This window comes from Streptomyces sp. NPDC048636, from assembly GCF_040650655.1.
In the GTDB taxonomy this organism is placed as follows: domain Bacteria; phylum Actinomycetota; class Actinomycetes; order Streptomycetales; family Streptomycetaceae; genus Streptomyces.
The window spans coordinates 173,015-230,685 of the sequence record NZ_JBEZHR010000004.1; the positions used below are offsets into that span (position 1 = coordinate 173,015).

A 57,671-nucleotide genomic window follows, 5' to 3' on the forward strand; every position below is an offset into this window, starting at 1 on the left:
GCCCGGCCCCACCGGGAAACCAAGCCGGTCGTGCAGCTCCGCCAGCGCGGCCGGGCCGTGCGGCTGCACCCTGCGGGGCCGCAGGCGCAGGCCCCGCGGATTCAACTCGGGCTTATCCGTCCACAGCCGGGTCAGCGTGGTCCTCCCGGAGCCGCTGGCGCCGTATGCGAAGGCGTCCATCAGCTCCCGCAGGGTGGCGTCGCCATCGGGATCCAGCAGGCGGTCCATCTCACGCCGCGGGTCCTTCGCACGGGGAAGGAACGTCGCCGCGACATGACCCTGCCTGTAGTACGTGGTCAGCAGGTCATAAAGGCTCTGGACCGCCCCCCGCGCCTCCTCGATCACCTTCGGGTCCTTGGCCAGCACCCGCCCGAGCGCCCGCTCGTACCCCCTGCTCAGCTCTTTCCACTTCTTGTCGGTGTAGAAGGCACCGAACCGCGGCGGATGGGAATCACCGTCGCCCTGAGGCGAAGGGGGCGCGTTCCAGTGTTCATCCCCCGGCGGGACCAACGGCGCCGCGGACAGCACCACACTCGCCCGCGGAGCCGACTCCGAAGCGGCCGAAGCGGGACGGTACACCCGCCAACCCCTGCCATCACCCGCGCCGGACCCCCGCAGATGCACACCACCCGACCCACCCCCCTCACCAAGCGGAGCCGCGAACCCACGGACAGCCACATACACCGTCAGACCCGTACGGTTCACAGCAGCCTTCAACGCCGCTTCCTCGACCGGCGAAAGACCCTCCCCACACGCCGCAATAGTCATACTCGTGAACCCCGCCGCCACCAACTTCGGCGCGAAACGCTCCACCACCTCCCCGCGGCCGACCCGCTCCACACCTCCGTCATCGCGCGCCAACCACAGGCCATCCGCATCACCATGGGACCCGAAGAAGTACCTCCCCGCCTCCCCCGCACCCGGCATCGCACGCTGCACACCCGACCAACGACCCTCACCGTCCCGCTGCCAATCGGTGTACTCCGCCACATCCGGCAGATGCCGGTAGGAGTCCTTCCGCAACTCCCAGTCCCGCGCGTTGAACGACGCCGTCCCCACCACACGCCCCTGCGCGTCCTTGACCTCACGCTCCACCACACCGGGCGACCAAAACCGCGTCACATTCGCGCGAGGTGGCGGGGACGGCTCGGATTCCTGCTCACTCCCGGCCGAGGAGGTGTCCGGGTCGAAGAAGGGGTTGGCGATGTAGTCCCCGACAGGCCGTCCGTTCTCCATCGGCTGCGCCCCGCGTACGTACCGCGTGTGCACACCGCCGGGGAAGGCGATTTCCTGCTGGTCGGGGAAGGGCGAGGCGAGGCCCAGGGTCGCGTTGACATCGATGCCTCCGGGGGCCTCGATGTCGTACCGCCAGCGGTAGTGGGCGTTCTGCGCCTGAGCTGCGGAAGGATCGGCCCGCATCGAGTCGCTCACATAATCCACGTTGGTGGTTGTGCTCAGATAGCCGGTCGTCGCCATGCGCTCGCTGTTGTAGACATGGTCCATCAGATGAACCATGTCGTCGCCACGCGGCTTCAGTCCCTCGTGGAAGACCCGCTCCGGGGACTTGCTGCTGAACTTGTACAGCGGAGCGTCGTGGTCGCGCCAGAGGGCGTCCGGAAGCACACCTCCTGCCAGCGGTCCGAAAGTGGCGGCGGTGGATTCCGGCGGGACGGGCGGCGTCGGGCTCACCGGGCCCGTGGCGGGCCACGCGATCGGTGTGGCGTCCTCGTCTTCGCCCACCGGCCGGGTCAGCTGCGCATGGGAGGAGGCGATGAGCCCGCGCCCGGAGAGATACCAATTCCAGGCGGGCCCTTCGCCGTACACCCGCCCCCGGCCGTCGGTGACCCTCCCCGCCGTCGGACCGTCGGGGTTGTACTCACCGCGCAGCCCGAGACCCGGTATCTCGGCCACGAACATGTGCAGATCGGGGTCCTCCTGCCCCTGCCCCCACACCGTGAATCGATCCCCACCGGTGACAACGGGGAACTCCGCCACCGTGCTCGTGAACCGCTTGTCGAATTTCCCGTCCGGTCCATAAGTGCCCGCCGTCGGCGGCGCGGAGGTGACCTTCCGATGACTCCTACGGCCGAGCTCCGCTCCCCTGTCCGATGCCGGCACGGGCGCGTTCCAGTCGTCTTGCGACGGGTAGCTGAAGGACACTGCGGAGGCTCGCCGACTCGGCCGGTGCCGGATCAGGCGCTTCCCATGCGGATGCGCCACCAGCCAAGGGGCGGGACTGCCGTCGGCCTGCTCCCGCACGTGCACCAGGGGCGTTCCGCCATCCGAGGAGAGGGTGACCGCGACCGCCTGGTCCAGATACCACACGGACAGGCCGGTGGTGTCGGCCAGCTCCCACGCCGTTTTTTCGGTGCCCTTGTCCGAGCACGCCAGGATCATCAAGTCGGTGACGCCGGTCAGGTCCAGCATGGCGATGTACTTCCGCACCTCGTGCGCGTAACCGGCCCGCGTCCCTCCCCCGGGTTGCGCCATCAGGAAGTTGCGGCCCCCAGGAGCGCTGTGCGAAGTCCAGATCCCGGCGTTGGAGACGGGCATTTTCCGCATCGTCCCCGTGGGACGCCCCGCGGCGTCCAGCTGCCACTCCACGTAGTACTTCACCTTCGGCAGCTGACTGTAGACCGCCTGGCGTCGGCTCCAGTCGCCCTGGGTGAACGACGCCCAGCCCACCCGCCGACCACCGTCCTTGATCTCGTAGACCATGGTCCGTGAGTCCCACCAGGCGCCCTCGCCACCCGGGGCCGGCTTCAGCGGCGCGGGCTGCGCGCCGCCCGGCGTCTGCGGGGTCTGGGTGTCCGTGGCGGCGGTGGGCGACGGCAGGGCGGTGACACGTCGACGGATCTGAGGTACGGGCTCGGTCTCCTCCAGCTGGACATACAGATAGGGTCGACGGGTCTGCGTGTCGCGCCGGATCTCCTGGAACCGCACGCGGAGAACCGTCTCCGCCGGATACCGCACCTCCTGCCGGTCCGGGTCCTGGGAGAAGGGAGCGGTGTCCCGGGCCGTGGACCCAGCCACCTCGAACAGGACCGGGTACCGGCCATCCGACCCGGTCTCCTGCCCGAGCACGCCGGAGAGCACGGCCTCTTCGCTTCTCCTCGCCGAGTGGAACTCCGGCACGCTGACCGCGTGCAGCTCACCCGGCAGCCCCTCGGACAGATCACCCACGACCCATGTGCCCCACCACACCGGCGCGTTCACCGGCGGCAGCGCCATCAGAGCGTCGCCCGCCATGCCCAGATGCAGGGGAATCTCCGCCGCGAGCTCGGCGGCGAGCCGGTCGGTCAGCCGCAGCAGGCTCCGCAGGGCCTCGTCCCGCCTCTTCCCATCCGGGAGGGACTGGATCCTGGTGGCTGCATCGGCGAAATCCCCGTCACGCAGAAGCAGCAGCGGGAAGTCGGACTTCCGCGCTTGGACCGCCTGCCGGACTACGGACTTGGCCTCCTTCCGCAGCAGCTCCGTCCCGTCCGCACGAAGCGGATCGGCAAAGCGCGCCTTGACCAGCGTCGCGTCCGGGCTCGAGAGGAGATACAGGGGCAGGACGTCCCCCTTCCGGAGGAGGTCCGGTACCGAACCACCATGCCGCTGCCGCCAGCGCTCCAGTGCCGCATGCCGCGCGTTGCCGTCCGGGCCGGGGGAGTCCGGCGCCCCGCTCAGCGCCTTCCAGATCCCGCTGATGTCACCCCCGGCGGCCAGTTCGGTGAACCGCCCGGTGAACTGGTGGTACAGCGCGTGATGGGGAAGGTAGAGCGTCTCCATGAAGGCATCGGGATCACGGTTCTTCCGCGGTGCCAGAAGCGCGGCGAACGAGCTGTACGTGTGGGCCGCGTCATCCCTCAACTCCACGTCGGGGTCGAAGGCGCGAGCGTCAGCCTCGTGGGAGGCCTTGATGATTTCGAACAGCGAGCGGGAGTAATCGGACAGGCACCAGGCGAGCAGGGCCTCGCGCAGACGCAGCATCTCCTCCTTCGACGCCCTGGTCTCGGCACGGTAGGTGCGGAGCAGATGCGTCACCCCGGCGGCCCGACCCGTGACCAGCGGGAAGCCACGGGTTTGGTGGATTTCGCGGTACCAGGGGCCGTTCTTGTCCACCGGCGGGGCGGACGGGGGTGGATACTCGGAGGCGATGGCGATCCACAGGGCCCGCATGAGGTCGTGCAGGGTCTTCCCGGAGTCCGGATCCCGAAGGCGGCGCATCTTCCGACGGGCGGTGTCCGGCGCCTCGCCCGGGAAGAACGCCTGGGCGGCCCGGTCACGGCCGAGACTCTCGGCGAGGTGGTCGTACAGGGACCTTACGGCCTCCCGGGCGGTGTCCGTCACCGCCGGATCGGCGGCCAGTGTCGTTCCCAGGTGTGATTCGTACGCCACCGCCACGCCCTCCCACGCGGGGTCGGCGTACGAGCCGCTGAACCGGGCGCCCTGCCTGGCCGGGTCCATAAGAGCCGCGCGGACCCTCTCCGCGGCGACTTCGCTCGGATCCTGCGGCTCGGCCTCCCGCCACCTCGGCTCCGGCGTTCCAGAGGGGTGATGGATCCCCGGGGCCGCCGTTTCCGGCGCGAGGGAGATCTTGTCCGGAGCGGCGAAAGTGCCACGTCCGCTCCAGGTGGCCACCTGCTGAGAAGGAGCGGCCGACCCTTCAATGCCCGCATGGCACGCGATCATCAGCACACGAACGTGGGCGGGAGTCCCCTGAGCTTCCATCAGTCGCCGGATATAACGCCCGACCTGTGTGCCATCCACCCGCTTCCGGCCGTACCGCGTCATTGCCAAAAACGTCTTGCCGTCGCTGTGGGAATCCCAGACGCCCGTGTTCTTGATCGACCAGGGCAGGGGCCGGAGGTCTTCCTCCTCCCCCTCGTCGTAGTCAGCGAAGCCCCATTGCCTCGCCTCGTGCAAGTGAGGGTATTTGTCCTTCTCTTTCAGCCACATCGACAGGTCGATGGAGGCCACGCCGAACCAGCGGCCGTCCCAGGTGCGCAGTTGCCGGGTGACGATCTCACGGTCCCACTCCTGCGCCAGCGGCTGCGGGACCTCCTCCAAGGTTCGGTGCATATACCGCCTGCCGGTCGCCCCGTCGCGGCGGAGCTCACGGCGGATCTCCCGCAGCACCATCTTCGAGGGATACAGCACGGTGCGCTCGGCGGGCCTGCGGGCCAACGGGGAGACATCCCGGCCGGTGGAGTCCACCACCTCCCACAGCACCGGGTACGCCCCACCCTTCGCCGCGTCCGGATCCAGCAAGGAGGCGAGCGCTGTCTCCCGGCTCGTCGTCGCATGGTGCAGCCTCGGCACGCTCACCGTCCGCCGCTCACCGCCACCGTGCTGGGGCGCGGACTCCCACGACGCCCACCACACCGGTCCGCTGACCGGCGGGAGCACCGCCGCCGCCTCAGCCGCCATCTCCGCGTGCGCCCGCAGTTCACCATGAAGCCCGTCCACCAGCTCGACGGCCCGCTCCTCGAGCTTGCCACGGACATCCGCCAGTGCGTCCTCGGCCCCGGGATCCCCGAGGAGCCCCTCCGCGACCTGTACCAGATCCCGGAACCGCCAGTCCCGCAGGAACAGCAGCGGCAAGGACTCCCTCAACGCGCCGCCCTCAAACGCCTGCTTCACCAGCGAGCGCGCCTTCTCCCACAGCTCCGCCTTCACCTCCAGCTGATCGGGAGCGTCGGGACCGGCCAGGAACTTCTCGTCGAGCAGCCGCACGTCAACCCCACTGGCCAGCTGCAACGCCGCCGCGTGTCCCTCCTCGACATTCGCGCCCAGCAGCCCGAGCGAGCGATGGCGCTGTGTCCACGCCCTGAGGGCCTCGCGCCGCTCCCGCCGCGCCGCCACCCCCGGACCACTCAGGTCGACGCCGTCGAGGTATCCCGACTCGATCAGACCCCTGATCTCCTCGGCACGGTCGTCTCCGATGACTTGAGAGGCGAACCAGTCTGCTCGCGCGAGGTACATCCGCTCATGAGGCAGCCGCAGGGCGCTGTCACCCCCGCCCACTCGCTCAACCGGCTGGAGGGACGCGTCCACCCATGCATAAAGGCGGGCGGCCTCGACCACCGTGTCGGGCTCGGTCTCCTCGCGCACCCCGGCCCGGTGGGAGGCGGCGAGGATCTCCACCAGTGTGTGATCGCCGGCCTCGGGCAGGACCCAGCCCATCATGGCTTCCCGGAACCGAAGCACCTCACCATCAGGCACGTTCAGGAACTGGTGGACCATGAGCAGCCACTCGACATCCTCGGCCGGGCCAGGGCCCACCGGGAGACCAAGCCGGTCGTGCAGCTCCGCCAGCGCGGCCGGGCTGTGCGGCAGTACAGGCTGGGGCCCATCCAAACCCGGTGGATTCAACCGGGGGTGATCCGTCCACAGCTGGGTCAGCGTGGCCCCGGGACCGCTGGCGCCGTACGTGAAGGCATTCATCAGCTCCCGCAGGGTGACGCTGCTCTTGGGATCCAGCAGGCGGTCCATCTCACGCCGCGGGTCCTTCGCACGGGGAAGGAAGGTCGCTTCCACATCTCGGTGCCTGTAGTACGTGGTCAGCAGGTCGTAGAGGCTCTTGACCGCCCGCCGCGCCTCAAAGATCACTTCCGGGTCCTTGGCCAGCACCCGCCCGAGCGCCCGCTCGTACCGTCTGCTCAGCTCCTTCCACTTCTCGTCGGTGTAGAAGGCGCCGAACCGCGGCGGATGGGAATCACCGTCGCCCTGAGGCGAAGGGGGCGCGTTCCAGTGTTCATCCCCCGGCGGGGCCGACGGCGCCGTGGAACGCACCACACCCGCCCGCGGAGCCGACTCCGAAGCGGCCGAAGCGGGACGGTACACCCGCCAACCCCTGCCATCACCCGCGCCGGACCCCCGCAGATGCACACCACCCGACTCACCCCCCTCACCAGGCGGAGCAGCAAACCCACCATCCGGCACATACACCGTCAGACCCGTACGGTCCGCAGCAGCCTGCAACGCCGCATCCTCGACGGGCGAAAGACCCTCCCCGCACGCCGCCAGGGTGATACTCGTGAACCCCTCCGCCACCAACTTCGGCGCGAAACGCTCCACCACCTTCCCCCGGCTAACCCGCTCCACACCTCCATCGTCCTTCGCCAGTTCCAACGCATCCGCATCACCGTGGGAGCCGAAGAAGAACCTCCCCGCCTCCCCCGCACCCGGCATCGCACGCTGCACACCCGACCAACGACCCTCACCGTCCTGCTGCCAATCGGTGTACTCCGCCACATCCGGCAGATGCCGGTAGGAGTCCTTCCGCAACTCCCAGTCCCGCGCGTTGAACGACGCCGTCCCCACCACACGCCCCTGCGCGTCCTTGACCTCACGCTCCACCACACCGGACCACGGGTCCTGGGCGAGGTCTCGATAGTGGTCCCAGACCGTGTGCAGGCCCGACCCCCACACACCGGTCTTCTGATCCCGCACATGGTGACTCAGCGTGTAGAACCGTTGCCCGGCTCGCTCGCCTCGCTCCAGAGAAGAGAACAACCGCTCGTCGAAATCCTTGAGCGCCCGGGTGATTTGCTGCTGATGCTGCGCCTGTTGTGCCGGGATCTTCTTCGAGAGAGCGTCGACGTAGTACCGCACCCTGGAGTACTGCCGCCGCAGGTACTCCAGCCGGTCGGCCTCGAAGACGTCGAGGTCCGGGGATGGCACGCCCAGATACGCACAGAGCGCTTCCATGTCGGAGTAGGCGAACCCGCGTTCCTGGCTGTAGACCTCGACCGGTTTGCGCCACGTGGCATCAGCCGACGGCGGTTCATACACAGGGTCGTTGTCTTGAGGGCGATCGGGGTAAGGCTGAGCGTACCTGCCCGAGGCGGTCGCCGGCGCGGAGAGGATGATCCGCTCGTAACCGGGGGCCAATCCGCCCATCCTGGTCTTCTTGCCACGGCGGGCATCGGCATGCCAGGCGGTCATGCGCTTACCGCCAGGCCCGTTCGCCTCCTCCAGGTAACGGACATCATGGCCTATCAACGCGACGGCCTCGAGGTTTCCGGAGCGGAAACCCATGTGCTTGAGGGCGTGCTTGCGGTGCAGGTAGTCATACAGCCGGTACTGGCCCGTGCGGGTGTCGCCGCCCCAGCCGGCCAATCCTTCGGCGTCACCCTTCCAAAAGCCGGTGATGTGGTGAACGGTGGAAATCTTTAGCTTCCCACGCATCTCCTGGACGAGTTCGTCCCACTTCCCGGGCTTCGTCGGGTGGGGATCACCCGTGATGATCACTGCGTCATAGCGCTGGGCCGCGGCCGTGAGGATCTGCCGCACCCCCTGGAAGCTCGTGTCGTGCTGCATCCGGCCACGCAGGGTGCTCCAGTCGTTGGCCTTGCCGGTGAAGCGGGACCACAGCACCAGGACCCTGCCGCCTTCCGGCAGGCTGATTCCGCGGTTCCCCAGCCACCCACGGATCGCGTCATCACGGTTTTCGTTCAGGCCCCACTGGTCCCGCAGGCGGTCACGCAGGTCAGGGGAGAAATGCTTGGCGACGTAGGCCGTGCCCGCGTCAACGCCACGCAGCACACCCTCGTGCAGCAGCTTCTTGTAGCCCGCCACCAGCCCGAACGAATCGGCGGCAATCCGCTTACCTTCATGGTTCAGCAAGGGCCATATGGCTTGCTGGTCCACCGCATGCGGCGTGAAGTGGATTCGGCTGTCATCGATGCCGACGCTCCGGTAGAACTCGGCGATCGCCTCGGACTTGTCCAGCTTTTTCTCGTACGCGGACTGGGGCTGCTGGGGCCCGCGGCCGATGAGAACGTGCGCGTGAGGGTCCCCGACCAGCGCGGCCGCGATACCGAACTGGTCACCTGCGGCATAGCCGGGCTGCATGATCAACGAGCGGGGATCGCCGTTGCGGACCGAGGTACGCTGGCGTCGACCCTTACTCCCGGTCGGACCGGTTGATGGCCCAGGGAGACTGTCCTGCGGGTCGGGGCGGGGCGTGCTGTTATCGGGGGTGGTATCCCCTGAAGACTCGGTCTCCCGGAGCGACGGGGGCGCGTTCCAGTGTTCGTCCCCCGGCGGGACCTGCGGCGCCGTGGAGAGCGCTGCCCCCGTCCGCGGGACCGGCCCCGAAAACGCCTTCACACGTCCCTGCGCATCCTTGACCTCGTGCGACACCACACCGGACGACCAGTCGCGGCCACTGGCGGCGTCGGCGCGCGGGGGGGTCTGCTGGGGCGCCACGCTGGATGCCGCGTTGCGCAGGCTGGTGATCCAGTCGTCGAACGGCTTGGTGGCGAAGACGTTCAGAACCTCACTGGTCAGTCGGTTCCGCCTCGCCGACGCCTCGGCCTGGGTGCGGGACATCCCGCTTACGGCGGACGTCGCCACCGCTTGGGCATATTCCGCTACGAGTTCTGCCTGTAGTTCTCGGCGCTGTTGCGGGAATGCTGTCGCGTAGTGCTGGAGCGTCCGGAAATCCGTGACGTTTTCGAGCTGGCTGATTTCCCTGGTGATGTGCGCATTGATCCGGTTGAAGATCCTCTGGAGTGCGGCAGCCTCCTGGCCCGCGGGCCTCGTTTCGGCGACACTCCTCCGGAGCACGTTCAGATACGCCGTCGGAGCGTCACGCTCGCTCCGTGCCATGCCCTGATGGAGCGCGGCGATGGTCCGGGGGTGCGGCGGGGCGGCCTCGTCCCGCAGGAAGTCGATCCAGCCCTTCGCCGGATGGGAAATGAACTCATCCACCATCTGCTGCGCGAGGTCGCGCGCCTTGATGGCGGCCTGACGCTGCTCCCCCGAGGCCCTGCCCGTGACGACGGCGGCCTCGCCGATCAGGCTTTCAAGCCTGTTGCGCATTGCCGCGCGCTCACCCTTGAACTCGTCCGCATAGGAACGCAGGGTGGTGAAATCGGTGGCGCGCCCGAGCTTCTCGATCTCCCTGCCGATACGCTCGTCGATGGCGTTGAAGAGGTGGGACAGCATTTCCGTGTTGCTGCCTGCCGGGAGAACGCGCAGGATCCTCCTGCGAAACTGCTGAAGAGGCCAGTTGCGCTGGTCGCGCTCGCTCCGCGCAAGGGCCTGATAGTAGGCCACGGTGTGCTGAAGCTCGCCGCCGGGCTCAAGTACCAGCGGACGGCTGTGGAGCGCGCCGAAGGTGATGGACTCCTTCGACGTGGCGCTGGACCGGTTCTGCTGGCTGAGGATCTCCCAGCCATCCGGGCCATGCCAGAGCAGGTTCGCGAACTCGATCAGCTGATCCTGGTCGGCCGTCGAATCGCCCCGGTGATACTCGCCATCGCCGAACCAGTCGGTCGGTCGCCTGTCACGCCGGAAGTCCACGGAATTGCGGACGTTTGACTCCGCCGACTGGTAGTGCCACACCGTGAAGAGGTCAGGGTCCGGATGGTGCGTCACCACGAAGGCGAATCCGCTCATGGCAGGCGTCACCACCACATGAGGGCCGGACTCCACATCAGGGTTCCGCGGAACCGCGGTATGGCCGATATTCCGCTCAGGGTCCGCCGTACTACCTGTCAGATGGGGAACGTAAGCAGCTTCCACATAGCCGCCATTGCCACGCAGGGCGGGAAGAGCGGCTGTCGGCGGAAGGAACGAGCGCAGCTGCGGGTATTCACGTACGTACCACTCGATTGCAGGAGCCAGCGCATGGACCGGCAGACCCTGGGTATCCCGCCGCCCATCGGCGACCACGACGAACTTGTGCCGGCCCAGAGCCGGGTCGCTCAAGGCCGCGATGAAGGAGCGTCGGGCATGTGCGGAGAGCCCTGGAGCGTGCAGGGCGAGTCCCTTGTCGAGATCCATGGAGAGGACTCTCGACCGCAAGAACGCCTTCGGATCCTGGACCAGCGCCTCCTCCAGGGAGAACAGCGAGACAGCGGGCGAGGACAACGTGGGCGTAGGGGCGCTCAGGTGGGGCGTCGCGGCCGAGGGCTCGGCGGCGGGGGCGGGGAAGCCGAGATACGTGCCTATGGCCGTGAGGTCTGCCGAGTCGAAACCGCGCTGGGCCGAGGTGATGTTGAATTCGGCGAGCGCGGCCTTCTTGCTGACGGGCTTCCCGCCGCCGTGGTCGCCATATCCCTCGCGCCATGGGAGGGGTACCTCGCTGCCGGTCCTGCCCGTCATGGCGACCAGCCACTGGCCGGTCAGGGTCGGCACCTTGTTCACCGTGATGACCTGGTAGCCGATCGGCTTGTGCCATGACTCCAGCCGCTTGGCCTGGAGGTTTCCGGCTTCTTCCAGGTAGCGCACCTGGTGCCCGAGCAGGGCGTAGGCCTCCAGGTTGCCGCTTCGGAACCCCAGGTGTTTCAGATCCCCTTCGGAGATCTGTGAGAGGTGGTCGAAGAGCTGGAACTGGTCGGTGCGATCCGCGGACGGGAAGAGCTGAAGCCAGTCGTCGCTGTTCCAGAACTCCGTCAGGTCGTGCACATGGGGGTGCTCGGCGGCCAGGCGTCCCCATGCGCCTCCGGGCTGACGGTCGCCCACGATCAGCACCGTGGTACCCGGTGGCAGAGCCTCGGTGATCTGTCGCAGGCCGGTCACACTCGTGTCGTGCTGCGGGTGGGGGCCACCCTTCTTGCCGCTGAACCGCGACCACAACACGACATGGGGGCCGCTCTCGGGAATCCCGCGAGCCTGAAGGAAGCGCCGCACCTGCTCGGTGCGGGGGCGGTCCAGCCCCCAGGCGGCACGGACCTTGGCGCGTTCGTGGCCCTGGTTACCCCATCGGGAGATGACCTCGCTGGAGGCATAGGACACCGGCTTCTGGAAGCGGACGGCTTGCAGCCCCTTCGGCACGGCCGGAGTCATCGTGTCGTAGGGCAGGGGCCCTTTACCCCGGCTCGCCGCGGTGTAGAGGGTGTGCGGCTGCTCGGTGTGGAGGGTGTGGAAGCGGGCCTCCTGAGCACGGAGCTCGGCGTCCCGCTGGCCGGTGAGCTTCGCCAGCTCGGCCTCGCGTGCCTGGGGGTCGGTGGTGTTCAGCCGCTCCACCGCCTTGGCGTACCGGGCGTGAACCGGCGCCGTGAGGGATGCCCGGAGGAAGGAGCTGACCTGGTCGCGGTGGTCGGGACCGGTCAGTACGCCGACATGGAGGCTGGGGTTGAGGATCATGGCCGAGGCGAGGCCGAAGATGTCCCCGGTGAAGTTGCCCACCGTCAACACCAGTGCGCGGAACGGTCCGGGACCGGCTCGGAAGGTGTCGGCCAGGTCACTGAGCGTCCCGCGGAGCCGCTCGACGTCCTGCGGCGAGGCGCCGAACTCGCGCCACTGGGCCTCCACCGCCTGACGGACCTTCTTGTTCTTCGTCAGCTCACCCAGCACACTGCGCAGTTGGCTGGTCAGATTGTCCGCGAACCGTGACTGCTGGGCCGCCCTGCGGAGGTACGCCGCGCCACGGCGTTCCTCGAGCTTGTCGGCCAGCAGCACCTCGCTGCCCGGCTCGTCCCCCAGCGCCCACAGCAGGTCGAACAGGTCCTTGCGCTGCTTCACGTCGGTACGCTCCGCCAGCGACTGCGCCTTGTCGAAGAGGGAGTCGACCCGTGTCGGCGCGGCGATGCCATCGACCTCGCGCGCATCGTCATAGCTGATGCTGCTCGGGCCGACGGTGATCTCGACCCCGTTCACGATGCCGGTGAGCGCACGGCCGTCTTTCTCGTCCTTGACCAGGGCGTTCGGCCCACTGCCCGGGAAGCGCTCGGCGATGGCCCGGTTGATCTGATCGGCGAACGTCCGCACGTATTCGGTGTGCAGTCGGAAGTCCAGGTCCGCGATGGGCCGTGGGCTCTTGAAGAGCAGGTTGATCTGAGCACCGCCGCCGAGCACGACGGGATGGCCGATATCCCGCATGAGCGCGCTGAACTCCCGGCCCACCGCCAGCTTCGTCCGATTGTTCTCCGCCGTGGCCTGCGGGTCGAGGGCGGACAGTACGGACTCGGTCGGCGGCCGGGACGAGGACGAGGCCTCGGGCTGGGGCGTTGACGAGGTCGCCGACTGCTGCCGCTTCTCGACGCGCACCTCGAGGCTGAGGGTGCCCCGGCCGTCCTCGTCGTTGTACGAGAGCAGCAGCTTGTGGTTGGCGCCTGCCTTGACCTTGTCCTTGGGCTTGGCCTGAATGCTGAGCGCGTCGGCCTGGTCGGCCGCGCCGATCCGCGCCAGCAGGAGGGGAACCAGGTCGATGGAGTTGACACTGTCTTCGTCGATCGTGACGGTCAGACGCTTGCCTTCGCCGTCCTGGTCCTCGACCGCCTGTTCCCAGCGCGCCTCGATGTCCCTGGCCACCTCGGGCGCGGCACTGACCGCGACCTTCCCGAGATTGTCCTCCGGGTCGGGGTAGGGCGTGCTGTGGTCGGGTGTGGTGTCTGCCGAAGACTCGGTCTCCGGGTCGTGGACCTCGGTCCCGCCACCGGGGTGGGCGATGGCCCAGCGGCCCGGTTCGCCGCCCGGACCCTCGAGCAGGTGGATCTGCCCACCCTCTGTGTTGGCACCGTAAAGGGGATGCATGACCGTCAGGCCGGTGGCCTCGGCCACCCGGCGTGCGGCCATCTCATCGCGTGGCCCGTCGCCGCAGTACAGCATCGTGACGACCGTGCCGGGAGCCAGCCCCGTCAGCTCCGGCCGCGACAGCGCCCAGTCCGTGACCCCGCTCCCGCTGATCTGCCGGACGCCACCGTCGGCCAACGGCACCTTGATGTAGGCCGTGCCACCATGCCCGGACATGGTGAACCGGGAGCGGTCCGCGAAGGGCAGCTTCCGCACGGCGCTCGTCCGGGTCCCGTCGGGATTCTTACGCCACTCCCGGTAGACCGTCGCCTGGCTCACCCGCTCCAGCGCGGGACGCCGACGGGCGAACTCGTCCGGGGCGAACGACGCCTCGCCGATTCGCTTGCCGCCACCGTCCACGATGGTGTGCGCCACGGTCTGTTGATGCCATCCGTGGTCCACCCGCCCGGTCGACGAGGTCGTCGGCAGTGGCTTCACCCGGACGGTCCGAGGAGCCTGATCCCGCTGCCCGCTCGGTACGGCCGCGCTCCTGGCGGTCTGCCGCGGGGTCGAAGCGGCCGCATGGTCGGCGGACGGCGTCAGAAGGTCACGCGGACCGGCGGACGAGGTGGAGATGGCGACCGGCGGGGCGGGGTGGGACGGGTCGCCGGACGTGGTGGCGACGGGGTCGGTGGCGTCCTCGATGGTGCGGAGCTGCTCCAGGGGGACGGCGGGGCGCAGGTGTCCGTCCGGGCCGGTCTCGCCGTACGCGTCCGTCAGCCCGGTGTAGCGCATCACCCGGCGTAGCGCCGCGGTGTCGTCGCGCCGTCGGCGCTCCTGCTCGCCCGGTGTGGTGGCAGGGCCCTCGGAGTACAGGGGCATATGGAGCTGGTCGGCGGTCGGGGACGCGTCCGACGTGCTGAGCTCCACGGCCCCGGGGTGGTCCGGCGACTCGACGAGCTTCAGCTCGACATGGAGCTGATCGCCCGAGCGGGGCAGCGGCAGACCATGGTTGACATGGGTCTCGAGCAGACCGGTCAACCGCTGCTGTACGGACGGGAGTTGTGCCGGGTCGGACCCCTCGGCGAACCGGACGGGCAGCTCCAGCGACACCTGCCGAACCCAGCGGCCGTCGTCGGCCTGGACACGCTGCACCGAGGGACGGACCGCGTTCTCGGGCCCGGCGGTGGGTGTCACGGGAGCCGTCGGGGTCTCCGTGGACTGTGCCGTCTCCGGTGCCCGGGCGGCCTCGTCCTGGTCCGTCGCCGTGGCGCCGTCGGCGGACGCCTCGCGGCTGCCGGGACGTGCGAACGGATCGGAGGTGTCCTGCTGATGCGACCGCCACTGTTCGGGGCGCACGGGGTCGCGGACCGGGTCGACCAAGGGAGGCTGGGCGCCCCGGTCGGCCTGCGCCGGGGCCGCCGTAGCCTCGGGGCTGGTGTCCACGACGTCCTGGTCCTCGGTGCCGGACGCCGTGGACTCCTGCACGCTCCCGTCGAGGGCGAGGTCGTCGCCGGTCTCCTGCCGCGTGGACTCCTGGTGGGTGGTGGCGGGTGCCGTGTTGCCGTGAACGGGTGAGGTGTTGCCGTGGGTGGCGTCCGCCGGGCCCGTGGCCGAACGCCCGGACGGCACCTGGCGGTCGTCCGATGTGGTGTCCGGTGTGGTGTGCGAAGTGCCGGTGGCGTCCGGAGTGGTGTCCTCCAGGAGCGTCTCGTCGGGGACGGTTGTCTCCGGGGTGCTCCGGTCCAGATCACGGGTGCGCGGCGGCGAGGAGGTGGCGTCCCCGGCGGACGAGTGCGGAAGCGGCGACGCGGTGGTGTCCGGGCGTGATGTGGCGGTCGTGTCCGGCAGTGGCGCGGGGGTGGTGGTTCCCGGCTTGACGGTGGCAGACGGTGCCACGGCCGGATCGGTGTCCGCGTACGGCGTGGTCTCCTCGTAGTCGTCCCAGTCGGTGATGTCCGATGCGCTGTCGTCGTACGACTGGGTGTCCGATCCCAGGAGTGGCTCGGTATCCGATCCGAGGAGCGACTCGGTGTCGCTGCCGAGGAGGGACTCGGTGTCGGAGTCGGAAGGGAGATCCGCGTACGGGTCCGGGGCCGTGATGGGGTCGGTGTCCAGGAAGTCGTCGCCGTCCACGTCGACCGGCGTGGGGGTGGTCGTGGTGGGGACGGGCGTGGTGACCGGCGGGGTGACGGTCGTGGAGGACGTGACCGTCGGGGTGGTGGTGGCCGGAGGCGGGTTGTGCGGGGTGGGAACGACGGCGGGCGGGGTGGACGTCTTGGAGCCGCCGTGACCGCCGCCGCCCAGCACGGAGTCCGCTCCGGGCCGGGGGTTGTACGTGGCGAAGACGTTCCTGCCGCCGAAGTACTTGTTGTTCAGCTCCTTGGCGATGTGCTCGATGGGCGTCTCGATGATGTGCTCGGTGACACCGCTCAGGCTGCCGCCCGCCAGTGTCTTGGGGTCGAACTTCCACTTGTGCTCGAAGGCCCCGTTGATCAGGACCTCGGCGCCAGCCTCACCGGGCCCCTCACTGGCAGCGGACCGGAAGAGGTCCGCACCGAACTGCGCCCACTTGTTGTCGCCGAAGTTCTTGAACTGCTTCTTGAAGAGGTGCTGGAAGATGTTGGAGAGCTCGCCGGCGAACAGACCGGCCAGGCCGCCGAAGGCCGCGGCCTTGCCGATATCGCGCCAGTCGATACCGTCGGGACGGCGCTTGCCGTCGTTGATGGCCAGCATCGCCAGCTGCGTCGCGAAGGTGATGAACGCCTCCTCCAGCGCTTCACTGATGGGCGTGCCCAAATGTGCGGTGCGCAGCAGGCGGTCGAGCGTCATGAGGACGGTGACGGTGGTCCGGGCCTTGGCCACGGCGGTGTCTCCGAAGGACAGCCCACCGGTGAAGAAGGACAGTGCGGCGATGATGGCGAGCTCGGCGATCAGCGCCAGGATCTCGGCGATGACCTCGTACTTGGACTCCATGATGTTCCTGGAGTGCCGGACCTGGTTCTCTCCGAGATCCCTGAGCTGTTTCGCGAACTCGGTCATGGCGTCCGAGCCGGTGCCACCGGTCAGCATCGCCATCGCTTCTTTGTATTGCCGGGCGACGGCAGGCGGCAGCGCCCCGTCGACCTTGTTCACCAACTCCGTGATGAGGTCCTGAAAATTCAGGATCGTGTCCGCGAAGTCGAAGAACATGTTGGTGCTGCTGAACGCCTTGTCCGAGGACGCCTGCGGCGGGTCCAGCCCCAGGGCGAAAAGCATCCCTCGGACGCCCTCTGGGTACTCGATGCTGTCTTGGACGACCACGTTCAGTGCTTTCCGCGGCTGCTCTCACCGATGTTTTGCGTCGCCGCCTTGGCCTCCTGCATGTTGTCCATGGCGAAGCCCTGGGCCTTCTTGATGCCCATGATCTCCTGAAGCCGGCCGCCGCTGATGCCGGCGATGGCCTGGCCGATGGCGTTGAACGTCTCCGTCACGGATTTCACGCTCTTGCGGTACTCAGGGCCCACTTCATTCGCGAAGTCGTCGTCGATTCCGTACCAGTCCGAGTACGGCTCCAAGGCGGACGTGAAGTCGGAACCCAGGGACGCGGCCTGCTTGGCGAAGCGCTCATTCTCGTCGAGGAAGCTCTGTAGCCGACCGGGGTCGGCCTCGAACTTGTCGTCGTATCCGAAACTCATCGTGCTACCTCTTCTCCCCGTCCTCATGGATCTCGTCGCGCAGTCCGTCACTGGCCCCGCCGCGTGCGTTCGCGCCGCGGGCCACCGTGTCCGTGAGCGGTCCGAAGATCTGGTCCCAGTCGACACCGGAGCCCTCGATGTGGGGCCTTTCACCCGCGGTCTCGGACAGTGGCTGGAAGGTGTCCAGCACCGTCTGCGCCATCTGCGCCTGCGCCTGCCGGGCCGCCTCCATCACGGACGCCGACAACTGCGCGGCGCCCATGGTCCGGTACTTGCCGTCGAGGAACTTCACCTCTCTCAGCTGCCCCTGTGCGCTGACCGTGACCTCCACGCTGCGGTCGCGGGAGCGCACGGTGACCGACGCGGTGCTCAGCCGCTCCTGCGCGTGCGCCACGGCCTTCTGGGTCTCCTCCAGCTTGGCCACGGCCTTGGCCAGCCGGTCTTTGATCGGTTCGGTCACGTCCGTCCTTCCCTCGCTCCGCCCACTGTGCTCAACGTCCGATCACGGCGGGCGCGCCGCCCTCGTCCGTACCCCAGACGTCCTCGTCCTCCTCCATCCAGGAGGCGCGTTCGCGGTCGCCGGACTCGGTCTGCTGACCGCCGCCCATGCCGCCGCCACCGGGCGGCATGAAGGGCATGCCGCCGGACATGGTGGAGGTGCCGCCCCGGCTCGCGACGGGCACCTCCTCCTCCTGATAGCTGCCCCTGGACTGGCTGGGGGCGCGCCGGGTGAGGGGCTGCCCGTCGTCCATGACGCCGCGGACGCGCTCGTGCTCGCTCGAACCGCCGCTGGTCATGCCGTTCATGTGGGTGCCCGGGGGCAGCATCGGCATACCACCGCCGGACCCACTGCCGGAGCCCAGTCCGTGCTGGGACGGGTCGCCGGAGCCGGGGAGCTGGTCGTACAGCTCCTCCTCGTAGCCCTCGCCGTTGTACGAGGGCGAGTACACCGAGCCGCCGTGTGAGCCGCCGGGGAGGGATGCGCCACCGAGCTCGCTGGGGAGTGTCTGGCCGCGTTCGATCGGGGTGGTGGTGGTCGTGCCGTCGGGCTGGTGGTTGGTGAGCGTCCCCTTGTCCGGGTCCAGGACGCTGCTGCTGCCGTCGGGGAACTCGGTGGTGAGGGTGCCGTCGCGGCCCATGGTGGTGGTGGAGCCGTCGCTGTTGGTGATCGAGTGTCCGGGGCTCAGCGAGTCGGAGATGTGGGAACCGTCGGGCAGGGTCGTCGAGACGTCGCCGCCGGGCAAATCGATGGTCCGGGAGCTGCCGTCCGGGGAGTCCAGGGTGACCGACCCGTCGGGGTTGAGGGTGGTCGTGGCGCCGTTGTCACCGGGGAGTCCGGAGTCCAGACCGGGGTCGCCGATCCCCCGCCCGCCGCCGAGTCCGAGTCCGTCGGACTGCTTGTTGAACTGCTCCTCGGCTTCCTTCTGCTTCTGCTCCTGCTCTGCCTCCAACTCCTGCTGGCGCTTCTCGGCTTCCTGTTCCTTCTGCTCCTGCTTGCTCTCCTGCTCGGCCTGCTTCTGTTCGGCTTCCTGTTCCTTCTGCTCCTGCTTGGTCTCCTGCTCCTGCTGGAGCTGTTCGGCCTTCTTCTCCTGCTCGGCCTGCTTCTGCTCGGCCTCCTTCTCCTTCTGCTCCTGCTTGGCCTCCTGCTCCTGCTGAAGCTGTTCGGCCTTCTTCTCCTGCTCGGCCTGCTTCTGCTCGGCTTCCTGTTCCTTCTGCTCCTGCTTGGCCTCCTGCTCCGCCTGCTTCTGCTCCGCCTCCTTCTCCTTCTCCGCCTGCTTGGCCTCCTGCTCGGCCTGCTTGGCTTCGTACTCGCTCTCGGTCTGAATCTGCTTCTGCTCGGCCTCCTTTTCCTTCTCAGCCTGCTTCTGCTCGGCTTCCTGTTCCTTCTGTTCGGCCTTCTTCTCCTGCTCGGCCTGCTTCTGCTCCGCCTCCTGTTCCTTCTGCTCCTGCTTGGCCTCCTGCTCCGCCTGCTTGCGTTCCTGTTCCTTCTTCTGCTGATCTCGCTCGGCTCGTGCCGTATTAGTAGCAATAACCTGCTGTTGTTCCTGATCCTGCTGCCGCTGCTCGGCCTTCTGCTCCTGCTCGGCCTGCTTCTGCTCGGCCTCCTTCTCCTTCTCCTCCTGCTTGGCCTCCTGCTCCGCCTGCTTCTGCTCCGCCTCCTGTTCCTTCTCCGCCTGCTTGGTCTCCTGCTCCTGCTCCTTCTGATCGGCCTTCTGCTCCTGCTCGGCCTGTTTCTGCTCGGCCTCCTTCTCCTTCTCCTCCTGCTTGGCCTCCTGCTCGGCCTGCTTCTGCTCCGCCTCCTTCTCCTTCTCCGCCTGCTTCTGCTCGGCCTCCTTCTCCTTCTCCTCCTGCTTGGCCTCCTGCTCGGCCTGCTTCTGATCGGCCCTCTTCTCGGCCTCCTCCTGCTTCTTGTCCTGCTCCTTCTGCCTCTCGTCCGCCTTGCGATCGGCCTCTTCCTGGCGCTGATCGGCCTTCTTCTGCGCCTCGTCGGCCTTCTTCTCCGCCTCCTCCTGCTTCTTCTTCTGTTCGTCCCTGTCGTGCGCGGCCTGGTCCTTGGAGAAGTGCTGGCTCAGGCTGGTGGTCTCGGTGTTGATCTTCTCGGGGAACTTCTGGTCGTTGATGGAGTTCTGTACGTCGATCAGGGCCTGCTTACCGGCCGTGCCCAGGACGTCGATGACGCTCTGCTGCCAGCGCCGGATGGCCTCCTCACCGATCTTCTTCCAGGTCCCCTTCTCCTCCAGCGGCCCGTATTTCCTGTCCCCGCCGTAGAAGCCGTCGTACTTGACCTTGTGGTGTCCCCTGGGTCCTATGCCGTGGTAGCTCTTGTTCAGTTCATACCGGACCTTCTTGATGTTGTTTTCCCACACCTCTTTGGTGACTTCGAGCAGGATGTCGTGCAGCCAACGCAGCGGGTTGCCCGTCAACAGCTGCCAGGTGTCCCACTTGCCGTGCAGCTTGCGTACGGCATTCTCGATGTCCGTCTTGAACTTCCGCAGATCATTGCCGTATTTGGAATGGAGGCTCCCGCTGGTGGGGAACTGCTCGCTGTAGGTCTCGTAGTTGCGGGCAAGGCCGTGGATCATGTCCCTGAACACCCCCGCGGCCTGTCCCTTCCACGAGGCCTCCTCCTTGCCGAGGTCGAACTCCCAGTCCTGGAGGTCCTTGAGGCGGTGGCTGAAGAACTGGGATGCCCGGTCGTAGGCCTCGGCCGCCCTCGTGAACGACTCGAGGTCCACGGCGTTCTTGTTCTCGACCCGGAGGTCGTTCCAGTGGAAATCGATGGTGCTGCCGTGGTTCGCCAGCCAGTCCAGCGCCCTGCCGGTGCCGTAGCTGTACTGGGCGAGCGCTCTGTTGTTCCAGACCGTGTCCTTGCTCTGACTCTGGAAATCCTTGCCGAGCTTGCTCTTGAACTCGCCGCCCTCACCACCACCGCCCGCCGGGGGCGAGTCGGTGCTCGCGGTGCCCAGCAGGGTGATCCGGGCCTTCTTCATTTTCACCTTGGTGCCCACCGAGGCGTCCCCGATCGAGCCACCCTTCCCGGAGTAGAAGGGCACCACGAAGTCGGTGTTCTCGATGCGCCACCCGGAGTTCTCGGTGCGCCAGCTCATCTCGTTGACCGCGTCGAGCGTGGCGTTGGACGGCGCACCGCCCATGTCAGAGAACTCCACCCGCATCAGTGGGATCTCATCGTTGCCGAGCAGGTCGTTGAAGAGAGTTGATCTCGGCGGCGTGTCGTATCCCGTCAGCACCTTGACAGCGGTGTGCCAGTAGTCATCAGTGGAATGAGCGGGAAAGACGGACTTCTCTTCGGCCACGATGTGACATCTCCGGGAGGTTGGACGGTGGGCTGAGGCGGGAGCGCGGGACGGTCACACCCTCATTCGTCGTCCTTGTCCTTGCCGCCGCCGGCCCCGCCACCGCTGAGATCGCTGTCCACGTCCTCGAACACATCCAGGAAGTCCTGGCCGTCGATCGACAGCAGATTGTCGTTCTGCGCCTTGAAGAGGGTGTCGATGGTGTCCCGCAGATTGTCCTCGACGTCCTTGAAGAGCTTGGTCTGCTCCTCGTAGAGGGTCGTCAGATCAGTGGCGGTCTTGCCGACGGCCTTGTTGAGCTCCTCGCCCTTGCCGCCGAGGTTCTCTGCCTGAAGCATGAATCCGATGCCCAGCGGCTTGCCGGTGTCATAGGAGTCGAAGCCCTTGTCGGTGATGTCCGCGTCACCGATCAGCGTGGCCATCGACGGCCCGGTGGACGGGTCGTCCTCACCGATCTTGCGGACCTCGTCCTTGAAGGGCAGGACACGGTCGTCCAGGAACGACTGGAGTCCCGCCTTGTCCATGGACAGCTTTTTGGTATGGGAGTTCGGGTCTTCCTTCGCCACGACGTGTCCTTTCCTTCGCTTCCTTCGGGGGCCTCGACCGCGTGGAGCGGCGTCAGCGGCCGATCTTCACCGAGCCCCACATCTCGGTCAGTGACTTCTCGCTGTACTGGTAGTTCTCGGAGACCGAGGTCAGCAGGGTGGAGTGCTTGGTCAGCAGGTCCTCCATGGCCTTGACCGCGTTGTCCCATGCCGTCTGCTTCTGGGTGTAGACGTCCTTGTCGTCACCGATCCAGGAGTTCTTGAGCTCGTTGAGCTCCATCTCCAGGTTGGAGAGCGTCGTCGCGATGGCCTTGGTCTGACTGATCATGTCGTCGGCGGCGTTGCTCATCTGCGAGTAGTCGACGTAGATGTAGCCGTCACTGAAATCGCTCATTGCCTGTCCTCGTCTCGCTTCGGATGCGCAGGGGGTGGATTGCCGGGCCGCTCGGGTCAGCCGGCCAGGGCGTCGAAGACCGAGTCCGACGCGGCGTAGGCCTGGTTGATGGCCTCGTTGGAGGAGCCCTGCTGCTTGCCGTGCTCGGCGAGGGTCTGGTTCAGCGTTTCGATCATGTCCTGGACGTTGGTCAGGATGACGTCGGCCTTCTCCTCCCAAGCGGTGACCAGGTCCCTGAAGGCGCCGCCGTCACTGCCCTTGTAGTGGGCCATGAGGTTGTTCTTGGTGCTCTCGACGTCCTGACGGCACTTCATGACGCCACTGAACGCCATCTCCAGCGCCTGTACGCCGTTCCGTGTTGCGGATTCCTCCGACTGCTGCATGCCGTTGACGGCCACGGGTGTCCCTCTCGTCGTTTCGATCCGGGACCGGTGATGCTAGGCGTCGGGGTTTGTCTTCCCGCCCTCCTGGCTTGTCGTCAGATTGCTTTTGCTGTGTCCGGCCTTCTTCCGCCAGTCACAGCGCGGCGCCGTGACATCGGCACGGCCCTTCTCTGCGGCCTTGGGGTGCAGGTCAGGGCCGGAAGGGAGCATCGCCAGCATCAGCAGGGGCATCTCCCGCGGTGTCACACTCTCGTAACCCAGCGCGGTGACCGCGTCCTTGCCGGACAGCCGGTATTTCACCCCCGTCTCGGTGACCAGATAGACCGTGTTGCCGACCTTGCCGCCCCCCGCGCCCACGGCACGCACCAGCGCTCCGCCGCCCGGCGGCACGGTGATCCGGTCCACCGGCAGACAGGCCGCCGCGGCCACTCCGGACGCGTGCTGGGCGGTCGGGCCGAGATCGGGTGTGGCGGGCAGGGTGACGCCGACGCGGGTGCCGTTGCCCTCAGGTGTCACCCGGGCGCACAGGGTGTGGCCGGCGGGCACCGACACCGCCTTCGGCGGGTTCTCCGGGGACTCCCCCGGGCCCTTGGACTGCCCCGCCCCGGGGGCGAGATGGCTGCGCAGCGCCTCGGAGTTGAGGGTCACGGGCTGCGGGGAGCGGCCGTCGTACGCCTTCTCGCGGGTGCGTGGGTCCCCGAGCACCAGGGCCACCTCGGTCGGGGTGAGCGGCGCGAGGCCGTCCTCGCCGAGCACGTAGTAGCGCGTGCTCGCACCCGGTACGGCGAGCTTGAAGACCTGGCCGATCGTGGTCGTGCGGCCGCCGATGGTGGGTCCCTCGCCGCCGAGACCGGGGGTCTGCGGAGCGGCCAGGTCGGGGCCGGCGGGCAGCGCGTTCAGGAAGGCGGCCGAGACCGGGACCGGCCGGGTGGACGCGTAGCCGAGCGCCTCCTCGGCCCCGGACTTGCGGTCCAGACGCAGCCGACTGCCCTGCCACACCAGGTAGTCGGTGCCCTCCGGCCCCGCGACCAGCAGACCTTCGCCGCTGCCGAGCCCGTTTCCGTCGGCGTCGCTGCCGACGGCGAGCGTGGTGACGGCCCGGGGGCCGGACTTCGTCACGGCGGGAACGGCGGTGGAGCACACCTGCCAGGGGTCTTCGGACAGCTCGCCGGGGCCCGGCAGTTCGTCCGGCGCGCCCTCGATGCCTATCGGGGTGCCGTAGGGGGTGCCCTTGAGGGAGGCCGCGCTCACGGTGGTGGTGCCCATGTCGGCTCCGCCGAGGAGCAGGGCCGAGGAGTAGTTGCGCACCGGGCGCAGTCGGCCGTCGAGGTAGAGATAGCGGCCGCCGGTCTCCTTGTTGACGATGAGGTCGCCGGAGGAACGCCAGGAGCTCTGCTTGCCGGGGTTGATCAGGCCGAGCACGAAGGCCCCGGCACACAGCAGCACGGCGATGATGATGCCGATGGTGATGCCCCGGTTGGTGCGGCCCTGGGGGCTCTCGGGCGAGTCAGGGTCGGAGCGCAGCATGCTGGAGGTCAGCCGGCCCATGAGGAACATATGGGCCTGGACCTGGTCGCGTTTGTTCTGCATCGGTGCGGGTCCTCCGGACTATCCGTTGAAGGCGCGCAGCGCGCCGTACACGCCCAGCACCCACAGCGACAGGGGCAGCAGGCTGATGGCCATGGCGGAGTGCAGCAGCTCGGCCGCCCGGCCCCAGTACGGCACGAGGCGCCGGCCGGGCACGGTCCAGGAGGCGATGGCGGTCGCCGCGGCGACCGCGAGCAGCCCGGCCGTCAGCAGCAGCCGTCCGGCGGGGGTGGCCGAGGTGGCCGTGTCGTAGGCGAGCAGCCCGGCGCCCCAGATCCCGGCGGTGACGAGGGAGAGCCGCTGGAGGGTGTTGCCGAGGCCGCGGCTGTGCAGCAGCAGGAGCAGCGACAGGGCCACGACGGTGAGCGTGTTGGGGAGGCTGGGCTGGTAGGCGAGTCCGAACAGGCAGGCCGCGCAGATGGCGCCGGTGGCCGCGTAGAGCCCGGTCATCCAGCCGTCGGCGACCACGGTGCGGGCGGCCACGGCGGACGGCGCATGCGGTTCGATGCCCTCTTGGAGCTGCTGGGCGTTGGTGGGCAGGGGTGGCATGCGCAGCCCGGAGAGCCGGAAGGACATCGACGGGACGAAGGCCCCGAAGATGACCGCCGCCAGGGCGATGATGCCGGCCGCGTGTGCCGGTCCGAGGTCCCAGGTCATCATCAGCACCGCGGCCAGGACCGACGCCACCGCGACCGCCACCAGGGCGAGGAAGAGCGCGGCGAAGGCGGCCACCACCGCGACCGCGAGCATCGCTCCGCCGGCTCCGGCGGCTCCCGCGGCCAGCAGCCGGGCGCCCAGTGTCTCGTAGTGGTGCGGGCCGCTCAGCGCGCCGCCGGGCAGCAGCCAGCCGGCCAGGGCGAAGTAGGGCACGGCGACGAAGCCCAGCGCGGCGCCCGCCTCGGCGTCGCCGACGGCGCGGCTCGCGGATCCGGCGCCGCCGAGCAGCAGCACACCCGCCGCGGCCGCGGCCAGGGCGCGCAGCGAGCCGGAATAGCCGGGCTGCGCCAGTACGACGAGCCCGGCGGCGAGGGTGAGCACCAGCAGTGCCAGCAGCACCCGGCGGGCGGTCCGCGCGGTCCAGCCGAAGGGGCGGTCCGCCATGGTGGTCGCTATGCCGTCCACCAGGTCGTCCAGCAGGACTTCGGGCAGGGTGTCGGTGCGGGGGCGCAGATAGAGCGTTTCGCCGTCGAGCAGTCCGAGCGACTCCAGACTGCTGTCCTCCTCCAACGGCCCGCCACCGAGCCGCTGGAGAACCCAGCCACCGTGTTCCAGGCCCTCTTCGGCGAGCGTGTCACCGGCGTAGCTCACCAGAGTGGGCAACAGGTCTGCCACGGGTACGTCGGCGGGCACCGCGAGGTCGATGGACTTGGCGGGCGCGCGCACCGTGATGCGGCACAGCCCTGCCGTTGCACTTTCGGTCATGGGGAAACTCACGCTTCGTCGGGAGATCCGGGGGTTCTCCGGGGAGAGGCTTACGTTGGACGTGTGCGCGGATCGGTTGCACACTACTTGTCTGCACCGCCTGCTGCTTCGCGGCCGTCTCAGCGCACCGTAGAGTCGGATCGTAGACTCTTCACACCCCGGCCGGGGTTCCTGCCCCCGGCCTGGCCCACACGGCCCTGCCGTCTCCCGCGCCTGCCCGCTCACTCGTATCCCGCTGCCCTGCCGCGCAGGTCAGCGCCCGAACGCCGCCCCGGTGTGCCGTGCCGGGTGCGCTCCCACGGCAGCACCTCTAAGGAGACCGCTCACTTGAGTACCGTCCTGTTCCGCAGGCCCGCGCGTCGGCGCGGACCGGACATGCCCGAAGGCGAGTTGAGCCTCCAGGAGCCGCCCACGCTCCCGGAGGTCACACCGGACAGCTCGGCGGTGTGGAACTACCTCCCGATGGCGCTGATGTCGGTGTCCATGATGTTCATGTACATGAGGCCCGGGGGTTCCCGCAGCGGTGCGTTCATGTATGTGGCGCTGGGCATGATGGTGGTGTCCGCGGCCGCCATGATCCTGGGGCAGTTCGCGCGCCGGGGCAGTGAGCGCAAGCAGCGGCTCAAGGGCGAGCGGCGTGACTACCTCCGCTATCTGCGCCAGACCCGGCGCAAGGTGCGGTCCGCGGTGGTCGAGCAGCAGCGGGCGCTGGCCTGGCGTCATCCGGACCCGGGTGCGCTGTGGTCGCTGGTGGGCACCACCAGGCTGTGGGAGCGGCGGCCGGGCGACGAGGACTTCGCCGAGGTGCGGGTGGCGGTCGGTGACCAGAAGCTGGGGCTGCGGCTTGCTCCGCTGTCCACCAAGCCGGTGGAGGACCTGGAGCCGCTGAGCGCACACGCGCTGCGCAGTTTCATCCGGGCGTACTCCACCGTGCCCGAGCAGCCGATCGCGGTTTATCTGCGCACCTGGGCCCGGGTGTTGTTCCGCGGGGACGAGGACCGCAGCCGGGCGCTGGCGCGGGCCCTGCTGGCCCAGCTGGCCGTGGTGCACTCGCCCGAGGATCTGTGGATCGCGGTGTGCGCGGCCGACGAACGGCGCGCGGACTGGGAATGGGCGAAGTGGCTTCCACACAATCTCCACCAGCAGGAGTCCGACGGCGCGGGTTCGGTGCGGATGGTGGTGTCCTCGGTCAACGAGCTCGACGATCTGCTCGGGGCGGAATTCGGCGAGCGGCCGCCGTACGAGCCCGACGCGACGGCGGGGCGTGAGGAACCGTACACCGTGGTGGTCCTGGACGGGGTGACGGTCCCCGGCGGCCACCGGATGGACGGGCCGGGTTTCCGCAACGCGGTCATCCTGGACCTGGCCGGTTCGCTCACCTGGCGGCCGGGCCGGGCCACCTTGCGGCTGGATATGGCCGAGGAGGTGATGCGGCTGGTGCGCACCGACCGGGAGCGCAAGGAGCAGCAGACCCCGCTCGGCCGGCCGGACCGGATGAGTACGAGCACCGCCGTCTCACTGGCCAAGCGGCTCGCCCCGTACCGCATCGGTTTGGCGGTGGAGAGCGCCGAACCGCTGGCCTCGGACACGGAGCTGACGACCCTGCTGGGCATCTCCGACCTGTACCGTCATGAGCCGCCCTCGTTGTGGTCCCGGCGCACCGGTTCGGACCGGCTGCGGGTGCCGATCGCGGTCGGCTCCGACGGGACTCCGGTGGAACTGGACATCAAGGAGTCCGCGCAGGGCGGCACCGGTCCGCACGGCATGCTCATCGGCGCGACCGGCTCCGGCAAGAGTGAGCTGCTGCGCACCCTGGTACTGGGGCTGGCGCTCACCAACTCCTCCGAAACACTCAACTTCGTCCTGGTGGACTTCAAGGGCGGCGCCACCTTCCTCGGCCTTGATGAACTCCCCCACACCTCCGCGGTGATCACCAACCTCGCCGACGAGGTGGCACTGGTCTCCCGGATGCAGGACGCCCTCCACGGCGAACTGATGCGCCGCCAGGAACTGCTGCGCGCCGCGGGCAACTACACCTCCGCGCTCGAATACGAGAAGGCGCGCGCCGACGGGACCCCACTGGATCCGCTGCCGAGCCTGTTCGTGGTAGTCGACGAGTTCAGCGAGCTGCTCGCCGCACACCGCGAGTTCATGGAGCTGTTCGTCATGATCGGACGGCTCGGCCGCAGCCTCGGAGTACATCTGCTGCTCGCCTCACAGCGGCTCGACGAAGGCCGGATGCACCAGCTGGAAAGCCATCTGTCCTACCGGATCGGTCTGCGCACCTTCTCCGCGATGGAGAGCCGCGGCGTGCTGGGCGTACCGGACGCCTACGAACTGCCGCCACGCCCCGGAAGCGGTTTCATCAAGACCGGTGTGGAGGCGCTGACCCGCTTCCGCGCCGCCTATGTCTCCGGCCCGTACCGGCACCGCAGCTCCGCCGCCCACCAGGCCCGGGTGGCCAGCCAGGTGGTGCCATGGACGGCCGGCTGGGTGGTGCCACGCCAGGTACCCGATCTGCCGGTCAACGAGCCCGAGGAGCCGGACGAGGAGGGGGGCGACTCGCTGCTGTCGGTGGCCGTGGAGCGGATGCGGGACGCCGGACCGCCCGCACACCAGGTGTGGCTGCCGCCGCTGAACGAGCCGTCGACCCTCGACGAGCTGCTGCCGCCGCTCATCGAACACCCCGAGCACGGGCTGACCATCGGCGACGCGGCGCGGCGCGGCCGGCTGACCACAGCGGTCGGTGTGGTGGACCGCCCGTTCGACCAGCGCCGTGACGAGCTGCTGGTGGACCTCGCCGGCGCCGGTGGCCATGTCGCCATCGCCGGTGGTCCGCAGAGCGGCAAGAGCACACTGCTGCGCACCCTGATCATGTCCCTCGCCCTCACCCACACCCCGCGCGAAGTGCAGTTCTACTGCCTCGACTTCGGCGGTGGCACTCTGGCGGGCATGGTGAACCTCCCCCACGTCGGCGGGGTGGCCGCCCGGATGGACAAGGAGCGCGTCGGCCGGGTGATCGCCGAGATCACCTCACTGCTGGCCCGCCGTGAGCGGTTCTTCCTCGACCACGGCATCGACTCCATGGCCACCTTCCGGCGCCGCCGGGCCGCCGGGGAGTTCCCGGACGAGCCGCACGGCGACGCCTTCCTCGTCGTCGACGGCTGGTCCACCGTCCGGCAGGACTACGACCAGCACATCGCCACCTTCAACGCCATCGCCGCCCGCGGCCTGAACTACGGCATCCACCTCATCGTCACCACCGCCCGCTGGGTGGAGCTGTCCTCGGCGGTGCGCGACCAGGCCGGTACCCAGCTGGAACTGCGCATGGGTGACCCGATGGACTCCAATATCGATGTGCGCAAGGCGGCCGGGGTGCCGCGGATCGCCGGCCGCGGTCTCACCCGCGAATCCAAGCTGCACTATCTGACCGCGCTGCCGCGGATCGACGGGCGGTCGGGCGCGGAGGACCTGTCCGAGGGCGTGGCCGATCTGGTGGCGCGGGCCCGCGCCGCCTGGCCGGGCGAGCCCGCGCCTCCGGTGCGGATGCTGCCCACCCTCCTGCCAGCGGCCGAACTGCCGCCCGCCGAGGGCGATCTGCGGGTGCCGCTGGGGATCGAGGAGGACGGGATGGACACCGTCTGGCACGACTTCAGCGCCAATCCGCACATGATCGTGGTCGGTGACACCGAGAGCGGCAAGACCAATCTGCTGCGGCTGATGGCCCGCGCCATCACCGACCGCTACACCCCCGCCGAGGCCCGCATCATGGTGGTGGACTACCGCCGTGAGCTGGTGGAGGCCGTGCCCGACGCATACCGGCTGGGGCACGCCGTCTCCATCGACGCGCTCAAGGAACTGGTCGACGGGGCGGCACGCGCCGTACGGACCAGGGTGCCGGGTCCCGATATCGCCCCCGCGCGGATGCGGCTGTGCGACTGGTGGACCGGGCCGCGGCTGTTCGTCCTGGTCGACGACTACGACATGGTCGGTGGCGGCGGTCCGCTCAACCAGCCGTTCTCCCCGCTGATGGACCATCTCGCCCTGGGCTACGAGGTGGGGATGCACCTGGTGGTCGCGCGCTCGGCGGCGGGTGCGGGCCGCGGGCTGAACGATCCGCTGATGCGACGGCTCCAGGAGGTCAACTCGCCCGGGATCCTGCTGTCCTGCCCGCCGTCGGAAGGCTATGTGTTCGGCAACATCAAGGGCCGCAACCTGCTGCCGGGACGTGGTGTGCGGATCGCCCGCCGGAAGAGCGTGCAGATCCAGACGGCGCTGATGGACTCGGATCCGGTCCGCCCGGACACCACCGGTGGGGGCCCGGACGCCACGGGGCCGCGGACCTCATGACGAACCGCCTGAGTCCCGCGGACGCGGGGGGACGCGCCGGGCGCGCCCCCCGCGTCCGGGGTGTTCCCCGCGGCCTGCGGGCCGGACGCGCCCTAGCCTGCCGGGCGCCAGCCACGGGCCTTGCCACGCGGGACGATCACCATCGCCGCGCCCACGAGCAGTACCAGACCCAGACCCCCGGCACCGATCAGCAGGGCCCGTTCGCGGGGGGTGCGGGACGCCGCCGCCGGGACGTGTGCGGGGCCGGGTGCGGGCTCGGCGGCCGCGGCCTCGGTGGGGAGAACCGCGGTGAGCCCCGCGTAGGTGTCCAGCCGGGGCGCCTCATCGGGGTAGGCGGCCCGCAGCAGCCGGTGCGAGACCTCCGTGGCGGAGAGTTCGGGGTGGTAGGCGCGGATCAGGGCCGCCGCCCCCGCGACATGCGCGGCGGCCAGCGACGCACCCGAACCGATGAAGTGGCCACGGCCCTTGGCCCCGATGCCCACCACCGCGTCACCGGGCGCGGCGAGATCGGCGTCGAGCGCGGCGGGCGCGTCCTTCGGACGGCCTCCTGCGGGTCCGAAGTCCACGACGGACAGCACCCGGGAGACGCGGGCCGGCCAGTACGCGCGGGCGCGGGTGTCCGTCTTCCCGTCGGCTCCCTGGGGTGCGATGTCCGGGGTGGCGGGAGCGACGACCAGCACATCCTTGGCGGTGGCATGGGCCACCGCCTCGGTGAGCTCCTTGCTTCCGGTGGTCAGGGTCTGGCCGACGTAGACCACGGAGGCACCCTTGTCCACGGCGGCCGTGATGCCGTCCGCGATCCGCTGGGCGCTGGGCGTGCCATGCTCGTCCGTGCCCCGTATCGCGAGGACACGCGCATGTGGCGCCACGCCGGTCACCGCGCCCTTCCCGGTGGGAGCGGCCGCTATCAGACCCGCCGCGAAACTGCCGTGGCCCACGCAGTCCTGGCCCGCGCCGTCCACGGCGGTGACCCGTCCGGACAGCGCGGGGGCGCTCTCACCGACGCCGGTGTCCACCACGGCCACCGTCACCCCCGAGCCCTGGGACAGCTGCCAGGAACGGGAGAGCTGGAGCGCCTGGCGGGTCCATGGCTGGGTGTCGGCGGTCTTGGCGGAGGCGGTCGCACACGCGTCGTCGGCGCCCATCCGCAGGCGCAGGGGGGGAAGGCTCACCGGGTCACCGGTGTCGGCATGGACTGGCTGGGGCAGCACCAAAGCGGGAATCGCGGCTGCCGCCGCAATCGCCAGAGCGCGGCGGTAACGGTCGCATCGCATACGGCACATGATATGGGATGGGATCCTTGGACCGGGCTCGGTCCCGCCCTTCACGAATCCAGGAGGACACAGCGTGTCACGGCAGGTACTTACGGTCGGCCCGGAACAGCCGGACGGTTTCCGGACCATCGGTGAGGCGCTGGCCACGGCACGTACGGGCGCGGTGGTCCACGTCCGTCCCGGCCGCTACCCCGAGAACCTCACCGTCCGCACCAGGGTGACCATCGTCGGCGAAGGCGACCCGGGCAGTGTGGAGATCTGCCCGCGGCGCGGCTCCGCGCTGACGCTGATGGCCGACGCGGTGATGCTCACCGATCTGACGCTGCGCGGCGGCGGCGAGGACGTGGCCGTGGTCGATGTGCCACGCGGCCAGGTCGCCATGGACCGCTGCACCGTGATCGGTTCGGGGTGGACGGCGGTGCTCGCCCGGAACACCGGCTCGCTGGCGATGCGCGGCTGCCGGGTCACCAACCGCGAGGGCGCCGGGATCGTGGACACCTCCGAGACCGGCAGCGCCATCGAGGACTGTGTCCTGGAGAACCTCGGCACCTCGGCCGTGGTCCTCAGCGAGAACGCGCGCTCCACCATCCGCGACTGCCGGATGCGGGACGCCCGGGGCAACGGTGTGCTGGCCAACGGCGAGGCACAGGGGTCCATCGAGTCCTGTGACATCACCGGCACCGACAAGCCCGCGATCGCCCTGGAGGGCAACAGCACCACCCGGGTGGTGCGCACCACGGTCCGGGACACCGCCGTCGGGGTCTATCTGACCAGCGCCTCCCGGCCCACTCTGGAAGAGGTGACGGTGTCCGGCACCTCCGGGCCCGGGATCGCCCTGTCCTCAGGGGCCGATCCGCTGCTGCGCCGGTGCACCACCGCCCGTACCAAGGGCCCAGGTCTGGTGGTCTCCGAACGCTCCCGCGGCACCTTCGAGGACTGCGAGTTCACCGCGTCGACCGGGTCCGCGATCCGGGTGGCCGACTCCAGCTCGCCGTCGTTCCACCACGCGGTGGTGCGGGACTGCGCGGACGCGGCCGCGGCGGTGCTGCTCATCGAGGACTCCACCGCGGAGTTCGACCGTCTCGAGGTGTCCGGCGGTGCGGGCAGTGCCCTGTCGATCCGTTCACGGGCCAACCCGCTGATCCGGCACGCCCGCATCTCCGCCCCCGGCAGACACGGCGTCGAGGTGGGCGAAGAGGGCCGCGGACGGCTGGAGTTCTGCACGGTGGAGCGGGCAACCGACACCGGGATACGGATCGCCGACGGCGGCAACACCCAGCTCAGTGACTGTGTCGTGCGCACCTCCGGGGAGACGGCGGTGTCCGTGGGCGGCGAGGGGGTCGCCACCGTCCGGGATCTGGAGATCGAGGACTGTGGCGCCTCCGGTGTGGCCGTGGAGTCCGGCGGGGAGGCGTCGCTGGCCCGGGTGCGGATCACCGGCGCCGGAGCCCATGGTGTGCTTCTCGCGGCCGGGGCCCGCGCGGAACTGAACCGCTGCGAGGTGAGTGGCAGCGTCGGTGACGGTATCCGCGTGGACAGCGCCGAACCGGTCAGCGTCACCGGATGCTCGGTGCGCGACAACCGGGGCGCCGGGCTGACCCAGACCCGGGCGAGCGAGCGCCTGGAGGTGCTGGAGCTGACCAGCGCCGACAACGGGGCCCCGGACGCCTGGGGCGTCGAAGTGGCCGCGGGTGGTGGCGCGTCCGGCACGAACGACTCCGGCAGAGCAGAGCCCAAGGAGCCCCTGGACGAGCTGGAGGCGCTGATCGGCCTCGATGGCGTCAAGCACCAGGTGCGCACCCTGGTCAACCTCAACCAACTCGCCCAGCGACGGGTCCGGCTGGGTATGCCGGTGCCGTCGATGAGCCGCCATCTGGTGTTCGCCGGGCCGCCCGGCACCGGTAAGACCACCGTGGCCCGTCTCTACGGCTCGATCCTCGCCCAGCTGGGGGTGCTGCCCCAAGGGCATCTCGTCGAGGTGTCCCGCGCCGATCTGGTGGCGCAGGTCATCGGCGGTACGGCCATCAAGACCACCGAGGCGTTCAACGAGGCCATCGGGGGTGTGCTGTTCATCGACGAGGCGTACACCCTCACCCCCGAGGGCGGCAGTTCCAATGACTTCGGCCGTGAGGCCGTGGACACCCTGCTGAAGCTGATGGAGGACCACCGCGAGGACGTGGTGGTCATCGCCGCCGGCTACTCCTCGGAGATGGGCTCCTTCCTGGACTCCAACCCCGGTCTGGCCTCCCGCTTCACCCGGACCATCGAGTTCACCAACTACTCGGTGGCGGAGCTGGTGACCATCACGGAGAGCATGTGCGGCTCCCACCAGTTCGAGCTGGGGCCGGGCACCACGGACGCGCTCGCCGCCCACTTCGAGCGGATGCCCCGCGACGCCACCTTCGGCAACGGCCGTGCGGCACGGCGGGTCTTCGAGGAGATGGTCGACCGCCAGGCGTTCCGTCTCGCCACCATGGCCGAGCCCGCCGAACGGGACCTGACGCTGCTGCTGCCCGAGGACATCAGCGACGAGTCGGTCGAGACGCAGTCGCCCGGCGAGGACCGGGAAGCGCTGCTGGCCAAACTCGAGGCCATGGTGGGTCTGGGCGCGGTCAAGCGCGAGGTCACCGATCTCGTCAGTCTGCTCACCACGGTCAAACAGCGGGAGGCCGCCGGGCTGCCCGCGCCACGTATCAGTCAGCATCTGGTGTTCTCGGGCCCGCCCGGTACCGGTAAGACCACGGTGGCACGTCTGTACGCCGGGATCCTGCACTCCCTGGGCGTCCTGCCGCGTGGCCAGTTGGTCGAGGTGGCCCGCGCCGATCTGGTGGGCCGCTACGTGGGCCACACCGCGCAGCTCACCAAGGAGGTGTTCGACAGCGCCAAGGGCGGTGTGCTCTTCATCGACGAGGCGTACACCCTCACCCCCGAGGGATCGTCCTCCGACTTCGGCCGGGAGGCGGTGGACACCCTCCTGAAGCTCATGGAGGACCACCGCGACGAGGTCGTGGTCATCGTCGCCGGTTACACCGACGAGATGAGCCGCTTCCTGGCCTCCAACCCCGGCCTGGCCTCCCGCTTCTCGCGGTATGTGGAGTTCGAGAACTACACCACCGATGAACTCGTCACCATCCTGGAGCGGCATGCGGAGGACTCGGGCTACTCCTGCCCGGCGGACACCATCGCGGCGCTGCGCGACCGCGTCGAGAGCCTCCCCCGCGACCGGTCCTTCGGCAACGCGCGGCTGGCCAGGCAGCTGCTGGAGAGCATGATCACCCAGCAGGCGCGCCGCCTCACGTCGAATTCCCGGCCGAGCGTGGACGATCTGCGGACGCTGCTGCCGGATGACCTGCCCGCCGCCGGTCTCGGTGTGCTCGGCTGACGGGCGACGGCAGTCGAATCGCTCGCTCCCCGAGGGGAGCGAGCGATTCACCGCGTGCGGGGCGTGCGACTCACGGCATGCGAGGTGGGGAATTCACAGCTCTCCGAGCCATGTCTCCCCCGTCATGACCCGGGCGCCCCGACCGGGGAAGATCCGCTCCACGAAGACCTCATGGACGTCCCTCTCGGCGTCCGCGCAGGCGTCGCCCAGGACGGTGACCCGGTAATCCCGGTCCATGGCGTCGTAGAGGGTGGCCGCGACCATGGCGCTCGTCGCCACTCCGGTCAGCACGATCGATTCGATGTGCTGGGCGCGCAGCACCATGTCGAGTTCCGTACCGGCGAACGCGCTCGCACGACGCTTGGTGATGACGACGTCCTCCGGCGTCGGCGCCAGGTCCGGTGTGACGCCCGTTTGTCCGGCTCCCTCGTGGAAGAGCGTGCCGGACTGGTGGAACGCGGTGAGCATCGTGTTGTTCGCGGAGACATCGATTCCCGAGGCGCGCAGTTCGGTGCGTACGAACACCACGAGGACGTCCTGCGCGGCGCGCGCCGCGGGCACCACCGCCCGCAAGGGGGCGAGGGCCGCCCTGGTGAAGGGGTAGTTCTCCAGGATGCCCGTCTGCATATCGCCGACGATCAGTGCGGTGTTGGTACGCGCGGTCACGCGATCTCCTCGTTGTCGTGGGTCTGTGACGGTGGATCCTGCGCGGCGGACCGTTCCGCTCTCCGTCCGGCCGTCAGCAGGATGACCAGCCCACCGGCCATGATGACGGCGATGGCCAGGAGCGCGTAGGTGAAGTCGCCGGTCGCGTCCGCGATGGCGCCGGTCATATAGGGACCGAGGAAGCCACTGAGGTTGCTCACCGAGTTGATCAGGGCGATCCCCGAGGCCGCGGCGGCACCGGTGAGGCACAGCGGCGGCAGCCGCCAGAACTGTGGCATGGCGGTGAAGATACCGGAGACGCTGACGCAGAACGCCGCGATGAACAGGACGTCGTGGTGGGTGAAGGTGGCGAGCAGCAGCCCCACGACACCGAAGGCCAGGGGTACCGCGGTGGAGAACACCACCGACCGGCGGGCCGCCACCCGTGCCCAGCCGAGCATGGCGACGATGGCGATGGCCGAGGGGATACCGGCGAGCAGCACACTGTCGACCTCTGAGATCCCGGACCCGTCACCGGTGAGGGTGGCGATCATCGTCGGCAGGAAGAAGGCGATGGGGTACAGGCCGAAGACCACGGCGAAGAAGGCGAGGGCGAGCATCCACACCCGTCCGCTGGAGAGCGCCTGACGCATCCCGGTGAGCGCGCCGTGTGCGTTCTGCTGGGCGGTTTCCAGGGCAAGTCGCCGCTGGATGGCGTCCTCCTCCTCAGGCGTCAGCCACCTGGCGTCGGCGGGCCGGTCCGGCAGGAGGGCGTAGATGACCACCCCGGCCAGTACGGTGAAGAGGCCCTCGGTGAAGAACAGCGAGCGCCACCCGGTGTGCCCGGTGAGCCGCTCCCCCCAGGACAGCATGGCCGCGGCGAGCGGCGATCCGATGATGCCGGACAGCGGAAGCATGATGAAGAAGGCGGACATGGCCCAGGCACGCTGTCTCCTGGGGAACCAGAAGGTCAGGTACAGCAGGATGCCGGCGGCCAGTCCGGCCTCCGCGAAACCCAGCAGGATCCTGGCGAGGTAGAGCTGACCGACACTCCGCACGGCGGCCGTGCCCATGGTGACGATGCCCCAGGAGACAAGGATGCGGGTGATCCATTTTCGTGCGCCGAACCGGCGCAGCATCATATTGCTCGGGATCTCCACAAGGATGTATCCGATGAAGAACAGGCCCGAGGCCAGGCCCGCTTGTCCGGCGGTGAGGCCGAGGCTCTTGTTGAGCGGCTGTGCCACATAGCCGAGATTGGCACGGTCGATGTAGCTCATCACGTAGGCGAGGCCGATGAGCGGGATGATGCGGATACCTGCTTTGCGCCACACCTGGCGCATGTTGACTTCGGTGGTGACGGGGGCGGTGACCTCGGCCATGGCGGGGTCCTCTCGGTGAGCGGGGTCCGAGGGTGGAGAGGTGGGGGGTTGGGGAGGGACGGCGGGGTGCGGGTTCGCTAGGGGCGCCGGGCGGCGCGCCGTTGCCGGGTCGCCGCCGTGTCGACCGTGCCATCGGGGGTGACGACCACTCCGTAGTCGCTGCTCGCGCGGGACACGGTGACCTTCCCGTCGAGCACATCCCGCAGTACCCGGTCGGGGTCGCGGGTGAAGGGGTCACCGTGTCCGCCGCCTCCGGCGGTGATGTGGCGGTGGCGGTCGCCTGCGGCGAGGGTCCGGACGACCTTGGCCGGGAGGAGTTGCTCCTGTGGGGTGCCGGAGTTGAGGACGTTGGACGACATGGTGCCCGGGGATCCGCCCTGAAGGCCGTAGGGCAGGTGGGTGCGCCGGTCGGAGCGGATCTGTACCTCGACGGTGGAGGCGAGCACCGTCATATCGCGGAAGGTCGACAGACCGCCGCGCCACCGGCCGGGACCACCGGTGTCGGGCAGATAGCCATAGCCGTCGATGCGCACGTGGCCGGACTGCTCGAGTTCCTCCACCGGCACATTGGCCAGATTGGCGCCGAGCGGGCTGATGCCGTCCACACCGTCGCGGTCCGGACGGGCTCCCCAGGCCCCGCACAGGATGTCCCACAGAACGCTGGTGGTTCCGTCCTCCCCGGTGATGCCGATGGCCACGGAGTCGGGGCCGCCGTCGCCCGCGGCCGGGACCCGGTCGGGGAAGACCGGGGCCAGCGCTCCGAGGACGGTGTCGATGATGCGGTAGGCGACCAGGCCCCGGGCGCCACGGGCCGCGGGCCGTCGGCCGTTGAGGATGGAGGCCTTGGGGATGGTGAAGGTGAGGGGGCGGTAGAAGCCGCTGTTGGCCGGGATATCCGAGCCCAGGGCGCCTTGGAGGGCCGCGTAGGAGGCGGACCGGGTGAAGGACGCGGTGGCGTTCAGGGCCGAGGCGACCTGGGGGGAGGATCCCGTGAAGTCCAGGTGCAGGGTGTCGCCGGTGATGGTGACGGTGACGCGGAAGGGGATGGGCGGCGAACCCATGCCGTCGTCGTCGATGAAGTCCTCGAACGCGTAGGCACCGTCGGGGGCTTCGGCGAGCGCCGCGCGCAGCAGGGTCTCGGAGTAGTCGAGGAGTTCCTCGTTGAGCGCGGTCAGACCGTCGGTGCCATGTCGTACGGCCAGTTCCTTCAGCCCTTCGCCACCGGCGTGGCACGCGGCGAGCTGCGCTTCGAGGTCGCCGCGGAGCAGTTCGGGCTCGCGTACGTTGCGCAGGATGAGCGCGAGGAAGGTCTCGTTGAGCCGTCCCGCGTCGTACAGCCGGGACGGCGGTATCTGCACACCTTCCGCGAAGATGCTGGTGGACTGCACCGCCATGGAACCCGCGGCCCAGCCCCCCACGTCCACATGGTTGACCACGGTGACGGAGTGGCCGATCAGCTCCTGCCCGGCGGTGAACACCGGGGCGATGGCGAAGATATCGGGCAGATGCATACCGCCCTGGTCGGGGTCGTTGAGCAGGTAGACATCGCCCGGCCGGATGGCGTCACCGAAGGTCCCCAGCACGGCGCTCATGGCTTCGGGGATGGAACCCAGGTGCACCGGACAGGTGTTGGCCTGCGCGATCACCCGGCCGGAGGGGTCGCACAGCGCGGCGGAGAAATCCATGCTGGACGCCACGATCTGGGAGTGCGCGGTGCGCAGGATGGTGATGGCCATCTCGTCCGCGAGTCCGGTGACGGCGTTCCGGTAGACCTCGAACGTGGCGGCGTCGCTGATCGGGCGCGGGCTCATACGGAGGCCTCCGGGGCGGTGGTCGTCCAGGCGATGACGATGTTGTTGAGGTGGTCGAGGCGGGCGGTGGCTCCCGGCGGTACGAGGGTGGTGGCATCCATGTCCTCGATGACCAGGGGGCCTTGCCGGGGCTCGGCCGACAGCGCGGCGCGGGGAATGACCGGGGTCGGCTCGGTGCGGTCGAAGCGGCACTCCCGGAGCGTCTCGGGGCGGGGCGCCGACGGCGGCAGGCTCAGGATCCGCTCGACGCTCACGGGGTTGCGCACCCGTCCGCGGACGCGGAGGTTGACGATCTCCACGAGTTCATCGGCCCCGTCACGGCCGTAGGTGCGGTGGTGTTCGGCGTGGAACCGCTGTCGTGCGGCGGCCATCTGCCCGGGGTCCAGCGCCCCGTCGGGGACGGTGATGGACAGTTCGAAGCGCTGGCCTCGGTAGCGCATATCGAGGACCCGCAGGACCTCGATATGCGCCGAGGGGTCCGCGTCGAGCAGGGTCTCGGTGACCTCCTTGGCCATCCGGTCGAATTCCGCGGTGAGCAGGTCGAGCGCGTCGAGATCCGCCCGGTGGGCCATGACCGCCTGCCGTTCGGTGTCGGCGACCAGCAGCCCCAGGCTGCTGAACAGCCCGGTGTGCACGGGGACGATGACGGTGTCGATGCCGAGCTCCCGGGCGATCGCCGCGCCATAGAGGGGCCCGGCGCCGCCGAAGGCGACCATGACGGCGTCCCGCGGATCGCGGCCGCGTTCGCTGGTGACGGCCTTGACGGCCTTGGTCATGCTGGACACGGCGACCTCGTAGGCCCCGCGGGCGGCCGCCGGGATGTCGACGCCCAGGTCCCGGGCCACCGGAGCGATGGCCCGCTCGGCGAGTTCCGGGCTGATGGCCACCCGACCGCCGGCCAGGGCCCGCGGGCTGAGGTAGCCCAGGGCCACGTTGGCATCGGTCAGCGTGGGGCTGGTCCCACCGTTGCCGTAGCAGGCGGGACCGGGCCGGGAGCCGGCGCTCCGCGGTCCGACGCGCAGGGATCCGGCGACATCGGTGGAGATGACGCTGCCCCCGCCCGCACCCACTTCCGCGATGTCGATGGAGGGCACGCGCAGCGCGTATCCCGCGCCCTTGCCCATGCCGCGGGTGATGTTCATGCCCCCGCCGACCTCGTAGTCGCCCGCGACGAACGGTTCGCCGTCCTCGATGAGGGACGCCTTGGCCGTGGTGCCGCCCATGTCGAAGGCGACGACGGAGTCGAGGCCCATGAGCCGGGAGAGCTTCTGGACCGCGATGACACCGGCGGCGGGCCCCGATTCGATGATCTGGACCGGGCGCTCCACCACCGACGGTGCGTCGAGGAGGCCGCCGCTGGACTGCATGATCATCAGTGGTGCGCAGACACCCGCTTCCCGCAGTTCTTCGCCGAGCGCGGTGATGTAGTCGTGGACCTGGGGGCCGACATAGCTGTTGACGACCGCGGTACTGGTGCGCTCGTACTCCTGAAGCTGCGGTGTGATGTCGACGGAGGCGGTCACATAGGTGCCGGGCAGGAGAGCCCGCAACTCGGCGGCGACCCGGCGCTCTTCCTCGGGACAGGCGTAGGAGTTGAGGAGGCACACCGCCACCGCCTCGATGTCCGCTGCCGCGATCTCACCGGCCACCCGGGCCAGTTCGGCGGAGTCCGCCGGGGGGTCGAGATGACCGCTGGCGGTGATCCGCTGGTCGATCTCATAGCGGTGGCGGCGGGGAACCAGTGGGGTCGGCCGCTGCCAGGACAGGTCGTACAGCAGGGGGCGGCGCAGACGTCCGAGTTCCAGAACGTCGCGGAATCCCCGGGTGGTGACCAGGGCGGTCCGTGCTCCGCGCATCTCCAGGATGGCGTTGGTGGCCACGGTGGTGGCGTGCAGCATCGCCCCGACCTGGTGCGGGAGCGCGGCCGCTCCGGACAGCGCGGCCTCGGTTCCGCCGAGGACACCGCTGCCGAAGTCCGGTGGTGTGGAGAGGACCTTCACCGGGACGACCCGGCCGCCCGGGCCCAGGGCGATGACATCGGTGAAGGTGCCCCCGATATCGGCGGCGACTCGCCAGCTTCCGTCGTGGTCGGTCTCGGCAGGTCCTGGCACGTTCGGCTCCTTCGAAGGTGGCTCTGGGAAGAGGGCGATCTCATAAACGCGATCTCACGAGTGATGGTTGAGATCTTTGGCGGGACCGAGCGCACTGCCCCGCGTCAGGGCCCCGAGCCGCCGCCCCGCCTCCTCGAGGCTGGCGGCGGAACCCCCGTAGACCATGCGGATATGGGTGTCCGGCCCCGCGAAGGCGTCCCCGGCGATGGCCGTCATACCGTGGTCCAGCAACAGCCGCTCCAACCGGCGCCCCCGGACACCGAGCGGGGTGCAGTCGGCGAAGACGAAGACCCCGGCGTCGGGCCGTACCGATCGCAGACCGGCACGCTCCAGTCCGCCGCGCAACACGTCCCGCCGGTCCCGCATGGTCGCGAACTCCCGCTCGAGCCACTGCTGCGGGCCGGTCATGACGGCGTGTGCCGCGGCCTGGGCCATATCCCCGACGTTGATGGCGTCCCATTCGAAGGCGCGGTGTACCGGGCCCAGCAGATGTGCGGGCGCGTGCACATACCCGACCCGCCAACTGGTGAACGCGTAGTTCTTGCTGAGGCTGGTGACCGTGACCAGATCGGGGTGGCGGTCGCGCAGCAGCATCTGCGGTACGTAGCCGGGTCCGTCCCAGACGTACCGCTCGTAGCACTCGTCGGAGAAGACGACCAGCCCGTGGTGGGCCGCGATGTCCAGCAGCCGGCCGAGCCGCTCACGGCTCGGCACATGGCCCGTCGGGTTGTTGGGATTGCAGATCAGCAGGGCCCGGGTGGCCGGGGTGACGGCGGCCGCGACGGCCTCCGCGTCGTACTCCCATCCCCGGCCCTCGTCGGACCGCACATACACCGGGCGGGCCCCCGCCAGGCGGATCATGCCGTCGAAGAAGTAACTGGGTGCGGGCACGACGACCTCGTCACCCGGTGACAGCAGGGCCCTCAGCGCCACGCTCATCCCGTGCTGGGCGCCATGGGTGATCAGCAGCTCGCTCTCCGGGTCCACGGCGAGCCCGTGGACGGCGGCCAGCCGTGCGGCGATCACCTGGCGGAGCTCGGGGGAACCGCGGCCGCGGCGGGGGAAGACCTCGCCCGCGGCCGCCCGCACCGCCTCCACGACATGCGGCGGCATGGGGAGCGTCGGCACCCCGCGGAAGGGGACCATGTCCACACCGCCCGACGGCGCCCGCTGGGCACTGTCGGCGACCGCGAGAGCCGGCAGACGTTCCAGCTTCATCAGCTTCCCTTCGCCGGGGGATGGATATCTGAGATCTCAGCCCAGCTCATACCCGATCACCCTGTTGCGCGGGGTCGGAGCGAGGGGCTTGAGCCGTAAGATCTCTATAACATGCCGTTAAGATCTCAGTTCTTAGCTGACCACTCGCGGGAACGCCACGTCAACCCCTCGGGAGCGGGAGATGAATCCGAGGCTCCGGATCTCAGGTGACGCTGATGCTGATCTCGGCGAGGGACGCGTGCGACACCAGCTGGTCGATGATCTGGTCCTGTGAGGTCTGCGTTCTGGCCCGCATGGCGGCACGGGCCGCGGCCGGGTCGCGGTCCCGGATGGCCTCGAGGATCTCCCGCCGCTGATGCGCGGAGGACTCCGAGAACGGCAGCGACGTCAGCGTGATCCGCAGGACCCGCTCCAACTCGTCGAAGGCCCGGGTGATCGCCTGGGCCAGCATGTCATTGCCGCACCGGTTGGCGATGATCGCGTCGAACTCGAGATTGGCACGGAGGAACGCGTCGATGCTCGCCGTATCGCCCGTCTCATAGGTAACGGACAGCAGCTCTTCCATCCGGGCGAGATCGCGCTCGGGGCAGCCGAGCTCCGCCGCGAGGCCCGCCGCCTCGACCTCCAGCAGCCGGCGGAAGGCACAGAGGTCACGCGTCCCCTTGAGGGTGACCGGCAGGACCCGGTAGCCCGAGCGGGGCAGCGCCTGCACCAGACCGTCCCGCTGCAACCGGGTCAGGGCCTCACGGACGGGCATCGTGCTCGCACCGGCCCGGCGCTCAAGGGTCGATTTGGTGACATGAGCCCCGGGCTCCAGCGCCAGTTCGATGATCTGGCGCTTGATGGCGGCGTACGCGCGCGCGGTGGCGCTGAGGCTCGGATGGTCCTCGCTCAGGATGGCGGGCAGATACTTCACGGCCCCACCTTACCGCGGCTGCGATCTCACACGTCCGCCGAGCGGATCTCAATCGACGGCGGGGCCGAGCCCCTGGTCACTCCGTGATCCGCGTGCGAAGCGGTAGAAATAGTTTATGTGCGGAATTTTGGGTAAAATCCGGCGCGGAATTTCGCCCAGGAGCAGCCCCGAGGGGACATCGCGGCGGCTGCCCGAGGGTGTGCGCTCCCTGTTGAGCATGCCCAGCCTGGCCGGTCAGGTGTTCCTGCTGCAACTGACCGTCGTGGTGCTGCTCGTCGTCGCCGCACTGATCGCTCTCGTGGTGCAGGTCCGACGGGACAGCATGGCGGACGCCCGGCACCGGACGCTCGCCGCGGCGCAGGCGTTCGCGAACTCCCCGGGGATGCTCAAGGCGCTGGACAGCCCCAACCCGACCGCGGTGCTCCAGCCGCGTGCCGAGGCGGCCCGGAAGGCCGCCGGTGTCGACGCCCTCATCGTGTACCGGGTGGACGGGATCACCCTCACCCACAGCGACCCGCGTCAGATCGGCAAACACATCATCGGGCCCTACTCGGAGGCCGCGTCCGGCAAGGCGTTCACCAGGACCTTCCAAGGGTCCCTCGGCCTCTCCGTGGTCTCCGCGGCCCCCGTCAAGGACGCGAGCGGTTCGGTCGTCGCCATCGTCGCCGCCCCCGTCACGGTCGGGACGGTGCAGCAGGGGGTGAACCGGCAACTGCCGGTCCTCTTCGGCGGCGCCGCCGGAGCACTCGCCGTCGCCGCGGGCGGAGCGGGGCTGGTGAGCCGTCGGTTGCGGCGCCAGACGCATGGCCTCGGCCCGGCCGAGATGACCCGCATGTACGAGCACCACGACGCGGTTCTGCACGCGGTGCGGGAGGGGGTGCTCATCGTCGGGGGCGACGGCCGGCTGCTGCTGGCCAACGACGAGGCGCGGCGGCTGCTGGACCTGCCGGCGGACGCGGAGCGGCGCCGGGTCACCGATCTCGGGCTGGGGGCCGACCTCGCCGAGCTGCTCGCCTCCGACCGCCCGTCCACCGATGAGGTGCACCTGGCCGCCGACCGGCTGCTCGCGGTCAACAAGCGGCTCACCGATCCCCGGGGAGCGTCCGGCAGCGTGGTGACACTACGGGACACCACCGAGCTGCGGGCCCTCTCCGGCCGGGCCGAACTGGCCCGGGAGCGGTTGAAACTGCTCTACGACGCGGGGGTGCGGATCGGGACGACGCTGGACGTCACCCGCACCACCGAGGAACTCGCGGAGGTGGCGGTCCCGCAGTTCGCCGACGTGGTCACCGTCGAGCTTCCCGACCGGGTGCTGCACGGCGAGGAGCCGTCCGGCACCGGCACCGAGATGCGCCGCACCGCCCTGGTCGGACTGGAAGGCGACCATCCCCTCTACCCCGTCGGCGAGCTGATCCAGTTCGCCGCCGGTCACCCCATCGTGGCCGGAGTGGCCAGCGGCCGGGCGGTTCTGGTGGGTGATCTGAGCGCCAGTGACGGCTGGCGGTCCCAGGACCCGGAACGTTCCCGAAACGTCCTCGACTACGGCATCCGCTCCCTCGTCCTGGTCCCGCTGCGGGCCCGCGGAATGCTGCTCGGGACCGCGCACTTCTGGCGGAAGAACACCTCCCCGGCGTTCGAGGAGGAGGATGTGTTCTTCGCCGAGGAACTGGCCGCCCGGGCGGCGGTGTGCATCGACAACGCCCGCCGCTACACCCGTGAACACTCCACGGCCGTCGCGCTCCAGCGCAGTCTGCTGCCCCGCGGTCTGCCCGAGCAGTCGGCCCTCGAGGTGGCCTACCGCTATCTGCCCGCGCGCGCCGGAGTGGGCGGGGACTGGTTCGATGTCATCCCGCTGTCCAGCGCCCGGGTGGCGCTGGTGGTCGGCGATGTCGTCGGCCACGGTCTGCACGCGGCGGCCACCATGGGGCGGCTGCGCACCGCGGTGCACAACTTCTCCGTCCTGGACATGCCGCCGGACGAGCTGCTGGGCCGGATGGACGAGTTGGTGGCCCAGATCGACGCCGAGGAGGCCGACTCCGAGGACGGGTCGGGCATCACCGGGGCCACCTGCCAGTACGCCATCTATGACCCCACCTCCGGACATGTGGCCGTCGCCACCGCCGGTCACCCGGGGCTGGCGGTGGTCCACCCCGACGGGACCGTGGCCTTCCCGGCGCTGCCGATCTCCCCGCCACTGGGCCTGGGCGTCGGGCTGCCCTACGAGAGTGCAGAGCTGACGGTGGTCGAGGGGTCCCGGCTGGTGCTCTACACCGACGGGTTGATCGAGGGCCGCGACCTGGACGCCGGTCTGGAGGATCTGCGCGCCGCCCTGGCCGGGCCCGACCGCGATCCGGAGGCCACCTGCGCCGCGGTGATCGAGGCCATGGTGCCCACCCAGTCCAGGGATGACATCGCGCTCCTGGTGGCCCGCACACGTCTGCTCGACCCGTCGCGGATCGCCGAATGGGAGGTGTCCCGTGATCCGGCGGCGGTGGCCCCCGTCCGGGCGGCCTGCGTCCGCCAGCTGACGGAGTGGGGGCTCGAGCAGATCGCCCTCACCGCGGAGCTCATCCTCAGCGAGCTGATCACCAACGCCATCCGCTACGGCACCGAGCCCATCACCGTACGGCTGCTCCGTGAGCGCACCCTGATCTACGAGGTGTCCGACAGCAGCAGCACCTCGCCCCGTCTGCGGCTGGCCAAGGTCACCGACGAAGGTGGCCGCGGTCTTTTCCTGGTCGCCCAGTTCACCGAGCGCTGGGGCACCCGCTACACCCCCACCGGCAAGGTCATCTGGGCCGAACAGAGCCTCCACAACGGCGCCTCGGCGGCCGCCGAGGGCATCGGTGACCTCCTGCTCGGGATGGAGGACGACACGGCGTGGTGAGGGGAGCCGTCCGGCCACCGCGCCACCGGCCGTCCGGGGCCGCGCGGTGTCGCTCGGCGCGAGTCGTTCACTCCAGTGGCCCGACGTGGCTGCCGCCACCAGGAGCCCATGGGTGATAGCGCTCGTTCCTGTAACCCGTTTCCTGGAGTCGATGTGACTGCACCTCGCGCCCGAACAGCGGCCGTCAGCGGCTGCCTCGCCCTCCTGGTGGCCCTGAGCGCCTGCGACGAGGCGCCGCCCGCGGCGCCCAAGAAGCCGTCGGTGGCCACCTCCGCCGAGGAGATGGGCGGCATGGAAGCGCTGATCGCCGCGGCGAAGGACGAGGGCAGGCTCAACGCGATCGCGCTTCCGCGTGACTGGGCCAACTACGGCGGCCTGATCAACGGCTTCCGGAAGAAGTACGGGATCAGGGTCACGGTGGCCGATCCACAGGGGTCCAGCCAGGACGAGCTCGACGCCGTACGGAAGGGCGGGAGACGCCACAGCGCCCCCGATGTGATCGACGTGGCGGACACCTTCGCGCGGACGGCGGCCCGGCTGAACCTCCTCGCGCCCTACAAGGTCGAGGCGTACGACGCGATCCCGACGAGCCAGAAGGACCCGAAGGCCCGCTGGCTCAACAACTACGGGGGCTACATCTCCATCGGCTGCAACGTCAAGCGCGTCAAGATCTGCCCCCACACCTTCGCCGATCTGCTGAAGCCCCGGTACAAGGGCAAGGTCTCGCTGGACGGCGACCCGACCCGGGCCGGTACCGCCTTCGCCGGGGTGTACGCGGCGGCACTGGCGAACAGCGGATCGTTCAGCGACATCCGGCCCGGTCTCGCCTTCTTCGCCAAACTCAAGAAGAAGGGCAACTTCAACCCGGCCGAGTCCACCTCGGAGGCGGTCGCGAGCGGACAGACACCCATCGCCATCGACTGGGACTACGTCAACCTCTCCTACGCCGACCAGTTCCGCGGCAAGGGCCTGAACTGGCAGGTCGCGATCCCCTTCGACGGCAGCTTCGCCCAGTACTACGCGCTGGCGGTCAACAGGAACGCGCCGCATCCGGCGGCCGCCCGCCTGTGGCTGGAGTACCTCTTCAGTCCCGAGGGCGGAAATCTGCGGCTCGACGGCTACGCCCGCCCGGTGCTGCTGGACGCCATGGAGAAGGACGGCACCCTCGACGAGGCCGCCGCGGCGAAGCTGCCGACGGTGGAGGGAAAGCCGCAGTTCCCGACGGACGCGCAATTGGAGCGGGCCAGGGAACTGGTCGTCCGGGAGTGGGCGAGGGCCGTCTCGGGCTGACCCCTTACCCGGCGGGCCGCCCCCGGCGTCAAGGCCACCGGCAGCGCGTCCAGGGCCATACCCCCCTGAATGACCGCGAGGGCCCCCGCGGCGAAACGGCTGGCGGCCGTCTGTTCGGCAGGGGTGTCGGCGTGCAGGGTGGGGGCCATGGCCAGACGCGGGTTCACGGTCAAGGCGGGATGGGTGCTGGCGATCGTCTTCGCGCTGCTCTCACCGGGCGCGGCAGAAGCGCAGGCGCCGCCCTCACCGCCACCGCTCACCGACGCCCGCGGGCGTACGCTCACCCTGCGCGGCTGGAACGTCGAGGACAAGGCGCACCGAGGCGCCGACGCGCTCAGCGCCATCACCGAGCGGCACTTCCGGGACCTGCACGACCAGGGCTTCAACTTCGCGCGCCTGCTGGTCTTCTGGGACGATCTGGAGCCGCGGCCCGGCCACTACAGCGCGCGCTACCTCCGGAAGATCGAACGGGTCCTGGACTGGGCTCATCGCTGGCGGGTCCGGGTGGTCATCGACGCCCATCAGGACGTCTTCGGACCGGAGTTCGGCCATCGCGGCATTCCCGCGTGGGCGACCCGTACCGAGGGGCTGCCGTTCACCCCGCATCCGGAGGACTGGTTCGCGGAGTACTTCGAACCGGCCGTGCAGGCGGCCTTTGAACACCTCTACGAGGACCGCGATCTCCAGCGGGCGCAGGCCCGGATGTGGCGGGTGCTCGCCCGGCGCGTGGGCCACCACCCGGCCGTGTTCGGCTATGACCTGATCAACGAGCCCATGGGGCGGCTCCGCGAGGGCGAGGACCTGCCGACGGCCGCCCACCGCATCGAGTCCGAGCAGCTGACCCCGATGTACAACCGGATCGCGGACGCGATCCGCACCGTCGACCGCCGCGGCAGACTGTTCGTGGAACCCACCCCGATCGTCGGCGAGGGGCTGCCCACCGGCCTCGGCCGCGTCCATGACCCGAAGGTCGTCTACGCACCGCACTTCTACAACGCCGCCATGGAAGCGGGCGGTGACTACGATCCGTCGGCGGGCTGGCTCGAGGCGTACGAGAAGGCCGTCACCGGCTACCCGAGTGCCCGGCGCATACCGGTCGTCGTCGGCGAGTGGGGTCCCCGGAACAGCGCGTTGCCCCACATGGCGCGCTTCTACGGTGATGCCCTCGCCTCCCTCGACCGCTACAGCTCCGGCTGGGCGGGCTATGTGTGGTGCTACGGCGGTGGGTACTGCGCCGTCGGCGAGGACGGCCGCTTCCTGCCCAACAAGGGGCGGACGGCGCGCCCCTTCGCCCCCGCCGTGGCGGGCTCGGTGCGCGGGCAGGGCTACGACCCCGTGTCGCGCACGTTCCGGCTGGTCTATGACGCTCCGGGGCGGCCCGGTGTCAGCGAGCTGTCCACTCCCGCCACGGCCGCGGGATGGCGGGTGTCGGTGCGTGGCGCGGCGGTGGCCCGGCCCCGCGCCGTACCGGCGGGAGAGCGGGGCACGGTCCGGGTGCGGACGCGGCCCGGCGCCTCCGGCCGGATCACGGTGACCGTCTCACCCCGGGGGGTGAGACCGCTCGCCGCCACCTCAGGGGGCTGACCTTCCGGGTGGCCGTGCGGCGGGGTTGCGCAGGCCCTCGGCCGCGTCGGAGACCCGCCGCAACAGCTCGAGGAAGGTGGACTGTTCCCCGGCGTCCAGCGGTGCCAGGAAGATCTGGTTCATCCGGGCCGTCCGCGGCGACAGCTTCTGGTGTGCCCGGTTCCCCTCCTCGGTGACGCGCAGCACGGACCGGCGGCCGTCCCTGGTGTCGCGGACCTTGTCGACCAGGCCACGGGCGGCCAGGCGGCGGATCACCTCGGCGATGGTGGACCGGTCGAGACCGACCCGCTCGCCGACGGTGCGCTGATCGAGCCCGTCCTCGCCGACCAGGGTGTTGAGCACGGCGAACTGCGGGGAGGTGACCTCCTCCGAGACGATCGTGGTCCACAGCAGGGTGTGCGCCTGCTGAAGCCGCCGGGCCAGATGGCCGGGGTGGGTGCCGAGGTCGAGGGCGGGCACGGTGCGTTCCTCTCGCCGATGCTCCTTGCACTGAGGGCCTTGACCCTCCTTCTTCATCATGCCACGCTTCGACCTTGTCAATATTTACTCAGCACACTGAGCATTCTGAGAGCGAGCGGAGCGAGGGAGAGGAAGCGGAGGGATGGACAAAGTCGTGGCCACGGCCGCCGCGGCCGTCGCCGATGTCCGGCAGGGCGCGTCGCTGGCGGTCGGCGGCTTCGGTCTCAGCGGCGTACCGAGTGTGCTGATTCAGGCCGTGCACGAGACGGGGGCCGGTGGCCTCGGTGTGGTGTCGAACAACTGCGGCGCGCTGGACCGCGGTCTGGCGACCCTGCTCGCCGCGGGCCGGATCGCCCGCGTCACCGGGTCCTATATCGGCGCCAACAAGGAATTCGCGCGCCAGTACCTCGCCGGTGAGCTGGAGGTCGAGCTGATCCCGCAGGGCACGCTCGCCGAGCGGCTGCGCGCCGGGGGCGCGGGCATCCCCGCCTTCTACACCCCGGCCGGGGTCGGCACCCAGGTGGCGGACGGCGGGCTGCCGCTGCGGTACGACGGCAAGGGCGGGATCGCCACCGCCTCCGCGCCCAAGGAGGTGCGGGAGTTCGACGGGCGCGCCTACGTACTGGAGCGTGCCATCCGCACCGACTTCGCGCTCGTGCGGGCCGCGAGGGGCGACCGGCACGGCAATCTCGTCTTCGCCAGGTCCGCCCGGAACTTCAACCCCCTCGCGGCGATGGCCGGCCGGATCACCATCGCCGAGGTGGAGGAGCTGGTCGAGCCCGGTGAGATCGACCCGGACCAGGTCCATCTGCCGGGCCTCTTCGTCCAGCGGATCGTGGCGCTCACCCCGGAGCAGGCCGTGGACAAGCACATCGAACGGCGCACCGTCTCCGCGCCCACCGCACAGGGGACGGTGGGGCACTGATGGCCTGGACCCGCGACCAGATGGCCGCCCGCGCCGCCGGTGAACTGGCGGACGGTCAGTACGTCAACCTCGGCATCGGCCTGCCCACCCTCATCCCCGGCCATCTGCCCGAGGGGGTGGAGGTGATCCTCCACTCGGAGAACGGGATCCTGGGCACCGGCCCCTACCCCGCCGAGGATGAGGTCGACCCCGATCTGATCAACGCGGGCAAGGAGACCGTCACCGTCCTGCCCGGCGCCGCCTGCTTCGACTCCGCCCTGTCGTTCGGCATGATCCGCGGCGGCCATATCGATGTCGCCGTCCTGGGCGCCATGCAGGTGTCACACCACGGCGACCTCGCCAACTGGGCCGTCCCCGGCAAGATGATCACCGGAATCGGCGGGGCGATGGACCTCGTCCACGGCGCCCGCACCGTCATCGTCACCATGACCCACACCGCCAAGGACGGTTCGCCCAAGCTCCTCGCCGACTGCACCCTTCCGCTGACCGGCAGGGGCTGCGTCGACCGGATCATCACCGACCTCTGCGTCCTCGACATCACCGACGAGGGCTTCGCGCTCGTCGAACCGGCGCCGGACGTCACGGTCGAGGAGATCGTCGAGCGGACCGCGGCGAGGATCCGCGTCCCGGAGGAGCTCCGATGAAGGACGGCCCTCCTACCGCGGCGCGAGAAACAGGGAGTTCAGCACGGATGGCACCCACACAGGCCGAGATCGACCGCCAGATGGCACGGGAGCGGGAGGCGTATGAGCAGTCCGTCGCCGCGGGCGCGCCCCACGCTCATCATCCGCTGCGGGACTACCCTCCCTACCGGTCGAGCGCACTGCGCCACCCGCGGCAGCCACTGGTCCCCCTGGCCGTACGGCAGGACCCGGACGCCGTTGAACTGGCCTCGCCCGCCTTCGGCGGGACCGATGTCACCGAGCTCGACCACGACCTCACCCGCCAGCACCGCGGTGAGCCGCTGGGCGAGCGCATCACCGTGAGCGGGCGGCTGCTCGACCGTACCGGCAGGCCGGTAAGGGGGCAGCTGATCGAGATCTGGCAGGCCAACGCCTCCGGGCGCTACGCCCACCAGCGCGACCAGCATCCGGCGCCGCTCGATCCCCACTTCACCGGTGTGGGGCGGACGTTGACCGACGACGACGGCGGATACACCTTCACCACGATCAAACCCGGCGCCTATCCGTGGCGGAATCACACCAACGCCTGGCGGCCCGCGCATATCCACTTCTCGCTCTTCGGGTCCGCGTTCACCCAGCGGCTCATCACACAGATGTACTTCCCGGGCGACCCGCTCTTCGCCCGTGACCCCATCCTCCAGTCCGTCACCGACGAGAAGGCCCGGCAGCGGCTGGTGGCCCGCTACGACCACGATCTGTCGAAACCGCAGTGGTCCCTGGGCTTCCACTGGGACATCGTGCTGGACGGGCCCACCGCCACCTGGATCGAGGAAGGCCGCTGACATGGCCGACACCACCGACACCACCGCCATGACGCCGACGCCCGTGCTCCCCACCCCCGCCCACACGATCGGCCCGTTCTACGGCTACGCCCTGCCGTTCCCCGGCGGCGCGGACGTTGCCCCGGCGGGACACCCCGACACGATCACCGTCCACGGCCGTGTCCTGGACGGCGCGGGAGCTCCGGTCCCGGACGCGCTCCTGGAGTTCTGGGGCCCCGGTCCGGACGGTGAACCGCCGTGTGCCACCGGCTCGTTGCGCCGCGACCCGGTGACCGGTGGCTTCCTCGGCCGCGACGGCATCCGCTTCACCGGGTTCGGCCGGGTCCCGACGGACGCGGACGGCCACTGGGCGCTCCGTACCCTGCGGCCCGGCGCCCGCGGGCGCGGCGCCCCGTACCTGAGCGTCTGTGTCTTCGCCCGCGGTCTCACCCGTCATCTCTTCACCCGGGTGTATCTGCCGGTGTTTCTGCCGGAGGAGCCGGGCGAAGGCGGCGACGATGGTGCGGCCACCGACCCGCTGCTCGCCTCCCTCGCACCCGAGCGCCGTGCGACACTGTTGGCCATGGGGGAGCCAGCGGGGAGCTATCGGTTCGACATCCGGTTGCAGGGTGCGGCGGAAACCGTGTTCCTGGAGTTCCTGTGACCGGCATGCTCCACCACCGCTCCGACGGCCCGGCCACCGGGCCCGCCCTGCTCCTCGGCTCGTCGCTGGGCGTGTCGTCCGCCCTGTGGGACGCGGTCGCGCCCGGGTTGAGCACGTCCTTCCGTACCGTCCGATGGGATCTGCCGGGGCACGGCGGCTCGCCCGCCGAGCTGATCGGCCCCGGGGCGACCGTCGCCGATCTGGGCTCCCTGGTCCTCGCGCTGGCCGACGCACTGGGTCTGGACCGCTTCCACTACGCCGGGGTGTCACTCGGCGGTGCGGTCGGCCTGTGGCTGGCCGTACACCATCCGGAGCGGGTCGACCGGCTCGCCGTCCTCTGCTCCTCGGCGCACTTCGGCCCGCCCGGCCCCTGGCGGGAACGGGCGGCGCTGGTACGGAGGTCGGGCATCGGTCCGATCGCCGAGGCCGCGCCCGCGCGCTGGTTCACCCCCGGCTTCACCGACCCGGGGCTCGTCGACGATCTGCGCCGGACCGCCCCGGAGGCGTACGCGGCCTGCTGTGAGGCGCTCGCCGTCTTCGATCTGCGCGAGGAACTGCCGTCGATCACCGCGCCGACGCTGGTGGTGGCCGGCCGAGAGGACCCCGCCACACCGTCCGCGCACTCCCGGGAGATCGCGGACGCCGTACCGGGGGCGGTGCTCCTCGAGCTGGCGAACGCCTCGCACCTGGCGGTCGCCGAGCAGCCGGGCGACGTACTGGGCGCGCTGCGCGCACACTTCCCGGCGCCCGGCGCTCCTAGGATTCCGCCATGTCCCTGAAGCACGCGATCCTCTCCGCCCTGCTGGAACGCCCCTCCTCCGGACTGGAGCTGACCCGCAGGTTCGACCGGTCCATCGGCTTCTTCTGGACGGCGACTCATCAGCAGATCTACCGTGAGCTGGCGCGCCTGGAAGACGGTGGCCTGATCCGCGCCATCCCGGCGGAACGCCCTGCCCAGGGGCAGCGCAAGGAGTACGAGGTGCTGGCCGCGGGGCGTGCGGAGCTGACGGCGTGGGTGGCGCTCGACGATGACCCCAGACCCGCCCGCGAACCGCTGCTGCTGCGGCTGCGCGCGGCCGCCGTTCTCGGGGCGGGCTCCGGAGGGGCTCTGGTGGCCGAGCTGGAACGCCACCGCGTACTCCACCGGCACCAGCTGTCGGAGTACGAGGAGATCGAGGAGCGTGATTTCCCCGAGCCCAGGGAGGGCGCCGCGGAACCCGATCGCCTGCGCCACCTCGTGCTCCAGGCCGGTATCGACATGGAGCGGTTCTGGATCGATTGGCTGGACCGGGCGCTGACGAATCTGCGCGAGTAGGCCCCGCCGGGACGCCGGCGCTCAGCCGGTGAGGGGGTTCTCCTCGATGGGCGGCATATAGGCGCGCAGCCACCGCTCGGTCTGGGCGACATGGGCCTCGGCCGCGCCGGCCGCGGCGCCCGGGTCCCGGTCGGCGATGGCCTGGGCCAGCACCCGGTGGTCCTCGTCGCTCTTGCGGCGCATCTCGGGGCCGTCGGGGAGGTTGAAGACCTGGTACTTACGGGACCGGGCGCGGAAGACGGCGAGCAGCGAGACAAGGGTCGGATTGCCGCCGATCCGGGCGATCTCGGCGTGGAAGCGGTGGTCGAGCTCGGATGCCTCGGTGGGGTCCTCGGTGGCCGCCATGGCGTCGATGAGCGAGAAGAGCGTTTCCACCGCCTCCGGGGTGGCGCGGGCGGCGGCCTTCGCCGCTATATGGGCCTCGAGCACCCGCCGGATCTCATAGACCTCCAACAGGCCGGTCAGCGGCAGCAGTTCGAGCGTCAGCGAGAGGCTGCCGATGATGTCCTCGGGCCTGAGCGGGGAGACGAAGGTACCGGAGCCATGGCGCGGCTCGATCACTCCCAGGGCGGCGAGCATCCGCACGGCCTCGCGCAACGACCCCCGCGAGACACCGAGTTCCTCACAGAGGTCCGCTTCGGGCGGGATGCGCTCGCCCGCGCCGAGGCGCCCCGACGCGATCATGTGCCGTAGGCCGTGGAACGCCTTGTCGACTGCTGACATCCGAGTCCTCCCTGACCGGACCGGGCGGCCTCGCCGACCGGCCTCGGGTGCACTGTAGCGATCCGGCGGTGGTGGCCGTCATCGGAGCCGGTCATCCGCGCCAGTCATCGGAGTCATCAGATGTCCTACCGATATCGATGGGAATTCATCTGATGACTATCCCGTGCACGCCCCTTGTTTGCCCCAGAACGTTGTGCCAGCATGCGGAGTCATCATACATGTCCTGGTCACGGTCTGCTGTCTCCGCGGCAGTGGGCCCTGTGGAGGGGGAGTCATGTGAGCGAGACCGAGGTCACCACCGCGCCGCGCCCGCTGCTGCTGGCCGATGGCCGGCCCGCCGCCCGGGCCTGGTCGCTCGACCCCGCCCTGCGCCATCTCAACCACGGTTCGTTCGGAGCGGTTCCCCTTGTGGCGCAGGAGCGGCAGAACCAGTTGCGGGAGGAGATGGACCGCTCCCCCGTGGTGTGGTTCCCGGCCCTGCCGCGGCGGGTGGCCGACGCCCGGGTCGCACTCGCCGCCTTCCTGCGGGTCGCCCCCGCTGACCTGGCCCTGGTGCCGAACGCGAGCGCGGGCGTCAGCACCGTCTACGCCGCGCTCGACCCGTGTCCCGGCGGGGAGATCGTCGTCACCGACCACGGCTACGGAGCCGTCACCATGGGGGCCGAGCGGCTGGCGCGCCGCTGGGGCGGCCGGGTGCGCACCGCCCGGGTGCCGCTGGAGGCCGACGAGGAGCGGGCGTACGAGGCGGTGGTGGCCGAGTTGAGCGAGGCCACCGGTCTCCTCGTCCTCGACCACATCACCTCCGTGACCGCACGCCGGATGCCGGTGGCCCGGATCGGCGCCGAGGCCCGACGGCGCGGTATCCCCCTGCTGGTGGACGGTGCGCACGCGCCGGGGCTGATCGCCGCCCCGCTCTCCGGTGTGGTGTGCGACTTCTGGGTCGGCAATCTGCACAAGTGGGGCTGTGCGCCGCGTGGCACCGCGGCGCTGGTCGCCCGCGGCCCGCTGCGTACGGAGCTCCACCCGCTGATCGACTCATGGAGCGCCACCGATCCGTACCCCGACCGGTTCGACCAGCAGGGCACGCTGGACGCCACCGGCTATCTCGCGGCACCGACGGCGCTCGACTTCATCGAGCACACCTGGGGCTGGGAGACCGCCCGCCGCTATATGGACGAACTGGCCGACTACGCCGAGCGGGTCGTCGGCTCCGCGTTCGCCGCGCTGACCGGTGTCGGCGGCACCGTCGACGTCGGCATGCCGGTGCCCGGTATGCGGCTGGTGCGGCTGCCCCCGGGGCTGGCCGCCAGCCGCGAGGAGGCCGACGCCCTGCGCGACCGGGTCGCCGGGGAGCTGGGCGTGGAGGCGGCCTTCACCAGTTTCGGCGGCGTCGGGTATATGCGGCTGTCCGCGCACATCTACAACACGGCCGCCGACTACGAGTACTTCGCCGAGTCCTGTGTCCCCGTCCTCGGTGCGTGGGCCGCTTCGGCCCGCGGGCGCCGCGGCACGACGTAGCGCCACCCGGGCGCCCGCCCAACCCCCCGTCCCCCAGAGCCGAAAGCCGCTGCCAGCGCGGCCGTCATCCAAGGAAGAGGTCGGCACGATGAACAGAAGGACGGCAGCTCTCGCCCTCGGCGCAGCCGCCACCATGGTCCTGACCAGCTGTTCCACCATGAGCCCCGGTGAGAACGGAACGGTCACCCTCAATATGGTCGAGAGCCTGACCAACCCGGCCCGCAGCGATCTGCTCAAGGAGCTCATAGCCGACTTCGAAGAGCGGAATCCCAAGATCAAGGTCAATCTGATCTCACCGCCCACCGAGCAGGCCGACCAGAAGATCCAGCAGATGCTCCAGTCCGGCAGCGGCGTCGACGTCCTCGAGGTGCGGGACATCACCGTCGGCCCGTGGTCGAACAACGGCTGGCTCCACGACATGAAGAAGGACCTGGGGGGCTGGAAGGGCTGGCAGGCCATGACGGAGAACGCCGTCAAGGCCGCCGAGGACACCAAGGGCAAGACCTACTTCGTGCCGTACGGCTTCTACGGGCTGAGCCTCTTCTACCGCACCGACCTGATCAAGGAGGCCGGCTTCAGCAAGCCGCCGGCCACCTGGGACGAACTGCTGGAACAGGCCACCGCCATCCATGACCCGGCGAAGCGGCGGTACGGCTACGCCTTCCGCGGCGGCGCCAACGCCAACAGCAACGCCACCGCCGTGATCGAGGCGTATGTCGCCGACAAGATCGACGCCGCCAATGGCTACAAGCTCACCAACGGCAAGACCATCTTCTCCGCGCCCGAAGCACAGAACGCGCTCAAGACCTATCTGAAGCTCTTCAAGGAGGCGTCCCCCAAGTCCTCCGTCTCCTGGGGCTATCCGGAGATGGTCGAGGGCTTCTCCAACGGCTCCACGGGCTTTCTGCTCCAGGACCCCGAAGTGATCGCCACCGTCTCGGAGTCCAAGTCGCTGGAGAAGAACCAGTGGGACACCGCACCGCTGGTGGCCGGGCCCGGAGGGAAGACCGTCCAGCCGCTCGCCACCGCCGGTTGGGGGATCGCGGACGGCAGCGGACACAAGGCCGAGGCCCTCAAGCTGGTGCAATTCCTCTCCCAGGGCAAGGCGTCGACGTCCTTCACCAAGAAGAACAGCCTGGTCCCGATCCTCAAGTCGGCCATCGACGACCCGTTCTACAAGACCGGCCCCTGGGCCAGCTACGTCACCATGACCGAGCACCCGGACACCTACCTCAATGTGAGTCAGCCGCGCGGTGTGGCCTGGTGGACCGAGTGGGAGCAGAAGGCCGACGCCGATGTGCAGAAGATGGTGCTCGGCAAGCTGACGCCCAAGGAACTGCTGGCCGGGTGGGACGGGTACTGGACCAAGAAGTGGCAGCGGGAGAAGTAGAGATGCCCGCCACCTCCGCAATCACCAAGGCGAGGCGGGGCGACGCCGCCCGGCGGGGTGCCCCGCCCGCCCCGGGATCGGCACGCGGCCGTCGGCGGCCGGAGTTCACCACCCGCCGCGGGCTGCTGATCGCCGCCTTCATGGCACCGGCCGCCGTGTTCGTGGCCGTCTTCACCTACTACCCGATGGTCGCCGGCAGCCAGATGGCCTTCCGCAACTGGAAGCTCACGGATCTGACGGACACCTCATGGGTGGGTCTGAAGAACTTCCGTGATGTCTTCGGCGACCCCATCTGGGGCACGGTCCTGAGCAACTCCGCCCTGTGGGTGTTCGGTTCGATCGTGCCCCAGCTGGTGATCGGCTTCGCGCTCGCCCTGTGGCTGCGCCGCCGCTTCCGCTTCCGCGGCCTCTACCAGGCGCTGGTCTTCTTCCCCTGGGCGATCTCGGGGTTCCTCATCGGCATCCTCTTCCGGTGGATGTTCAACAGTGAGTTCGGCGTGGTCAACGACCTGCTGCAGAAGGCCGGACTCATCGACGAGCCCATCGCCTGGCTGGCCGATCCGAAGATGGCGATGGTCGCCGTACTGATCGCCAACATCTGGTACGGAGTCACCTTCTTCGCCATCATGATCCTCGCCGCGCTCCAGTCGATCCCCGACGAGCTGTACGAGGCGGCGGCGCTGGACGGCGCGAGCAAGGCGCGCACGCTCTTCCAGATCACCATCCCCTACATCCGCACCACGCTGGCGCTCACCGTGCTGCTGCGGGTCATCTGGATCTTCAACTTCCCCGACCTGATCTTCGGCATGACCGGCGGCGGACCCAACAACGAGACACAGATCGTGACCACCTGGATGATCAAGATCACTCAGCAGGGCGACTACGGCAGGGCCTCCGCGCTCGGCCTCCTCGTCGTCGCCACCCTGCTGGTGTTCGCGGTCTTCTTCCTGCTGGCCACGCGCGAGAAGCGAGGGGTGAAGTCATGATCGGCAAGGCGTCCGCGGCCGGGCGGACCGCACGGTTCGCCTTTCTGGGGCTGTGGCTGGCGTTCACCGTGTTCCCGCTCTACTGGATCACCATCACCTCGCTCAAGGCGCCCGGCGAC

32 protein-coding genes and 1 pseudogene (2 of these 33 running past the window's edge) are annotated in these 57,671 nt (G+C 69.6%); 15 read left to right on the forward strand and 18 right to left on the reverse strand.

Translation table 11 applies throughout. From position 1 onward, the window contains the following. From AB0C66_RS13745 to eccD, 9 genes are all read right to left on the reverse strand, one after another. A protein-coding gene (locus AB0C66_RS13745) for an enterotoxin A family protein (protein ID WP_362436849.1) crosses the window boundary here: on the reverse strand, positions 1-16,713 show its 5' portion. 23,064 nt of this gene lie to the left of the window's left edge; 16,713 of the gene's 39,777 nt are visible here — the first part of the coding sequence; its start codon is at positions 16,711-16,713; the stop codon falls past the left edge of the window. Positions 16,714-16,760: 47 nt separating this feature from the next. Then, positions 16,761-17,132 carry a hypothetical protein gene (locus AB0C66_RS13750; RefSeq protein WP_362436851.1) on the reverse strand — a complete coding sequence of 124 codons (372 nt, stop codon included), beginning with the start codon at positions 17,130-17,132 and terminating at the stop codon, positions 16,761-16,763. Between the two features lie 4 nt (positions 17,133-17,136). Beyond that, positions 17,137-17,592 (reverse strand): YbaB/EbfC family nucleoid-associated protein, encoded by a 456-nt coding sequence (locus AB0C66_RS13755; protein WP_362436853.1) that lies wholly within the window; start codon positions 17,590-17,592, stop codon positions 17,137-17,139. 31 nt (positions 17,593-17,623) lie between these two features. Beyond that, positions 17,624-20,947, reverse strand: coding sequence for an AAWKG family protein (locus tag AB0C66_RS13760; RefSeq protein ID WP_362436855.1), 3,324 nt, complete (start codon positions 20,945-20,947; stop codon positions 17,624-17,626). Positions 20,948-21,009: 62 nt separating this feature from the next. After that, entirely contained in the window at positions 21,010-21,513 is a 504-nt protein-coding gene (locus AB0C66_RS13765; RefSeq protein ID WP_362436857.1) for a type VII secretion system-associated protein, read from the reverse strand. Between the two features lie 52 nt (positions 21,514-21,565). Continuing rightward, positions 21,566-21,886, reverse strand: coding sequence for a WXG100 family type VII secretion target (locus tag AB0C66_RS13770; RefSeq protein ID WP_362436859.1), 321 nt, complete (start codon positions 21,884-21,886; stop codon positions 21,566-21,568). 56 nt (positions 21,887-21,942) lie between these two features. Then, entirely contained in the window at positions 21,943-22,284 is a 342-nt protein-coding gene (locus AB0C66_RS13775; protein WP_362436861.1) for a hypothetical protein, read from the reverse strand. Between the two features lie 39 nt (positions 22,285-22,323). Further along, complete coding sequence (eccB, locus tag AB0C66_RS13780; protein WP_362436863.1) at positions 22,324-23,859, reverse strand: type VII secretion protein EccB; 1,536 nt, start codon at positions 23,857-23,859, stop codon at positions 22,324-22,326. Between the two features lie 18 nt (positions 23,860-23,877). Further along, positions 23,878-25,278, reverse strand: coding sequence for a type VII secretion integral membrane protein EccD (eccD, locus tag AB0C66_RS13785; RefSeq protein ID WP_362436865.1), 1,401 nt, complete (start codon positions 25,276-25,278; stop codon positions 23,878-23,880). A 327-nt stretch (positions 25,279-25,605) separates the two neighbouring features. Here eccD and eccCa point away from each other — a divergent pair, with 327 nt between their 5' ends. After that, positions 25,606-29,628 carry a type VII secretion protein EccCa gene (gene eccCa, locus AB0C66_RS13790; protein WP_362436867.1) on the forward strand — a complete coding sequence of 1,341 codons (4,023 nt, stop codon included), beginning with the start codon at positions 25,606-25,608 and terminating at the stop codon, positions 29,626-29,628. 92 nt (positions 29,629-29,720) lie between these two features. On the opposite strand, the gene AB0C66_RS13795 is transcribed toward eccCa, so the two are convergent. Next, complete coding sequence (locus AB0C66_RS13795; protein WP_362436869.1) at positions 29,721-30,902, reverse strand: S8 family serine peptidase; 1,182 nt, start codon at positions 30,900-30,902, stop codon at positions 29,721-29,723. Between the two features lie 73 nt (positions 30,903-30,975). On the opposite strand from AB0C66_RS13795, the gene AB0C66_RS13800 reads away from it, so the two are divergent. After that, positions 30,976-34,284: a right-handed parallel beta-helix repeat-containing protein gene (locus AB0C66_RS13800; RefSeq protein ID WP_362436871.1), complete on the forward strand. Its 3,309-nt coding sequence runs from the start codon at positions 30,976-30,978 to the stop codon at positions 34,282-34,284. A gap of 93 nt (positions 34,285-34,377) precedes the next feature. Here the strand turns inward: AB0C66_RS13800 and AB0C66_RS13805 are convergent, their stop codons facing one another. The 6 genes from AB0C66_RS13805 to AB0C66_RS13830 all read right to left on the reverse strand — a co-directional run bounded on the left by AB0C66_RS13805 (position 34,378) and on the right by AB0C66_RS13830 (position 42,367). Continuing rightward, positions 34,378-34,950: a cysteine hydrolase gene (locus AB0C66_RS13805; protein ID WP_362436873.1), complete on the reverse strand. Its 573-nt coding sequence runs from the start codon at positions 34,948-34,950 to the stop codon at positions 34,378-34,380. Continuing rightward, positions 34,947-36,311: an MFS transporter gene (locus tag AB0C66_RS13810; protein WP_362436875.1), complete on the reverse strand. Its 1,365-nt coding sequence runs from the start codon at positions 36,309-36,311 to the stop codon at positions 34,947-34,949. Before AB0C66_RS13810 ends, AB0C66_RS13805 begins: the two co-directional genes overlap by 4 nt. 77 nt (positions 36,312-36,388) lie before the next feature. Further along, on the reverse strand, positions 36,389-38,122 hold the full coding sequence (locus AB0C66_RS13815; RefSeq protein ID WP_362436877.1) for a hydantoinase B/oxoprolinase family protein: 1,734 nt from the start codon (positions 38,120-38,122) through the stop codon (positions 36,389-36,391). After that, positions 38,119-40,233 (reverse strand): hydantoinase/oxoprolinase family protein, encoded by a 2,115-nt coding sequence (locus AB0C66_RS13820; RefSeq protein WP_362436879.1) that lies wholly within the window; start codon positions 40,231-40,233, stop codon positions 38,119-38,121. Before AB0C66_RS13820 ends, AB0C66_RS13815 begins: the two co-directional genes overlap by 4 nt. Positions 40,234-40,287: 54 nt before the next feature. Then, positions 40,288-41,451, reverse strand: a complete 1,164-nt coding sequence (locus AB0C66_RS13825; protein WP_362436881.1) for a pyridoxal phosphate-dependent aminotransferase — start codon at positions 41,449-41,451, stop codon at positions 40,288-40,290. A gap of 202 nt (positions 41,452-41,653) precedes the next feature. Then, a complete protein-coding gene (locus AB0C66_RS13830; RefSeq protein ID WP_362436883.1) occupies positions 41,654-42,367 on the reverse strand; it encodes a GntR family transcriptional regulator in 714 nt (237 codons plus the stop codon). A 217-nt stretch (positions 42,368-42,584) separates the two neighbouring features. Between AB0C66_RS13830 and AB0C66_RS13835 the strand changes: the two genes are divergently transcribed. The 3 genes from AB0C66_RS13835 to AB0C66_RS13845 all read left to right on the forward strand — a co-directional run bounded on the left by AB0C66_RS13835 (position 42,585) and on the right by AB0C66_RS13845 (position 48,128). Then, a complete protein-coding gene (locus AB0C66_RS13835; protein ID WP_362437377.1) occupies positions 42,585-45,254 on the forward strand; it encodes a SpoIIE family protein phosphatase in 2,670 nt (889 codons plus the stop codon). Between the two features lie 153 nt (positions 45,255-45,407). Next, positions 45,408-46,544, forward strand: a complete 1,137-nt coding sequence (locus AB0C66_RS13840) for an extracellular solute-binding protein (RefSeq protein ID WP_362436885.1) — start codon at positions 45,408-45,410, stop codon at positions 46,542-46,544. 147 nt (positions 46,545-46,691) lie between these two features. Beyond that, positions 46,692-48,128 carry a cellulase family glycosylhydrolase gene (locus tag AB0C66_RS13845; protein ID WP_362436887.1) on the forward strand — a complete coding sequence of 479 codons (1,437 nt, stop codon included), beginning with the start codon at positions 46,692-46,694 and terminating at the stop codon, positions 48,126-48,128. On the opposite strand, the gene AB0C66_RS13850 is transcribed toward AB0C66_RS13845, so the two are convergent. Further along, positions 48,117-48,587, reverse strand: coding sequence for a MarR family transcriptional regulator (locus tag AB0C66_RS13850; RefSeq protein WP_362436889.1), 471 nt, complete (start codon positions 48,585-48,587; stop codon positions 48,117-48,119). The genes AB0C66_RS13845 and AB0C66_RS13850 overlap by 12 nt on opposite strands. A gap of 142 nt (positions 48,588-48,729) precedes the next feature. On the opposite strand from AB0C66_RS13850, the gene AB0C66_RS13855 reads away from it, so the two are divergent. From AB0C66_RS13855 to AB0C66_RS13880, 6 genes and pseudogenes are all read left to right on the forward strand, one after another. Next, positions 48,730-49,512: a CoA transferase subunit A gene (locus AB0C66_RS13855; RefSeq protein ID WP_362436891.1), complete on the forward strand. Its 783-nt coding sequence runs from the start codon at positions 48,730-48,732 to the stop codon at positions 49,510-49,512. Further along, positions 49,512-50,156: a CoA transferase subunit B gene (locus AB0C66_RS13860; protein ID WP_362436893.1), complete on the forward strand. Its 645-nt coding sequence runs from the start codon at positions 49,512-49,514 to the stop codon at positions 50,154-50,156. Before AB0C66_RS13855 ends, AB0C66_RS13860 begins: the two co-directional genes overlap by 1 nt. A gap of 47 nt (positions 50,157-50,203) precedes the next feature. Continuing rightward, positions 50,204-50,977: a protocatechuate 3,4-dioxygenase subunit beta gene (gene pcaH / locus AB0C66_RS13865; RefSeq protein ID WP_362436895.1), complete on the forward strand. Its 774-nt coding sequence runs from the start codon at positions 50,204-50,206 to the stop codon at positions 50,975-50,977. A gap of 1 nt (position 50,978) precedes the next feature. Then, the gene (pcaG, locus tag AB0C66_RS13870) at positions 50,979-51,620 is read left to right on the forward strand and encodes a protocatechuate 3,4-dioxygenase subunit alpha (RefSeq protein ID WP_362436897.1); all 642 of its coding nucleotides are present in this window, start codon (positions 50,979-50,981) and stop codon (positions 51,618-51,620) included. A gap of 5 nt (positions 51,621-51,625) precedes the next feature. Further along, a pseudogene (locus tag AB0C66_RS13875) lies at positions 51,626-52,360 on the forward strand (alpha/beta fold hydrolase); the annotation flags it as partial. A gap of 29 nt (positions 52,361-52,389) precedes the next feature. Continuing rightward, a complete protein-coding gene (locus AB0C66_RS13880) occupies positions 52,390-52,935 on the forward strand; it encodes a PadR family transcriptional regulator (RefSeq protein WP_362436899.1) in 546 nt (181 codons plus the stop codon). 21 nt (positions 52,936-52,956) lie between these two features. Here the strand turns inward: AB0C66_RS13880 and AB0C66_RS13885 are convergent, their stop codons facing one another. Continuing rightward, complete coding sequence (locus AB0C66_RS13885; protein ID WP_362436901.1) at positions 52,957-53,658, reverse strand: FCD domain-containing protein; 702 nt, start codon at positions 53,656-53,658, stop codon at positions 52,957-52,959. 276 nt (positions 53,659-53,934) lie between these two features. Between AB0C66_RS13885 and AB0C66_RS13890 the strand changes: the two genes are divergently transcribed. The 4 genes from AB0C66_RS13890 to AB0C66_RS13905 form a co-directional block, all read left to right on the forward strand. Continuing rightward, positions 53,935-55,176 carry an aminotransferase class V-fold PLP-dependent enzyme gene (locus tag AB0C66_RS13890; protein ID WP_362436903.1) on the forward strand — a complete coding sequence of 414 codons (1,242 nt, stop codon included), beginning with the start codon at positions 53,935-53,937 and terminating at the stop codon, positions 55,174-55,176. An 88-nt stretch (positions 55,177-55,264) separates the two neighbouring features. Beyond that, complete coding sequence (locus AB0C66_RS13895; RefSeq protein ID WP_362436905.1) at positions 55,265-56,566, forward strand: sugar ABC transporter substrate-binding protein; 1,302 nt, start codon at positions 55,265-55,267, stop codon at positions 56,564-56,566. Between the two features lie 2 nt (positions 56,567-56,568). Beyond that, positions 56,569-57,552: a sugar ABC transporter permease gene (locus AB0C66_RS13900; RefSeq protein ID WP_362436907.1), complete on the forward strand. Its 984-nt coding sequence runs from the start codon at positions 56,569-56,571 to the stop codon at positions 57,550-57,552. After that, a protein-coding gene (locus tag AB0C66_RS13905; protein WP_362436909.1) for a carbohydrate ABC transporter permease crosses the window boundary here: on the forward strand, positions 57,549-57,671 show its beginning. The gene runs 714 nt beyond the window's last position; 123 of the gene's 837 nt are visible here — the first part of the coding sequence; the start codon lies at positions 57,549-57,551; its stop codon lies off the right edge, out of view. Before AB0C66_RS13900 ends, AB0C66_RS13905 begins: the two co-directional genes overlap by 4 nt.

Coding starts and splice junctions, on each gene's coding strand:
- AB0C66_RS13750 (WP_362436851.1), bottom strand. CDS start 17,132: ATGAGTTTCGGATACGACGACAAGTTCGAGGCCGACCCCGGTCGGCTA.
- AB0C66_RS13770 (WP_362436859.1), bottom strand. CDS start 21,886: ATGAGCGATTTCAGTGACGGCTACATCTACGTCGACTACTCGCAGATG.
- eccB (WP_362436863.1), bottom strand. CDS start 23,859: ATGCAGAACAAACGCGACCAGGTCCAGGCCCATATGTTCCTCATGGGC.
- eccD (WP_362436865.1), bottom strand. CDS start 25,278: ATGACCGAAAGTGCAACGGCAGGGCTGTGCCGCATCACGGTGCGCGCG.
- AB0C66_RS13795 (WP_362436869.1), bottom strand. CDS start 30,902: ATGCGATGCGACCGTTACCGCCGCGCTCTGGCGATTGCGGCGGCAGCC.
- AB0C66_RS13810 (WP_362436875.1), bottom strand. CDS start 36,311: ATGGCCGAGGTCACCGCCCCCGTCACCACCGAAGTCAACATGCGCCAG.
- AB0C66_RS13815 (WP_362436877.1), bottom strand. CDS start 38,122: ATGAGCCCGCGCCCGATCAGCGACGCCGCCACGTTCGAGGTCTACCGG.
- AB0C66_RS13825 (WP_362436881.1), bottom strand. CDS start 41,451: ATGAAGCTGGAACGTCTGCCGGCTCTCGCGGTCGCCGACAGTGCCCAG.
- AB0C66_RS13835 (WP_362437377.1), top strand. CDS start 42,585: ATGCCCAGCCTGGCCGGTCAGGTGTTCCTGCTGCAACTGACCGTCGTG.
- AB0C66_RS13845 (WP_362436887.1), top strand. CDS start 46,692: ATGGCCAGACGCGGGTTCACGGTCAAGGCGGGATGGGTGCTGGCGATC.
- AB0C66_RS13855 (WP_362436891.1), top strand. CDS start 48,730: ATGGACAAAGTCGTGGCCACGGCCGCCGCGGCCGTCGCCGATGTCCGG.
- AB0C66_RS13860 (WP_362436893.1), top strand. CDS start 49,512: ATGGCCTGGACCCGCGACCAGATGGCCGCCCGCGCCGCCGGTGAACTG.
- pcaH (WP_362436895.1), top strand. CDS start 50,204: ATGGCACCCACACAGGCCGAGATCGACCGCCAGATGGCACGGGAGCGG.
- pcaG (WP_362436897.1), top strand. CDS start 50,979: ATGGCCGACACCACCGACACCACCGCCATGACGCCGACGCCCGTGCTC.
- AB0C66_RS13880 (WP_362436899.1), top strand. CDS start 52,390: ATGTCCCTGAAGCACGCGATCCTCTCCGCCCTGCTGGAACGCCCCTCC.
- AB0C66_RS13885 (WP_362436901.1), bottom strand. CDS start 53,658: ATGTCAGCAGTCGACAAGGCGTTCCACGGCCTACGGCACATGATCGCG.
- AB0C66_RS13895 (WP_362436905.1), top strand. CDS start 55,265: ATGAACAGAAGGACGGCAGCTCTCGCCCTCGGCGCAGCCGCCACCATG.
- AB0C66_RS13900 (WP_362436907.1), top strand. CDS start 56,569: ATGCCCGCCACCTCCGCAATCACCAAGGCGAGGCGGGGCGACGCCGCC.